The following is a 46,203-nucleotide window of genomic DNA, read 5'->3' as shown; positions in this document are numbered from 1 at the left end:
CATTCCAGCGAAACGCCCGGGAAGATCCGATGGATCCTCCCGGGCGTTTCCGCATGTCCACACCCCTTTTTCCCCTCCTCTTGGGCCAACCGGGCCACCGGGCCCCGTTGACCACACATCCCCCGGGGGCCTGGATCAGACCTCATGCGCCTGCCGACGCACCGGGCTCGACCGCGGAACCAAACCCGGTCCCCGGGTGAAGCGGGTCCCGGCCCGGCCCGGTGAGCACACCGGGCCGGACGGAGCCCCACCACCAACCTCACCCACCACGACGGCCCGACTCACCCCTGCACACCCACCCCGCCCTAGCGCGCGGAGTGAGCGGACCGTTCGCCCAACAGGTTCGGACGACCGGTCCGCTCACCCGAAACCATCACCCCCTGAACCGAGCTCCCACCCAGCCCGAGGGTTCGGAGTGAGCGGACCGTTCGCCCAACAGCTCTGGACGAACGGTCCGCTCACCTGTTCCGAACAACGGCGGTCGGCGGGTGCGGAGATGAGTGAACGGACCGTTCGTCCAGTCTCGTTGGACGAACGGTCCGTTCACTCGGTAGCCGTACCCGTGGGGCGCTGGGGGCTCCGGGGTCAGGCGGTGGGGAGGGTGAGGATCGGGGCGCTGGTGGGGGCGGGCGAGCCGCCGGGGGGTTCGACGGTGACTCCGAGCTGGGCGGTGCCGGCCGGCATCGTGGCGATCAGCGGAGCACTGCGTTCGCCCGCGTCCTCCGTTCGCAGCAGGCCCGCCGAGGTGGCGCCACCGCCGGGTTCGATGAACCAGAGCTGGTAGACGCGGTCCGGCGGCGGCGGGGTCATGCCCGTGGCCATGAACATCGCCTTGCCCTGCTGCCGGGACAGCACCGTCGTCGCCCGCATCCCGCCCGGACCGGGCGTGCTGATGACTCGGGCGTCGGGAGCTTGGAGCACCGCGGACATCTCGGCGCCGCGCTGCCCGGCGGCGGCGAAGCGCTCCTGGGTGGCCTCGAGCTCCTGCTGCGCGCGCACCGCCACGACGCCGAAGGTCGCGGCCAGCGCCACGCCCGCGGCGGCCGCCGCGACGGACAGGCGCGTGCCCCACGAGCGCGTCGCCCACGAGCGACGGCGGGGCCCGGCGACGTGCTCCGCGAGCGGGGCGGGTGGTGGCGGGTCCTGCCTGGTGCGGGAGACCTGGGCGAGCACCCGCTGCTTGAGCTCGGCAGAGGGCGCGGCGCTCTCGGCTCCGCCCAACCGGGCCGCGACCGCGCGGAGTTCCCGCACCTCCTGGGCGCAGTCCTCGCAGGACTCCAGGTGCGCCTCGAACGCGATCCGTTCGTCCTCGGAGAGCGCGTCAACGGCGTACGCGCCGGTCAACGTCGCGAGGTCGGTGCTCATCGGCCCACCCCCAGGCAGTCGCGGAGTCGGATCAGCCCGTCGCGCAGTCGCGTCTTCACCGTGGACGCGGGTGAGTCGAGCAGGCCGGCGGCTTCCCGGTAGGTGTAGCCGCGGTAGTAGGTGAGCAGCACGGATTCGCGCTGCAACTCGGTGAGGGTGCTCAGGCAACGGCGCACTTGGCGCTGCTCGAACCGGTCCGAGACGGATTCGCTGACCTCGTCGAACGGCCGGGTGTGCTGCTGGGCGCCGACGCGGGCCTCCCGGTCCCGCCCGGCCTGGGAGGACCGGACGCGGTCCACGGCCCGCCGGTGCGCGAGGGTGAAGACCCAGGTGTTGACGCTGCCGAGCTCGGGGCGGTAGTGCGTGGCGCGCCGCCACACCTCCACGAGCACTTCCTGGGTGACCTCCTCGGATTGCGCCGCGTCTCGCACGATCCGCTGGATCATGGCGAACACGCGCCCGGCGAGCAGGTCGTAGAGCTGTTCGAAGGCGCGTTCGTCACCGCGGGCGACGTCGGCGACGAGGGCACCGGCATCCGGTCCCTCCCCGTCGGCGCCCTCATCGGGCGGCGACCAGCGTCGCGGCCCGGTGTGTGGTCGTTGCTGCATGTCGTGGTCCCTTTCGCGGGGCGCGCCCCAAGTCTGACCTGCACGGTGCGGAACAGCTGACCGGGTCAGCTCGGCTTGCGGAAACCGAGCTGCCAGACGTCCAGGTAGCCGGCCCGGAACCCGGCTTCGCTGTAGGCGAGGTAGAACTCCCACATCCGCCGGAACCGCTCGCTGAACCCGTGCGCGGCGATGTCGTTCCAGCGCAGCAGGAAGGTTTCCCGCCAGATCCGCAGCGTCCGGGCGTAGTCGGGCCCGAACGAGCACCGCCCGGTGCCGAGGAGCCCGGTGTGCTCCCGGGCGGTGTCCTCGACGGCGCGCAGCGAGGGGATCTCCCCGCCGGGGAAGACGTACTTGTGGATCCAGGTGTGGGAGCGACGGCTCGCCAGCATCCGGTCGTGCGGCATCGTGATGACCTGGAGCCCGAGTCGCCCGCCGGGGGCGAGCAGCCGGTCCAGCGCGGCGAAGTAGCCGGGCCAGTACTCGGATCCGACGGCTTCGATCATCTCGACGCTGACGACGGCGTCGTAGCTGCCCTCGGCGTGCCGGTAGTCGCGCAGCTGCACGTCCACCCGGTCACCGAGGCCCGCTTCGCAGATGCGCTTCTCGGCGAGTTCCTTCTGCTCGGCGGACAAGGTGAGCGTGGTGACCTGGGCGCCGCGTTCGGCGGCGCGGATCGCGAGCGAGCCCCAGCCGGTGCCGACCTCCAGCAGCCGGGTGCCTTCGGTGGCGCCGACCTGGTCCAGGATCCGGTCGAGCTTGTGCCGCTGCCCCTCGGCGAGCTCCGCGTCGGTCCGCGGGAACAGCGCCGAGGAGTACGTCATGGTCTCGTCGAGGAACGCGGCGAACACGTCGTTGGACAGGTCGTAGTGCCGGGCGATGTTGCGCCGTGACCCGCTGGTCGTGTTGCGCTCGGCCCCCGGCCGGGGGGCGTCGACCCAGCGCCGCAGCCCTTGCAGCGACCTCGGGACCAGGCTGGGCAGCCGCTCGGCGAACGGGGTGAGCAGGTCCGCCGGGTGCGGGCTGTCCCACTCCCCGGCCATGTAGGACTCGCCGAAGCCGATCTTCGAGTCGGCGCCGAGGCGGTGGAAGAACGCCTCGGGGTCCAGGATCCGCATCAGCGGCGCGTCCGGCCCGCCCGCGCCGAGCCGTTCGCCGCCGGCGAGCGCGATCCGCACCGGCAGGCCGCGCACGGCGTGCCGGAACACGCGCTCGGCGGCACGGGCTCGCAGCGGGGAGCGCGGGGGCGGGCCGAGCCGGTCCCACGGCGCGACTGGGCCGGGAGCGAGGTCGGGGGACGTGGTGCTCATCGGATGCCTTCCTGGTGGACGTGGGGTCGACGGGGGACGATTCGGGCGCCGCGCAGCCAGAGCGAGATGCCGTGCCGGCGGATCAGGGCGGACACCCGCTGCGGGACGAGCGGTCTGCGCAGCGCGGCGCGGGCCACGGCGCGGGGAGTGGCCGGCTCGCGGCGGCCGGTGAGCACCGCGGTCAGCAGCGGTCGCTCCTCGTCGCGCAGCCGGATCCGCAGGTCCAGCCGGTCACCGGGCGGTGCGCACCGCATCTCGTAGCGACCCTGCTCCGGCAGGAACGGCGAGACGTAGAACGCCTTGTCCACCTCGGCGAGGCCGGCGTCGTCTGGTTCGAGCAGGTAGGCGTGCCGCTCGCCGTACGTGTTGTGCACCTCGGCCACGACGCAGCGCAGCGCGCCGTCGGGGCCGTGGCACCAGTAGGCGGTGACGGGGTTGAACACGTGCCCGAGCACGCGCGGGTGCGCCAGCATCAGGACCCGCCCGCCGTCGAGCCGCACGCCCCGCAGCGCGAGCCACCGCTCCAGGTTCTCCCGGATGCCGCGCCGCGGATCGCCGAGGTGATCGCGGGACTCGAAGCGGGCGAACGGTCGCAGCCAGCGCGGCAGCCGCGGCAGCGCGTCGAGATCGACCAGCCAGATGTGCATCGGGTGCCGGAAGCGCAGCGGCGGCTCGCCGTGCCGGGTGTGGGCGACGGTGCCGTGGTAGAGAGCGGGGAGGTCGTCCGGGCCGGTCACGCCCTCACCACCCCGACCCGAACGCCGCGGCCGCCCGCACCCCGCTGGCGCAACCGTCCTCGTGGAAGCCCCACCCGTGGTAGGCGCCGGCGAACCGGGTGCGCTCGTCGCCGAGATCGGGCAGGAGTTGCTGAGCCGCGACGGATTCCGGGGTGTAGATCGGGTGGCGGTAGTGCATCCGGGCCAGCACCCGGTCCGCGCGCACGCGCCCGGCCGGGTTGAGGGTGACCAGGTAGTCCTCGGGTTCGGCGAGCCGCATCAGCCGGTTCATGTCGTAGCTGACCAGGACGCGGCCCGGGTCGGCGGCGCAGTCCGGTTTGTGGTGGTTCCACGAGGCGCGGGCGCCCGGTGCGCCCGGCAGCACGCCGGTGTCGGTGTGCAACCAGGTCTCGTTCTCGGAGTAGCCGAACGCGCCCAGCGCCTCCTTCTCCGCGGGGGTGGGGTCGGCCAGCAGCGTCAGCGCCTGGTCGGCGTGGCAGGCGAGCACGACCTTGTCCGCGCGGTGAACGCGGTCGGCCTCGTCCCGGATCTCCACTCCGCCGCCGGTGCGGGAGACCGACCGGACCGGGGTGCCGAGGTGCACCGCGGACAGCCGCGCGGCGGCGCGGTGCACGTACTCCCGGGAACCACCGACGACGGTCCGCCAGGTCGGTGAGCCGGACACCGAGAGCATCCCGTGGTGGCGCAGGAACTCGAACAGGTAGCGCGCCGGGTAGCGCCTGCTGACCTCGAAGTCCGCCGACCACACCGCTGAGACCAGCGGCAGCGCGAAGTGGTCCACGAAGTAGCGGGTGAACCCGCGCCCGTCCAGGAACTCCCCGAGCGTGACCGCGTCCGCGCGCTCGCCCGGTTCGTCCAGCAGCCGGTTCGCGGCCCGGTGGAACCGCACCACCTGAGCCAGCAGCGCCAGGTAGTGCGGGCGCAGCGCGTTGCGAGGCTGGGCGAACAACCCGCCGAGCCGCTTGGCACCCGCGTACTCGAGTCCGCAGCCGTCGCAGGACACGCTCATCGACATCTCGGTCTCGCGGGTGCGCACCCCGAGCTCGGCGAACAACCGCAGCAGGTTCGGGTAGGTGCGCTGGTTGTGCACGATGAACCCGCTGTCCACCGGGAGTCCGCGGCCGTCGCCGGTGGTGAGCTGGTGGGTGTGCGCATGTCCGCCGAGCCGGTCGTCGGCCTCGAACAGCAGCACCTCGTGGTGGCGCTGCAGCAGGTGGGCGGCGGTGAGCCCGGAGACCCCGGCCCCGATCACGGCCACGGTGGAGGTCATCGCTGCTCCTCGTCTTCGGCTAGGGCGCGGACGAAGCGCCTGGTCAACGCATCCCATTCGCTGCGGCGGCGGAGCATCGCGTGCCCGGCGCCGGGCACCCGCACGTAGGTCAGGGAGGGCGGGTTCGGCAGCTGCAGGGCGCGTCGCGCGTAGTCGGCGGACAGCGAGCACGAGGTCACGCGGTCCGCGTCGCCGTGAGCGATGAGCACGTCGCGGCCGGCGAGCTGCTCGATCGGCTCACCCGGCTCGACCCACGGCGCCAGCGCACACACCCCCCGCACCGCGGGGTCCGCGGCCAGCCGCAGCGCGACCCGGCCGCCCAGCGAGTGCCCGAGCAGCACGATCCGCGCCGCCGGGTGCTCAGCCTTGATCCGGTCCACCGCCCAGCGGCCGTCGGCGAGCGCGTCCAGGTCCGGTTCGTTCCAGCCCCGGACCCGGTTGCGCAGCAGCCGCACCTGCGTCGGGCTGTCGGAAGTGGACCGGCGCAGCGAGCGCGCCATCGCGTGCATCCGCTGGTAGGCGAGGTGGTGGCCGCGCACCGGCTCGTGGCTGGTGGCGCGGCCGCCGTGCAGGACGAGCACCACGGTGCGCGGCTCGTCGGCGCGGGAGCGCAGCACGCGCACGGTGGGCAGCGGTGCCCCTCGCGGGGCCGCTTCGCCGGGAGGTCGCTGGGTCTGCATGCCCGTCCTTCGGAGCGCGAAGACCACCGGATTGGTGGTAGTGAGGCCCGTCACATCGACCGATCGATCGGCCGTCCGTCTCCGAAGCCGGGATGTCGGCGACCGTGGAAGGGGTTCGTGTGTCGGAATCGCGACAGCGCCGGGGAGCGGCTGATCGGATCGAACGAGCGGTGCGGGATCTCATCGGGCTCGCGCTGCCGGTGGGGATCACCGCCTGGGACGGCAGCTCAGCCGGACCCGAGGGCTCACCGAGAGTGGTGCTGCGGCACCGCAGAGCGCTGCGGCACCTGCTGTACAGCCCCGGGGAGCTCGGGTTGGCGCGGGCCTACGTCAGCGGGGACCTCGACGTGGAGGGCGACCTGGCGGACGGACTGCGCCGCTGCTGGGCCGCGCTGCGGGAGCAACGCCCCGGGAAGGTGCGCTTCGGCCCGCGGCAGTGGCGGCGGATGCTGGGCGAAGCGCTCGCGCTCGGTGCCATCGGCCCGCGGCCCGCACCGCCCGCCGGGGAGGCGAAGCCCCGCGGCAGGCTGCACAGCAGGCCGCGCGACCGGGAGGTGATCGCCCACCACTACGACACCGGCAACGACTTCTACCAACTGCTGCTGGACCCGAGCATGGCCTACTCCTGCGCGTACTGGACGCGGGACGAGGACGGTCACGGGCTCGCGGAAGCGCAGCGGGAGAAGCTGGAGCTGATCTGCCGCAAGCTCGAACTCGCCGAGGGCGACCGGCTGCTCGACGTGGGCTGCGGCTGGGGATCGCTGATCCTGCACGCCGCCCAGCACCACGGGGTGCGGGCCACCGGGGTGACGCTCTCCGCGCAGCAGGCCGCGCACGTGCGCCAGCGCGTCGCGGAGCTGGGCCTGCAGGACCGGGTCGAGGTGCGGTTGCAGGACTACCGGGAGATCGACGACCAGCCGTTCGACGCCGTGGCCTCCGTGGAGATGGGTGAGCACGTCGGCGAGGGCAACTACCCGGTGTACGCGGCGGCGCTGCACCGCTTGCTGCGTCCCGGCGGCAGCCTGCTGATCCAGCAGATGTCCCGGGCGGGCACCGCTCCGGGCGGAGGTGCGTTCATCGAGGCCTACATCGCACCGGACATGAGCATGGTCCCCGTCGGGCACACCCTCGGGCACCTGGAGCGGGCCGGGCTGGAGATCCGGGACGTGCAGGCGATGCGCGAGCACTACGCGCGGACCGTCGAGGAATGGGCTCGCACCCTGGAGCACGACTGGGACCGGGCGGTGCGGCTCGTCGGCGTCGAGCAGGCCCGGATCTGGCGGTTGTACCTGGCTGGTGGCGGGCTCGCGTTCGAGGAGAACCGGATGGGCGTCAACCAGGTCCTCGCCGTGCGGCCCACCGCCCGGCAGGCCGTCGCCGCGGCCAGGAGCGCGCGATGAGCGGGGCGGTGTTCGTCGCCGCCCCGATCGCGGCGCTCGCCATCGTGGTCGTCTCGTTCGGCATCGCCCGGTGGCGCGGGCGCTACGACACCATCGACTCGGTGTGGGGCGCCGGATTCGCCGTGATCGCCGTGGTGTCGGCGCTGGTCGGACCGAGTTCCGCGCTCGGCTGGACCACCACCGCGCTCACCGTCGTGTGGGGCGTGCGGCTGTCGGTGCACCTGCACCGGCGGAACTCCGGCAAACCCGAGGACCGCCGGTACGTGGAGATGGCGCGCCGCTACGGCGATCGGGTCGGGTTGCTGATGTTCCTGCGCGTGTACCTCGTGCAGGGCTTGGTGATGTGGTTCGTCTCGCTGCCGGTGCAGGCGGCGATCGGTGCGCCCTGGAGTCCGCTGGCGTGGGCCGGGATCGCGGTGTGGATCGTGGGCTTCGTGTTCGAGACCGTCGGTGACGCGCAGCTGAGCCGGTTCCGCGCCGACCCGGCCAACGAGGGCGAGGTCCTCGACACCGGGTTGTGGCGCTACACCCGGCATCCGAACTACTTCGGGGACGCTTGCGTGTGGTGGGGCCTCTACCTGCTGGCGTGCGCGAGCTGGGTGGGGGTGGCGACGGTGCTCTCCCCGGTGCTGATGACCTGGCTGCTGGCCAGGGGGAGCGGGAAACCGATGCTGGAGCGCAGCCTCCGCGAACGGCGCCCCGCCTACGCCGACTACGTCGACCGCACCAGCGGCTTCGTCCCCCTCCCCCCGCGCAAGCGTTGACCACCCCCCCGCCACCCCGGGTTCCGCCCCCGGTGCCGGCTCGGGTTCCGGTTGATGAGTGAACGGACCGTTCGTCCAACGTGATTGGGCGAACGGTCCGTTCACTCCATCGCCGCCCGCCGAACACGACGGTTCGGCAGCAAGTGAACGGGCCGTTCGTCCCGACCTCCTGGACGAACGGTCCGTTCGCCGATCACGCCATTCCGGCTGCGGAGGGGTGCTGGGGGGAGTGAGCGGACCGTTCGTCCAACCGGTCGGGACGAACGGTCCGCTCACTCGTTTTTCCGCTCCTCGGGTGGGCACGGGACGGATCTCGACGGCGGTTCCGGTGATCGGGCTGGGAACTCGTGGCGGGCGAATCGGACATCAGGGCAAGATCGGACTCGGGGGCAGGGGCTCGTATGATGATCTTGAAACGACTGGGAGGTCGCGTTGGTGTTCAAGAAGATGCTGCGTGCGTTCGGGATCGGCGGCCCCACCGTCGACACCGTGCTCACCGAACCGCACGTGTTTCCGGGAGCCACCCTCGCAGGCGAAGTCCGGATCACCGGGGGTGACGGTGAGGTCGACATCGAGCGCGTGACGCTCCGCTTCGAGGCGAAGGCCGAGCTGGAGCGCGGGGACGAACAGCACGACGCCACCGTCGAGTTCCTGCACGTCGTCGTCGCGGAGAGCTTCCGCTTCGAGGCCGAGGAGCACAAGGTGATCCCCTTCGCCGTCCCGATCCCCTGGGAGACGCCGATCAACGTCGTCGACGGACAGCAGCTCCCCGGCGTCCTGCTCGGGGTGCGCACCGAACTCGCCGTCGCCCGCGGCGTGGACAAGGGCGACCTGGACGGCCTGTTCGTGGCGCCGCTTCCCTCGCAGTCCCGGGTCCTCGACGCGTTCGGAGCGCTCGGGTTCCAGTTCAAGTCGACCGACCTCGAGATCGCGCAGCTCTACGGCGTGGACCAGCAGCTGCCCATGTTCCAGGAGATCGAGTTCTTCCCGCCGCCGCAGTACCAGGAGCGCATCAACGAGGTCGAGCTCACCTTCGTCGCTGACCCCGAGGGGGTGCACGTCGTGCTCGAAGCCGACAAGCGCGGTGGGCTCTTCCGCTCCGGCCAGGACGAGTTCGGCCGCTTCCGTCGCACCCACGCCGAGGCGGAGCAGGCGGACTGGACCTCCGACCTGACCCGCTGGCTCGACGAGGTCGCGCAGCGCGGTGGCCTCTTCGGCGGCGGACATCCCGAGCATGGGCACCACGAGGAGCACCACGGCGGCGGGCCGGGCTGGGGCGGTGTCGCCGCCGGTGCGGCGCTCGGCGTCGGGGCGGGACTCGTCGGCGGCGTGGTCGCGGGCGAAGTGATCGACGAGGTGGGTGACTTCTTCGAGGGCGAGGAGGACTGACGCCCGGGGCAGCGGTGCGTGAGTGAACGGACCGTTCGTCCAAGGGAGTTGGGCGAACGGTCCGTTCACCACAACTCGCGCCCAGCCCCGGACGGCTTGCGGGAAGTGGGTGAACGGACCGTTCGCCCAGCAGGATGGGACGAACGGTCCGTTCACTCCGACGGCGTCACCGCTGGCGTTGGGTGAGCAGGTGGGTGAGGGCGGTGAGCTCCGCCGCCGGTTCCGCCGCCAGCACCGCCGCGTCGAGGTGGTGCAGGGCCTCGGCTTGCAGGGTGTCGATGTGCGCGCGGCTCCAATCCCGCGCCCCGGAGTCCGACACCAGTCGAGCACCCCGCGCGGCGTCCTCGTCGGTGAGTTCCCGAGGCAGCGCGTACAGCTCCGCGAGCTCGCGCCCCGCGGCGGTGCCGGAGTTCAGCGCCGCCACCACGGGAAGCGACTTCTTCCGGTTCCGCAGGTCCGAGTGCACGGGCTTCCCGGTCACCGCCGGGTCGCCCCAGATCCCCAGCACATCGTCGACGAGCTGGAACGCGAGGCCGAGCCGGTGCCCGAACCGCCGCATCCGCTCGACCCGCTCCGCGTCGGCGCCCCCGAAGAACGCGCCGAGCGCACCGCTGCACCCCAGCAACGCCCCCGTCTTCGATCCGACCATGGTCAGGCACTCGGGCAGCGCCACGTCGGTGCGCCGCTCGAACGACATGTCCGAGCTCTGCCCGTCGACGAGATCGAGCACGGTGGCGTTGAGCTCCTTCAGCCCGGCCATCGCGGCCGGGTGCCCGCTGCTGGTGAGCACGTCCGCCGCGAGCGTGAGCAGGGCGTCCCCGGCGAGGATCGCGGGTCCCGAACCGAACACCCGCCACGCCGTCGGCCGGTGCCGGCGGGTGAGGTCACCGTCCATGACGTCGTCGTGCAGCAGCGAGAAGTTGTGCACGAGCTCCACCGCGACGGCCGCGGGCAGCACCTGCTCGGGTTCCGCTCCGACACCGCGCCCGGCGAGCAGCACCAGCGTCGGCCGGATCGCCTTGCCCTGGTCCTCGTCCACCGGGGCGCCGTGCTCGTCGCGCCAGCCGAAGTGGTGGCCCGCGATGAGCTGCATCGACTCGGGCAGGGACCCGACGGCGGCGCGCAGGGCGGGATCGAGCAGCGCCCGCCCCGCGCGCAGCGCGTCGCTCACGGTCCGCTCGGCTTCGTCCACGTGTGCGGTCATCGGCCGGTCTCCTTCACCGAGTGGTTTCGACGTGTTCGAGCACCCCGAGCGCGTCGGGCACCAGCACCGCGGCCGAGTAGTAGGTGCTGATCAGGTAGGACACCACCGCGTGCTCGTCCATGCCCATGAACCGCACGTTCAGCCCCGGCTCGTGCTCGTCGGGGATGCCGGTCTGGCGCAGCCCGACGACGCCGTTGTCCTCGGCGCCGGTGCGCATCGCGAGGATGGAGCTGGTCCCGGTCTCGGTCACCGGGATCTTGTCGCTGGGCAGGATCGGCACACCGCGCCAGCCGGTGACCCTGGTGCCGTCGACCTCCACGGTCTCGGGCAGCACCCCGCGCTTGCTGCACTCCCGCCCGAACGCGGCGATCGCGCGTGGGTGGGCGAGGAAGAACCGGGTCTTGCGCCGCCGGGAGAGCAGCTCGTCGAGGTCGTCCGGGGCCGGTGGCCCGGTGCGGGTGTGGATGCGCTGGGAGAGGTCGGCGTTGTGCAGCAGGCCGAAGTCGGCGTTGTTGATCAGGTCGTGCTCCTGGCGTTCGCGGAGCGCTTCGATGGTGAGCCGCAGCTGCTGCTCGGTCTGGTCCATCGGCGTGCTGTAGAGGTCGGACACGCGGCTGTGCACGCGCAGCACGGTCTGCGCGACGGCGAGTTCGTATTCGCGGGGCGCGGTCTCGTAGTCGACGAAGGTGGCAGCCAGCCGGGCCTCGCCGTCGTGCCCGGAGGAGATGTCGATCTCGGCCTCGCCGTGCTTGTTCTGCGATCGCCGCGGCTGGGACCGCACCGCCTCGAGGTGCGCCCGCAGGCCCTCGGATCGGGCCGAGGTCTGCTCGATCACCTCCTCGCGCAGTTCCAGCACGGTGCACGGGGTGAGCGTCTTGACCGTGCACGGCCACTGCTGCCCGGGGCCCAGCAGCAGTCCCGCGCCCACGTGCTCGCCGTCGGCGACCACTCCGAGCACCGCGTCCCCGCCGTACTCGCCGGAGGTGAGCCGCTGCGCCTTCCCGTGCGCCAGCAGCAGGATCCGGTCCACCGGAGCACCGGCCTCGGCCAGCACCGCTCCGCTGTCGTACTCGCGCTGCACGAACCGGTCCGCCAGCGCGGCGAGCACGTCGGCGTCGTCGAAGTCCCGCAGCGCCGGGAGCTCCCGCAGCTCCTGCGGGACCACCCGCACGTGCTTCCCGGTGCTGACGAAGGTGAGACGGCCGTCGCCGAGGGTGTAGGTCAGCCGCCGGTTCACCCGGTAGGTGCCGGAACTCGCTTCCACCCAGGGGAGGGATCGCTGCAGCCAGCGGGACGTGATGCCCTGCATCTGGGGCGGGGTCTTCGTCGTGGTCGACAGGTTCCGCGCCGCCGCGGTGCCCAGGCTCAGCGCGGGGCGGGCGTCCGAACCGGTCGCGTCCTCGGTGGTGGTCTCGCGGGTCATGCAGTCACCATTCCCGTTGTCGTTGCTGGAATATCCGGGCCGGGTGGCGGCCCGGAGGTCTAGCTGGGCGCCCGGCGCAGCGAGCGCTCGTGCGAGCGACCGAGCGAGCGCCGGATCCGGCGCGGCCGGTCTTCGGCTGCGGCGTAGCGACCGGTGGTGGCGAGCCATCGCAACTCGCCGGCCGCCCACTCCTGCAGCGCGCGCACGTAGCGCTCCAGGCAGGCCCGGTCGCCGGGACCCAGACCGAAGTCCGCGGCCGCCCCCGGGCGGGCCAGGGACTCGAAGCGGCGCAGGCGCGCGGTGCACAGGTCGGCGGTCAGCGACACCGCCTGCTGCGGGTCGCAGCCGAGGAAGTCCGCCACCGCGCTCACCACCTCCGGCACGGCTTCCCCGGCGCGGAACCGGAACAGGTCGTGGTGCAGCGCGCTGATCTCGGCGAACGTCTCCGCCAGAGCGCGCAACGGCGCGGTGCGGAACAGCTCAGCCGGGAGCCCCCCGGCGTGTCGATGACGCAGTCGCGCTGCGGTGAACTCGGCACCGCAACTGCGCCGCCGCGACGCCAGCAGCTCCAGCGGATCGTGCGGAGGTGAGCCGCGCAGTTCCGCGACCCGCCGCTCCACCAGCTCCGCCAGCCGGACTCGCAGTTCCCGCTGCTGGCGCGCGGTGAGCTCGGCCGTGCTGCGCCGCCAGAGGTCGGCCAGCGCGCGCTCGCCGGACGTCCCGGCGGACGCCGGTTCCGCGCGCAGCAGCCCGTGCAGCGCGCGGGGGAGGCCGGGTTCGCGCCGCCGCGCGACCGCCGCGACCAGGTCGTCGTCGGCGCGCCACAGCCACGCCTGCCACTCGGCGGTGAGTGCCAGTTCGTCCTCGTCGACCTCAGGCCCGGTGAGCGCGGCCAGCAGGGGGAAGTCGGCCGCCTCGAAGGAGTGCCCGGAGCGGGAGCCGAGCAGCCCCTGCTCCCGCGCCCAGGAGCGGACGCGGGACCGGGCCGTCTCCAGCCGCGGGTGGCGCCGGGTGTCGAAGGGCATGAACAGTTCCGGCAGCCGGACCCGCTTCGCGGTGCGCCCCGGTCCAGGCGAGGTGGCGGGGACCACCGCGGCCTCCGGCCGGACGGCCAGGAGCCCGGCGACCCAGTCCTGCAGGCCGTGCGAGTAGCGCAGCAGCTGGTCGCGCTGCGCGGGATCCCGGCACTCCGCGAGCACCGCGGGCAGCTCCGGTCCGGTGAGCTCGGCGAACCGGTGCGCTCGACGGGCGAGCAGCTCGTCGAGCGCGCTCCGCGCCCCTTCCCGCGAGTGCCCGGAGTGCCGCTGCAGCACCACGACGTCGTCCGGAAGCTCGGGCCGAGCCTCCTCGCGCCCGAGCAGCAGCACCACGTCGCAGAAGGCGTTCCGCAGCGCCCGGAATCCCGGGCTCTCGGCCACCTCCGCGGACAGACCGACCCGCAGCCCGAACGCCACCAGTTCCGCGGCCCAGGGGCCCGGACCGGTGTCGCGACCCGTGGCCAGGTGGTCGATGGGGTTGGGCACCCGGGGCACCGCCGGACCGGATCGCGACCGGAGCCGATCCATCAGCGCGGTGTCGAGCCGTCGCCGCCAGACCGGCGCGACCCGGGTGCGCAGGTCGTGCAGCCCGCACCGGACCGGATCCTCCGGGGCCCGGGGCTCGCGTCCGCCCAGCGGGCGCGCCAGCTCCGCCCGCAGGTCCGCCAGGTACTTCTCGCCCTCCGCCGAGCCGAGCCGCCCGACGTGGCGGCGCGCCGCCTCCACCCACGTCTGGAAGCAGGTGATCAGCGCCAGTTCTGAGGCGGGCACGTCCGGATGGGTCCAGGCCGCGAGCAGGACTTGCTCGCGGACGGCGGACTCCGCCGGACCCGTCGCTGATCCCGGGAGCGCCGACCCGGGGCGGAGGGGGCTGCCCGGCCCGATCGACGCTGCGGGCCCGATCGGGCCGGGCGGTTCCGCCCGATGCGGATCGAGGGGATCCGCATCGGGCAGGACGAGGCCCTGGGCGCGGACCCACCGGGCCGCGCGGGCGTGCGCGCGGTCCACGTGGGGGTTGAGCCGGGCGCCGGACGCCCCACCCGAACCGGGCATCTCCCAAGGCCGCATGCGGGTCAGCCCTCGCGGCCGATCTCGACGTGCTCCAGCACGCCGAGCGCGTCGGGCACCAGCACCGCGGCCGAGTAGTAGGTGCTGACCAGGTACGAGATGACCGCGCTCTCGTTGATGCCCATGAACCGCACCGACAGTCCCGGCTGGTACTCGTCGGGGATCCCCGTCTGGTGCAGGCCGACGACTCCGCGGTTCTGCTCCCCGGCGCGCAGCAGCATGATCGAGGTCGTGCGGGTCTCCGACACGCCGATCTTGTTGCACGGCAGCAGCGGGATTCCGCGCCACGCCGGGATCTGGTGGCCGTGGTGGTCCACGCTTTGCGGGTAGAGGCCGCGCTTGCTGCACTCCCGGCCGAACGCGGCGATCGCGCGCGGGTGGGCGAGGAAGAAGCTCGGTTCCTTCCACACCGTCGACAGCAGCTCGTCGAGGTCGTCGGGCGTGGGCGGTCCGGTGCGGGTGTGGATGCGCTGGGAGAGGTCGGCGTTGTGCAGCAGGCCGAAGTCGCGGTTGTTGATGAGCTCGTGCTCCTGGCGTTCGCGGAGCGCTTCGATGGTGAGCCGCAACTGCTGCTCGGTCTGGTTCATCGGCTGGTTGTAGAGGTCCGCGACGCGGCTGTGCACCCGCAGCACGGTCTGGGCCACGCTCAGCTCGTACTCGCGGGGGGCGAGCTGGTAGTCCACGTAGGTGCCGGCGAGTTCCGGCTCTCCGCTGTGCCCGGAGGAGATGCCGATCTCGGCCTCGCCGTGCTCGTTCTGCGCCTTGCTCGGGGAGGACTCGACCTGAGCGAGGTGCGCGCGCAGCGGCTCGGCCGCGTTCATCTCCTGGAGGCTCTGGTGCCGCAGCGACAGCAGCGTGCCGGAGGTGACGGCCTTGACGGTGTGGTCCCAGGTGCCGTCGGTGTGCAGCAGCGCGCTCTCACCGAAGTAGGAACCGTCGGCGAGCACCCCGAGCACCGCGTCGTCGCCGTACTCGCCGCGGCCCAGCTTGTTCACCTTGCCGTGCGCCAGGAGGAAGACCTGGTCCACGGGGCTGCCCGCCTCGACGATGACGTCACCGGGCTCGAAGTTCTGCTGCACGAAGCGGTCCGCGAGCGCGCCGAGCACCGATTCGTCGTCGAATCCGCGCAGCAGCGGGAGTTCGCGCAGCTCCTGCGGGATGACGCGGACGTCCGCTCCGGTGTTGGTGAAGGTCACGCGACCGTCGCCCAGCGTGTAGGTGAGTCGGCGGTTCACCCGGTAGGTCCCGCCCGTCGCCTGAACCCACGGCAGCATTCGCAGCAGCCACCGCGAGGTGATGCCCTGCATCTGCGGTGGGGTCTTGGTCGTGGTCGCGAGGTTGCGCGCGGCCGCGGTACCCAAGCTCAGCTGCGGCCGCTCGTTCTCATCGACACCCGAATCCGCCACGGTCACGACGTACACCGCCCAATCTTTCGCACGAGGTCAGGGGAAACGGCGCGGATGCGCCGGTGGAGCAGGACGCGCCAGGCCGTCGTCGCGGCCTGGTGAGCACGTCCATCTCCCGCCCGGCAACCGGAGTGGATCGCGGTGCCCGGCGGGTCGGCGAGGCTCCGGATCGAGTGGATCCGGCCTCGGTCGAACTGGTTTTGAGTGAATGGGGAGTCGCCGACGCGGAAAGCGGGGCATCGGCGAATTGCGTGCTCATTTCCTGGCGGAGCAGACGCTAGCACCGCCGGATGGACCCGTACAGTCACCCGAAGGTGCTACAAGGGAGTGCTCTTGGTGGCGGTGTGCGACTGAATGCGGCTACGGCGATCGGGAGGCGCTCGGTAGTTGTGGGGGAAATCAATTTCCGGTTTCGTGGGGCGCGTGCCGCGGATTCCGGGGGCCGGGTGCGGAATGAATTGTCACCGTGCTCGGAGTTCGCTCCTGTTGGACGGTGGTCGAAGCGATCGGAGGGCTTCGTAACGAGACGCTCGTGGGCGGTGTCCGATCCGGCGAGTCGAATTCCGATTTCTCGAATCGGCTTCGGGGAGGCCGCCCCTTCCGGAGCCGTCGGCGGGTCGGTGGCGTGGCGAGCGAGGAGGGGGGTCGGGGCGGCGGTCTCGCGTCCGCTGCCCGCGGCGCCGACCGGTGCGCGGGGGTGACCGGATGCCGTGGAGCCTGCGGCCGTTCGGGAGGAGGAGAAGGTGGCTGACCTGCGATCCGGATTCGTGGCACGGGACCTGGTCAGCTGGTGGGGTCGACGTGCGCCGTGGTCCGGACCGCCCGGTGGCGGCGAGTTCGACGCGCTCTGCGCGGCCCCGGGGCGCGGGGTGGATGAGCTGCTGATTTCGCGGCCGGAGCGGGTCCACCGGGGTTTCGGGGACCTTCGGGAATCGGGACCGACCGGGCTTGGATCGGGGCGTGCGCGCGGGATACCTTTTCCCGTTCGGAACGGGAAGGGGATCGCGGTCCCGCCGTTCGTGATGATGATCACTTCGGGTGTGGTCGGTTTCCGCTGGATTCGCCGATTCGGGGCCGTCGGGTCGAGTTGTGCGTTGATCGGTTCTCCGGGCGAGTTCGCCCCGGTGGGAAAATCATCGAATTGCGGGCGTGTTTTTTCGGGCCCCGGGAGGGGTGTTCGTTGGTGGATTCGATTGTCGGATTATCGGGCGGCGGAACTCGGTCATTCCCGGTGCTCGTCGTCCGATGGGAGCGAAATGGGTGGCTGGGGTTCACCGGGCCCGCGAGGAGGCCGGTTCGGCCGTCCGGGGCGTCGCGGGGGCCCGCCGGAGCGTGGTCCACAGAGGACACCAGCGGGTTTTCGGCCCGTCGGCGCTGCTCGTGGGCACGCAGCGTCAGTTCGTGATCCGCCCCCCACTCGTTCGGGTTGATCGACTGGAGCATTCGGGCCTCCTTGAGCTCGGAGCGTTCCGCGGCCCAGCGCCCACCGGCTATCAGTGTGCGCATGCCGCGATCATCGAAGCCGAGGTTCGGAGGGGCGCGCGCGACGCGCGCACTGCTCTCGCTGTGCCTGGCGCTCTCCGCGCTGCTGTTCCCCGCCGCGCCCGTGCAAGCCGCACCGCTCGCGCCGTGCACCGGAGTGCACGCCGGCGACGAGCGCTGGGGACCCGAGATCCTGCCCCGACCCTGGGAGGAGCCCATCGGCCCCCTGCTGTTCGGCTACTCCCGCAGCGGTGCTCTCGCGCCGGACGACTTCCTGGAGGTCTACTGGGATCCCGGCGCCAACAGCTGGCGCTACCCGCCGCAGGACGGTTTCGTCCTGCGCCCCGACGGCGCCCCCGAGAAGCGGCCCGAGGAGCTGGAGGTCGGTGACCGGCTGGACCGCTTCGGATCCGAGTACGGCTCGTTCCTCGCCCCGGCCGGGGCGCACTACGCCGCCCGCTCGCTGCCGCCGCAGAGCCTCACGACCCGCGAGGCCGGGTTCCCCTGCGGCTACCACCAGTACGAGGTGATCCGGCCGTTCACCGTCTGGCAGGGGCCCATCGCACCGTGGTTCGCGCAGCCCGGCGGCGGGACCCAGGTCCTGCTCGACCCCGCGTTCCTCCAGCCGGGCGAGGGGCAGCGGCTGAACGTTCGCTGGCTCGTGTCCAACGGCTACCTCGCGCAGGCGGACGATCTACCGTAGGCGGAATGGATCGCCGCGAACTGTTCACCCTCCTGCTGGGGTCCGGTGTGGCCGAGAGCGAGTTGTGGATCGAGGGCGTGCACGAACCCCGGACGCCACCGACCGAGTTCCTGTTCCTGCGCCGTGGCGACAGCGGCTGGGACACCGGGGTCGCCGAGCGCGGGGAGTGGCACGTGATCGCGACCTCCCCCGACGAGGACACGGCTTGCGCCCGCCTCCTCCGCCTGGCCCAGCCCTGACCCCCCGCGATCTCCGCAGGGCCGAGGAACGAGCCAAACCCCCGCCGCACCTCCACTTCGGTGTATCGAGTGAACGCCCCGTTCGCCCAATCCCCCCGTACAACCGCCCCGCTCACCCCTCCCACCCGAGGTGGGCCTGGTGGGTGAACGGCCCGTTCGCCCCGACGATGTGGACGAACGGGCCGCTCACTCCGCCCCGGCCCTGTCGAGGATCGGAGTGGTGAACGTCCTGTTCGTCCAGCGGGGTGGGACGAACGGGCCGTTCACTCTGAAGCGGGCACGGCTGAGCCCCCGAAATCCGGGTGATCAACGGTGGGGGACGGGATTCCCCCGGAACCCAGGGGCGGTGGCACGCAGGTGGGTACTTCCGGGCGCGCTGGAACCGGGCCGCGCGATCGAGCGGCCCGAGGGGGTAGGAGGAGTGGGCTCAGCGGCGTTGCGGAGTGCGGGGGACCGCGGTCACGGGTGGTCGTGGCCGTTCCTTCGCGACCTGGTACGAGCGCCGCAGCTCGTCGAGCACCGCTGCCCGGTCGGAACGAAGCCGTTTCGGCAGGGTGTGGACGACGATCACCCCAGCCGCCGTCATGAGCGTGTGCCGGTACACGGTGTTCTCGTACTCGGTGGGCCGCAGGTGGTACTCGCGGGAGTCGATCTGCCAGGCGAGACCCACCTCGTCGATCCATCCGTCGGGAACTCCCAGCAGCTTCCCGTCCGGATCGAGCAACCGCACGTTCCACTGCATCTCGGGCAACCCCGAGTCCTCCGTCAAGCGGTAGGCCCAGCTCTCGGCGGGTGAGTGCACGTTGGCGCCCATCTCCTCCAGCACCACGCGACATCGCGCCACGCCTCGCCGGGAGCCGGCCTTCGCTTCGGCGACCAGCGCTTCGGCGGTCACGAGGTTGCGCTGCACCGCCTCCGCCAGCAGCGCGCGCACCTGGTCCAGGGTCGGCAGCCTGCGGGCGGCATCGAGCAGCGCCCGCACCAGCGGCGCCACCCGGAAACCCCGGAGCACGGCAGGAGAGGGCAGTCGCGTCGTGCGTTCGACCTCGACGAATCCTTTGCTCGCGCGCTTGCGCGCTTCCGGGATCAGTACGTGCACTTCGTCGGTGCCGGGCAGCCGCGTCATGCCGTGCAGGCGGCAGGCGGCCAGGCCGGTGATCATCGCGCCGGTGCCCGCGTAGCGGAGTGCGGCATCGTCGCGCTGCTCGACGGTCGGGGTTCCCGAGGACAGCATGATGACGCCGGGCAGGAGACGTTTCCACGGGCCGCCGAGGGAGGCGCGGTAGTAGACGGTCTGCCTGGGCACGCCGAGTTCGTCCAGGGCGCGCGCGGTCAGCACGCCGTGGATCGCCGCGGTGGCCACCCCGTCCCAGTCCACGATTCGCCTCCTCGACATGACTCCACTGTGACCAGTGGGACTCAACCGCCGCCAGACCGAGTTCCATGATCTGTGGATGGATCGCGACCCTGTGGACAACTCCACTTCTCCTCGCGGAGTGAACGGACCGCTCGTCCCATCTGCTTGGACGAGCGGTCCGTTCACTCCGCCAGAGCCTCGGCACCGACGCGTGCCCCGGAGCCGATCGTGCTGCCGCGGGATAAGGCGTGGGCGGCCCGTTCGCCCACCCCCGTGAGACGGACGGTCCGTTCACCGGGAGGGGAAGGGAAGGGGGTACCGGGTGTGGGGGTGGTGCTCGCGCGGGTGATCCACGGGATCACTCTGCGTCGAGAAAACCCCTGGCATAGCGCACAAATCGGTTCTTCCCGCGACCGGCTGACCATACGCGGGGCAGCGGGTTGATACTGCGGAGGTGACGAGTTCGGTACGCGTGGGGGTGGACATCCGTCCGTTCCGCGCCTGGGTTCTCGCGCCCGAACGCCTCCGCGGACTCGCGGATCGGCACGCGACGCCGTGGGATCGGGTCGACGTCGGCAACTCCGTGCGGTTGTTGGACGAGTGGAAGCGGCTGGCCGTGCTCGCTCGGGAGGAACGGCCCGCGATGTACGTCTACGAGCAGACCGGACCGCTCGGCGTGCAGCGCGGCGTGATCTCCGCCGTGCACCTGGACAGCCGCCTGCTGCCCCACGAGGACGTCCTGTCCGCGCACACCGACGGCATGGTGGAGCTGATGCGTGCCGGGCAGATGAGCATGCCGCCCATCCTGCTGGGCTACTCGGGCACCGAGCGCACGGCGGCTCATCTGGACGCGGCCACCGGGCAGCGGCCGCTGACCGAGCTGCGCACGCCGGACGGTCAGGAGCATCGCGTGTGGCGCCTGGCGGAGCGGGCCCTCTGCGCGGAGATCATCGACTCCTTGCACCAGCGGTCCGCGTTGATCGCGGACGGGCATCACCGGCACATCGCCGCGCGCCGGGTCCGGCGCGAGGTGCACGCCGCCGGGTACGGGCGGGGGCCGTGGGACTACCTGCCCGCGCTGCTGGTGGACACCAAGCGCAGCCCGTTGCGGCTGCGGCCTGTGCACCGGGTGGTGCCGGACGCGGATCCCTGGAAGGTGCTCGCCGCGGCCCAGCGGTGGTTCCAGATCACCGCGCTGAGCGGGCCGCTGGAGGAGTGGCTCGACGTGCTCCGGGCGCGGGCGTACCACGGGCCCGCGTTCATCATCGCGACTCCGGATCGGGCGTTCCTGCTGGACCGACCCGATGCGCAGTTCCTGAGCGGGCCGGCTCGGCGGTACCCGGACTCGTTGCGGTCGATGCACATCGCCGTGGTGCAAGCGTTCCTGGACTCGGTGGGGGCGGCGAGCGTGCTGTATGAGCCGAGCGCGCCGCGGGCGCTGCACGCGCTGGGTGAACTCGGGGGTATCGCGGCGATTGCCTTCCCACCGAGCAAGCTCGATCTGGCCGCGGCGGCCGCCACCGGGGTGCGGCTGCCGGTGAAGGCGACGGCGTTCGGGCCGGACCCGCATCCGGGATTGGTGCTGCGGGCACTTCCGTGGCCGCAGCACCCGTGATCTGGGCGGGCGGTTCCGGGAGTGAACGGACCGTTCGTCCGAACCGCGGGGACGAACGGTCCGTTCACTCCCACTGGCCTTGGCGGGAACCCTCAGCTGATGTCGGCGCGGCTGTGCGGGCAGCAGCCGGGTGAACGGCCTGTTCGTCCGAACCAGTGGGGCGAACAGGCCGTTCACCCGGAACCGGCTCCGGTTCGGTGCCGGGGATGGGTGGGGTGAACGGACCGTTGGTCCCGAGCTGTGGGACGAACAGGCCGTTCACTCCGATGACGACATCACGTGGGGGTGGGGTGGAAGCGGCGGAGGCGGAGGCTGTTGGCGACGACGAAGGCGCTGGAAAGACCCATCGCCGCGCCGGCGATCATCGGGTTGAGCAGTCCGGCGGCCGCCAGGGGCAGCGCCGCCACGTTGTAGGCGAACGCCCAGAACAAGTTGCCCTTGATGGTGCGGAAGGTGCGTCGGGACAACCGGATCGCGTCGACCGCCGCCCGCAGATCGCCCCGCACCAGGGTGAGGTCGGAGGCCTCGATCGCCACGTCGGTGCCGGTGCCCATGGCGAGACCGAGATCGGCTTGGGCGAGCGCGGCCGCGTCGTTGACGCCGTCGCCGACCATCGCCACCGCGCGCCCTTCCTCCTGCAGCCGCCGCACGGCGGCGGCCTTGTCCTGCGGCAGCACCTCGGCGATGACCTCGTCGATGCCGACCTCGGCGGCGACGCTGCGCGCGACGGTGGCGTTGTCCCCGGTCAGCAGCACGGGGTGCAGTCCGAGTGAGCGCAGTCCGCGCACGGCCTCGGCGGAGCTCGGCTTCACGGCGTCGGCGACCTCGAACACGGCGCGGACGTCACCGTCGCAGGCGAGCACGACTGCGGTGCGGCCCGCCCGCTCGGCGGCCTCCTTCGCGTCGCGCAGGGCGGCGGGCAGCTCACCGGTCAGCGCGGAGCGCCCCACGGCCACGTCGTACCCGTCGACGGTGGCGCGCACGCCGAGGCCTTCGACGTTGCCGAACTCGCGGATCTCGGGGAGTTCACCGGCCCGATCGGCCGCGCCGAGCGCGATGGCGCGGGCGATGGGGTGCTCGGAGGCCTGCTCGGCGGCCCCGGCGAGCCGCAGCGCTCGCCGCTCGTCGAAACCCTCCGCGACGTGCACGTCGATCAGGGACATCTGTCCGGTAGTGACGGTGCCCGTCTTGTCGAGCACGATGGTGTCGATGCGGCGGGTGGATTCGAGCACCTCGGGCCCCTTGATCAGCACGCCGAGCTGCGCGCCGCGCCCGGTGCCGACGAGCAGTGCGGTCGGTGTGGCGAGTCCGAGGGCGCAGGGGCAGGCGATGATGAGCACCGCGACGGCCGCGGTGAACGCGGCAGCGGCCCCGCCGCCGGTGAGCAGCCAGCCTCCGAGGGTGGCCAGGGCGAGCACGATGACGATCGGCACGAACACGGCGGAGATCCGGTCGGCGAGCCGCTGCACGGCGGCCTTGCCCGCCTGCGCCTCCTCGACGAGCCGCGCCATCTGCGCGAGCTGCGTGTCGGAGCCGATGCGGGTGGCGCGCACGACGATCCGCCCCCCTGCGTTGACGGTCGCACCGACGACGGCGTCCCCGGGCCCGACCTCAACGGGCACGGATTCCCCGGTGAGCACGCTGGTGTCGACGGCGGAGCCGCCCTCTTCCACGGTCCCGTCGGTGGCGATCTTCTCGCCCGGCCGCACGACGAAGTGGTCGCCGACGGCGAGCTGGTCGACCGGGATGCGCTGCTCCTGCCCGTCGCGCAGCACCGCGACGTCCTTCGCACCGAGCTCCAGCAGGGCGCGCAGCGCGGCGCCGGCCCGCCGCTTGGCGCGGGCCTCGAAGTAGCGTCCGGCGAGGATGAAGGTGGTGACGCCGGCCGCGACCTCCAGGTAGATCGACCCCGAGGCCTTCCCGGGCGCGACGCCGAACTCGAATGCGTGGGTCATGCCGGGCACCCCGGCGGTGCCGAACACCAGCGCGTAGACCGACCAGAAGAAGGCGGCGAGCGTGCCGAGGGAGACCAGGGTGTCCATGGTGACGGTGCCGTGGCGCAGGTTCGTCCACGCGGCCCGGTGGAACGGGGCACCGCCCAGCAGGACGACGGGAGTGGCGAGCAGCAGCGAGACCCACTGCCAGTAGTAGAACTGGAACGCGGGCACCATCGCGAGCACGATCACCGGTGCGGACAGCGCTGCGGTGCCGAGCAGCCGGTTGCGCAGGCCGGTGGAGTCGTCCTCGGCCGGTTCCTCGTCGGAGGGCAGCGCGGCCGTGTACCCGGCCGCTTCGACCTGGTCGAGGAGCCGCTTCGGATCGAGGTCGGCGGGGTAGGAGACGGCTGCCCGCTCCGTGGCGTAGTTGACCGCCGCGGTGACCCCGTCGAGCTTGCGCAGCTTGCGCTCGACGCGGTTCGCGCAGGAGGCGCAGGTCATACCTCCGATGATCAGTTCGACCTGCCTGCCCGGAGTCGGGGACGTTTCGGTGCTCATCGTGCGATCTCCTGTTCGCGGAGCGCCTCGAGCGGGTGTCCGCAGTGGACCTGGGGCGGGAGCGGGAACGCCGCTCCCGCCGGGCTGTCAGGCCGGGACCAGCTGGTAGCCGGCCTCTTCGACCGCGCCGCGGACCGCGTCGTCGGACAGCGGCGCACTGCTGGTCACGGTGACCGAACCGGTTTCGAGGTTCACGGCGACGTCGGAGACGCCGGCGAGCTCGCTGATCTCCTCGGTCACCGAGCTCACGCAGTGGCCGCAGGTCATCCCGGTCACGGTGTAGGTCGACTGGCTCATGCACTTCCCCTTCTGCTGGTCGTGGTGCGGTGGAACCGGTCAGGAGCGCACGAGGCGCGCGATCGCGGCGGCAGCCTCGGCCACCTTCTCGTCGGCGGCCTCTCCGCCCTCGGCCAGCGCCTCGGCCACGCAGTGCTTGAGGTGGTCGTCGAGCAACCCCAGCGCGACCGATTGCAGCGCTTTGGTGGTGGCGCTGATCTGGGTGAGCACGTCGATGCAGTACTTGTCGTCCTCGATCATCTTCGCCAGGCCCCGGACCTGTCCTTCGACGCGGCGCAGCCGCTTGGCGTACTGCTCCTTGTCCTGCGCGTAGCCGTGCATGGATTCCTCCTCGGTCCGGGCCACCGGTCCCACCACCGCCAGATATACCCTCGGGGGGTATGCCTGTCAACTGTGGCTCGGACCCGGGATGCCGGTGTGGCGCAAGGTGAATCGGTGACGCGCGAGGTGCTCGCCCCCTCCCGTTCGGGGGCGTGCCCGGGGGAGGTTCCCGTCGCCACCGCCGCAGGATCACCCGGATGGATGCCAGTGCACCGCACCTTGAGGATCACCGCGCCCCCGCTGTTCACCGCTTGGGTGGCGGCCTGGTCGTCGTCAACGTGGCGCTCGCGGCCATCGGCGAGACCTTCGACCACGGCCACGACGAGCGCGCTCTCGTGGTCTCCGCGTTCTGCCTGACCTACGCGCTGATGCGGAATCCCGGAGGCTCGCCGACCGCTTCGGCGGTGTCCGTGGTGGAACTGGCCGATCGCGGGTGGCGGGCTCGACGTCTCGGGCTCGGGCACGGCGATCCTTCCGCTGGAGGAGTTCGCGGAGGGCATCCGCGGGTCCGCACCACGACAACACCCCTCCTCGTCCTGATCCGTCCGTCAAGTTCCGGAGTGAACGGCCTGTTCGTCCAATCCCGTGGGACGAACGGGCCGTTCACTCGAGCTCGCCATCTCCGGTGCGGCTCCCGGTTCTGAAGTGAACGGCCCGTTTGCCCAAGCCTGTGGGACGAACGGGCCGTTCGCTCGAACAGCTCCCCGGTTGCGAGTTGTGGGCGCGGTGTGCGCCGTGTCGGGTGAACGGACCGTTCGTCCGGAACCGTTGGGCGAACGGTCCGTTCACCGGGAAGGCGGGTCAGGGGGTGGGGGTGAGGCCGATGAGTTGTTGGAGGGCGTGGCGGAGGGCCGGCTGGTCCGGGCCGGCGGGGGTCGCCGGGAACGGGCTCGGCTCCGAGGTCACCGGGCCCTCGACCGGGAACACCTGCTGCTCGCCCGGCAGCGGCACTCCGGGGCACGTCGCGTCGCCGGGCCGGGAACCGCGCAGCAGGAAGACGTTCACCATGCCGTCCACGCACGGGTTGCCCGCCAACGCGTACTGCCCGTGCGCGGGGGAGTCGTCCACCGAGACCAGGCTCACCCCGGGAGCCGCGTCCACCGCCGCTCGTCCCTGCTCGTAGGCGGTCTGCGGATCGAACTCGCCCTGGACGACGAGCACCTTGTCCGCGACTTCCGGTGGCAGCAGCGGCAGTTCCTGGCGCGGAGCGTCCGACCAGTACCCGCAGGGCTCACCGAGCCCGTACGCCCAGCCGAACAGCGGCAGCTCCGGGCCCTGGCGGTCGCTGAGCTTCCGGTACCACTGCGCGGAGCGGGTCTCCTGGTCACCGCAGGCCACGGCGAACCGGGTCCCGGCGAGCGGCTGGTAGTCCTCGGCCAGACCGGCCGCGACGCGCTGCGCGGTGAGGTCCGCGAGGGGGACGCCGAAGCGGGCCGTCGCCTGCTCGTCGAGCAGGTCGTCCAGCTCGGCGGAGCCCGTCGGTTCCGGGGTCTCGCCGTGCATCTCGTTGATGCCCGCCACGAACACCGCGGTCGCGAGCATCCACCTGAGCTCGCCGCCCGCGCCGACGAACAGCGCGTCGAAGTTGTCCGGTGCGACGCCCGCCGAGGCGTAGAGCGCGCGCACCTCTTCCCAGGTGCGCCGGGCCGAGTCGGTGTCGGGGCCGACTAGTTCGGGGAACTGCCGGGTGGTCCACGGCAGGTAGACCTCGTCGAACCAGCGCTGGCCGATGCGCGGGAAGTCCTCGAAGGCGGCCAGCAGGCGGCCCTGCCAGTTCAGGTTGGAATCGAGGATCATTCGCCCCGTCCGCTCCGGGAACAGCGAGGCGTACTTGGCGCCCAGCCAGGTTCCGTAGGAATAGCCGAGGTAGTTGAGCTGCTCCTCGCCGAGCAGCGCGCGGACCAGGTCCATGTCGTGCGCGGTCTGCCAAGTGGTGATGTACGGGGTGAGGGCGTTGCTCTGGCAGGCCTCGGCGTAGGCGCGCGGGACCTTCTGGTGCTCGGCGATGCTGGCGGCGGAGCGGTCCCGGGCGTCGAGCGGACCCTGCGGTAATCGGTCCAGCGGCACCTGGCAGAGCAGGCCCTGCTGCTCCGGCGCGGTCGAACCTTCCTGGCCGGTACCGCGCGGGTCCATGCCGATGAGGTCGTAGCCGCCGTGCAGTTCCGGTTCCAGCCCGGCGATCAGCCCGGCCATCGAGCTGCCCTGCCCGCCCGGCCCGCCCGGGTTGAGCAGCAGCGATCCCTGCCGCTCACCGTCGGCGCGAACCCTGCTGATCGAGACCTCGAGCTCGGGACCGGCCTCCGGGGTCGACCAGTCGCGGGGCACGGTCACCACGGCGCACTCGGCGGGCAACGAGCCCTCGCCCGGTTCGAACGGGCAGGGGCCCCAGGTCAGCTGCTGCTGGGCGTACTTCGGCGGGACGGCGGGCTCAGCCGCCGCGATGCCCGGCAAACCGGCCACCGCGAGTCCCGCGCAGGCGGCGGCGAGCACCGCCCGCGTCGTCGTGGAATTGCGCATCGAACCTCCTCGGAAAACGTGATCGGCTCGATTGTTCGCGCGGTTGTTTCGCGTTTTAATTGGTCTCGCGCATGAAAGAAAAACGTCTGTCTAGTCCGTGAGTACGAACCTTCTGGCCGAAAGTACGAAATGCTCCGGTAAAGCTTGATCCGGTTTTTCCGCGCCGCTATCTTTTCCGGACATGACCACTCCGAACGTGCAGACCCCGTCCGTCCCGTCCACGATCAACGGCGCCGCGCTCGCCTACCTGGCCTCGGCGATCGTCCCGCTGGTGTGGGGGCTGATCGTCCTCTCGTCCGGGGGCATGCCCCCGACTCCCGGCGTGAGTCCGCAGGTGGCTCAGACGTTCCTCGTCGCATCGGTCGCCATGTCGGTGATCTCGTTGCTGGTGTACCTGTGGCTGTCCTGGAAGCTGCGGGCCGGGCGGAACTGGGCGCGGATCGTGCTCGCGGTGTTCGCCGTGCTGCACCTGTCCGTCCTGTTCGGACCCGCGGACGCGGAGAGCTACATCGGTCTCGGGCTGGCCCTGCTGGGCCTGGTCCTGAGCTTCCTGCCGGCCTCGAGCCGCTACATCGCGGACGTGACCCGCTGATCGGAACCTGGTCGCTGCGTTAAGGTCGCTTGCCCTCAACGGTCTCGCCGCAGCGGCGGGACCACCCGAACGCCCACCGCGGCCGCCATTCGAACACGACTCCCAGAGGTACTGATCATGAGCAGTCCGTGGTTCTTCGGGCCGCCTGCCCGGCGCGGGCTGTTCGCGGTGGAGGTCGTCGCCCTGGTGCTGGCCTTCCTCGTCGATTCGGTGTCGGTGGTGCGGCTGGGCACGGGCAATCCCACCGGGGCGATGCTGGTGCCGCCCAGCGGCAGCGTCGCCGCCCTGCTGGCCGTGCTGCGGCGGCGCTTCCCGGCCCACGTGGGCCAGCTCGCCGCCGCGGCCATCGCCCTGAGCCTGCTCGCCACCGGGATCGGCGAAGCGCTCACCGCGGTCGGGCTCGACCCGGGGTTGCTGCCCGCGGGGGCCGAGGTCCTCGGTCTCTCGCTGCTGGCCGGCGCGTGCTGTCGCCGGCTCCGCCCGCGTTCGGCCGTGCTGGTGGCGGTGTGCACCGCGATCGCGCTGGTGCCCGCCTCGCTGGTGCGGTACGAGGGCGCCCCGCGCACGGTGATCGCGGTGGTGGCGGCCCTGTGCTGGGGCATCGCGCTGGCGATCGGCCTGGTGCTGCGCGACGCCGACAACCGCAGGCGCCACGACCTCGCCGAGGTCCGCACCGGCGAGCGGTTGCGGCTGGCCCGCGAGCTGCACGACCTGGTCGCCTTCCACGTGAGCGGGATCGTGGTCCGCACCAACGCGGCCCGCGCCATCGCGAGCAACCCGCGTGCCGAGAAGGAGGACCCGCTCGACGTCTACGCCGAGATCGAAGACGCCGGGTCCGAAGCGCTCGCGGCGATGCGCAGGCTCGTCGGTATGCTCCGCACCGACGAGGACGATTCCCTCCCGCACGGCACCGGATTCGGCGAAGCGGTGCGCCGGGCGGCGAGTGGTCACGCGGAGGTGGAGCTCGACGTGGACGTCGACGAGACCCCGGTGCACCCGGAGCTGGCCACCACGGCGCACCGGATCGTGCTGGAGGCGTTGACCAACGCGCGCAAGCACTCCCCGGAGGCGACCGAGACCCGCGTGTCCGGGCGCCGCGAGGGCGAGGAGATCGTGCTCGTCGTGGACAACGACAACGTGCCGCCGGTCTCACCGGACCGCACGGGCTCCGGCTACGGCCTGGTCGGCATGGCCGAACGGGTGCGGGCGGTCGGCGGGGCCGTGCGGGCCGGTCCCGAGCCGGGGCGGAGGTGGCGGGTCACCGCCCGGTTCCCCGCCGCCCGCTCGCAGCAGCCCGGCGGCCCCGGTCAGGGAGACATCCGGTGACGATTCGCGTTCTCATCGCCGACGACCAGACGCTGGTGCGCACCGGATTCCGGTTGATCCTCAGCGCCGAACCGGATCTGGAGGTCGTGGGCGAGGCCGCGGACGGCGAGGCCGCGGTGAGCATGGCCCGGCGGCTGCGCCCGGACGTCACGCTGATGGACATCCAGATGCCGAAGGTCGACGGTCTGCAGGCGACGCGGCTGCTCGCGGGCCCGGACGTGGCGGATCCGCTCAAGGTCGTGGTGGTCACCACCTACGACGTCGACGAGAACGTCTACGCCGCGCTGCTGGCCGGGGCGCGCGGTTTCCTGCTCAAGGACGCGGGGTCTTCGCTGCTCATCAACGCCGTGCACGCGGCGGCCGATGGCGAGTCGATGATCTCGCCCTCGGTGACCACGCGGTTGCTGTCGCACTTCACCAAGCCGCAGCGGAAGCGGTTGACCCGCGCCGACACCCCGCTGACCGAGCGCGAGCTGGACACCGTGCTGTCGGTGGCGCGCGGGGCGACGAACGCCGAGATCGCTGCCTCGCTGCACGTCTCGCTGTCCACGGTGAAGTCCCACCTGGCGAGCGCCCAGCAGAAGCTCCAGGTCCGCAACCGCACCGAGATCGCGATCTGGGCCTGGCAGCACGGCCTCGTCGGCTGAGGATCAGGGGGCGGTCAACGCCACCCGGGTGCGGGCCACGACGTCGCCGACGCGCTGGTGCCGCGGGGTCGCGATGATCATCACGATGCCGACGAGTCCGAAGAACAGCCAGTCGACCACCACCAGCAGCCACCGCGCGTGGTACTGCCCTAGCCGGGGCGGTTCGCCGTCCAGGCCGACGACGCGCAGCCCCAGCCACCGCATCGCCACGGTGCTGCCGCCCCGACGGGAGGGCAGCCACACGTGCCACCACCAGTTCAGCGCCATCGTCAGGGCCAGGCCGCAGCTGGTCGCGGTGAGCAGCGCGGGGAACAGCGCGGCTCCGAGCCGCGCGAGCAGCAGGCCGACGGCCAGGGCCGATCCCACCAGCACCACGCCGAGCAGGGCGACCAGCACGGCGTCCAGGGCGATCTGCCCGAACCGGCGGGCGAGGTAGGAGGTCGTCGCGGGAGCGCGCTCGACCGAGCCCCGGTCGGGGTGGTTCGCGAGTGGCACCATGCGCTCTCCCGAAGGCTTCGGCGGACGGGCCGATGCTACGCGGCGGCGAATTCCGTTGCGGCTGGGCGGTTTTCCGGGCCTCCGGCTGCGCCGGACGGCGTAACCCGAGGCCCGGACCCTGCCTCGGCCCGGGCGGACCGGTCGCCGCGCCGCGCGGCCCGGTCAGCCGACGTCGGTCCGGGCCACCCTGGTGCGGGCCACGACATCGCCGAGGCGCTGGTGCTGCGGGGTCGCGACGATCAGAACGATGCCGACCAAGCCGAAGAACAGGCTGTCGGCAGCGGAGAGGATCCAGCGCGCGTGGTGCTGGCCGAGGCTCGCGGGTTGGCCGTCGAGGCTGACGATGCGCAGCTTGAGCCAGCCCATCGAGAACGTGCTGCCGCCCCGTCGGTAGGGCACCCACACGTGCCACCACCAGGTGATCGGCATGATGAGCGTCAGGAAGATCCCGAACCCGATGCTCATCGCGAGCGTGCCGTCCACGCCCGACATGATCAGGAAGACCCCGAGCAGCAGGCTGATCGGCAGCAGCACGAACGTGGTCAGCGCGATCAGCGCCGCGTCCAGCAGGATCTGGCCGAAGCGCTTGCGGAAGTACGTCGTCCCGTCGTTCGCGCCCGTGGCGGGCTCCTCCTGCTGCTCCACGCCGGTCGGCACCATGCTCTCTCCCCGCAGCGTCGGACGGTGCGCCAGATGGTACTCCGGCCCGCGCCCGGCAGCGCAAGGGCCGATCTGTTGTCCACAAAGGACTAATCGGTTCGTACTTTCGGCCCATGCCGGGGCGCGGATCTCCACCGCTGGCCCGATGTTCGCGGCACCGCGGCGGAGCAGCATGGGTGAGGTCAACGAGATCGCGCCGCACCGGCGCCCGAGTGGAACGGAATCCCCCATGATCCGCAGGACCCTGCTGTGCGCCTTCCTCCTCCTCGTCGTCTCGATCTCCGTGCTCCCCAACCTCGTCGACGGCAGTCCGTGGGCGGTGGCGGACTACGTCACCGCCGCCGCGATGGTCGCCGCCTTCGTCCTCTTCGGCGTCGAGGTGGTGCGCTCCTTCTCCCGCCGCGAGAGCTGAGCCGTCCGGACGCTCCAGGCGCGGGGCGGCAGGGCTTAAGGTGGTGGGCTCGGCCTCCGGCGGGGCTCGCCTCGGTTCGCCTCCCGGACGGCGTGATCGACGCGGTTCCGCCACCGGAGGAGGCTCAGCATGGGCAGGGAGTCCGGACGCCCGTTGCGGTCCGACGCCCGGCGGAACCGCGACAAGATCCTCTGCGCGGCGCTGCGGATGTTCGGCGAACGGGGTCTGAACGTCCACCTCGACCACATCGCGAAGGAGGCGGGAGTCGGCGCCGGCACGCTCTACCGGAACTTCCCGACCCGGGAGGAGCTCATCGAGGCCGCCTACCGGCACGAGCTGACCACGCTGTGCGAGTCGGTCCCGCGGCTGCGGGCCAGGTTGCCGCCGCAGCAAGCCCTGCGGGAGTGGATGATCGGGTTCCTCGACTACGCCACGGCGAAGATGGGCCTGGCCGACGCGCTGCGCTCCGTCGTCGACTGGGACCGGGTGCCTTCCTGCGAGAGCAGGGAGATGCTGCTCGACTCGATCACCCCGCTGCTGACCAACGGGGCCGAGGCCGGAGTGATCCGCGCGGACGTCCCACCCGAGGACCTGCTGGTGGCCCTGATGGGCATCGCCCTCGCCACCGGCCGCGCGGAGCAGCGCGACCAAGCCGAACGCCTGCTGGACCTGCTCTTCGGCGGTCTCCTGGTCCGCCGATGAGCTCCGTCGGATCCCGGCCCCGGGCCAGTCGCACGGCGCGGTCGCCCCGTCGGGGCGGCGAGCGCGCCGTGCGGACCGGACCCGGGTCTCCGTCCGCGCGGAGGCTCAGCCAGCGGCGCTGAGCACTCGGTCGAGGCTGATCGGGAGGTCGCGGTGGCGCACGCCGGTCGCGTGCCACACCGCGTTCGCGATCGCCGCCGCCGTGCCGACGATGCCGATCTCGCCGATGCCCTTCACCCCCGAGGGGTTGTCCTCGTCCGGATCGTCCACCCAACTCACCTCGATCTCGGGGACGTCGGCGTGCGAGGCGATGTGGTACCCGGCGAGGTTCGCGTTCGCCTGCCTGCCCGATTCCTCCCGCACGCCCTCCTCGTGCAGCGCCATCGACAGGCCCATGGTCATCCCGCCGACGAACTGGCTGCGCGCGGTCAGCGGGTTGACGATCCGCCCGACCGCGAACGTGCCCAGCAGCCGCCGCACCCGCACCTCACCGGTGGCCACGTCGACCGCGACCTCCGCGAACTGCGCGCTGAACGAGTGCCGTTCCAGCTTCGCGCGGGCGCGCACCAGCTCGGTGGTGTCCGCCCGCGCGGTCACCGGCAGCGGCTTCCCGGCCGCCAGCTCCTCGCGCAACGAGCGCGCCGCCTCGATGATCGCGAACGACCAGGACTCGGTGCCGCGCGAGCCCCCGGCGAGGAAGGCCGGACCGAAGTCGCTGTCGGCGATCTCGATCCGCACGGCCTCCAGCGGGGCGTCCAGGGCCTCGGCGGCGACCTGGGCGAGCGCGGTGCGCGCCCCGGTGCCGATGTCGGCGGCGGTGATGCGCACCGCGAAACCGCCGTCGGCTTCCGCCGTGATCGCGGCGGTCGAGGGCATCGGCCCGGCGCCGAAGGACCCGGCGGCCATCCCGGTCCCCAGCAGCCAGCGCCCGTCCCGACGACCGCCGGGGCTCGGATCCCGGTCCGCCCAGCCGAACCGGCTCGCGCCCTGCTCCAGGCAGTCCACCAGCCTGCGGCTGCTGAACGGGAGCCCCGAGGCCGGGCCCGCCTCCGGCTCGTTGCGCAGCCGCAGCCGCACCGGGTCCATCCCGAGCTCCGCGGCCAGCTCGTCCACCGCCGACTCCAGGGCGAACGAGCCCGGAGCCGCCCCGGGTGCGCGCATCCAGCCCGGGGAGGGGAGGTTCAACGGCACCACCCGGGTGCGGGTGCGGATCGCGTTGGCGGCGTACATCACGCCGGTCAGCTCGGTGCCGAGCTCCACGAACTCCTTGATGGTCGAGGTGAACGAGCACGACTCGTGGTCGACCGCGCGCAGCGCGCCGTCGGCGTCGGCCGCCAGCCGCACCCGATGCTCGGTGGCCGGGCGCAACGAGGTGATCGCGAAGACCTGCGGGCGGGTCAGCGCCACCCGCACCGGACGCCGCAGCAGCGTCGCCGCCATCACCGCGAACACCAGCTGCGGTCCGGCGGCCTTGGAGCCGAAGCCGCCGCCGACGTGCTCGGCCCGCACCCGCACCGAGGCCAGGTCCAGACCGAACAGCGTCGCCACGATCCGCGCGACCTGGTAGGAACCCTGGTTCGAGTCGACGATCTCCAGTCGACCGTTCTCCCAGCGGGCCATCGACGCGTGCGGTTCCATCGCCGAGTGGTGCTCCTCCGGCGTGGTGTAGGTCGCCCGCACCACCGCCGCGGCCGCCGCGGCCTCGGCGTCCACGTCGCCCTTGTCGATCGTGCCCGCGCTCTCCGGCGCGTACCCGGCGGGGTGGTCGCCCCGGAACCCGGAGTCGTGCGACTCCTGCTCGTAGGTGACCTGGAGGGCGTCCGCCGCGGCGCGGGCCTGCTCCGGCGTCTTCGCCACCACCATCGCCACCGGGTGCCCGACGTAGCGCACCCGGTCGTCCTGCAGCAGCTGCAGCCCGGGGTCCGGGCCGAAGACCCCCGCTCCGGGCTCCAGCCGGGGCGCGTTGCCGTGGTGCAGCACGGCGAGCACGCCCGGCATCTCCAGCACCTCGGCCTCGCCGATCGAGGCGATCCGCCCGTGCGCGATGGTCGAGAGCACCAGCGAACCGTGCGCGAGCTCGTCGATCGGGAAGTCGGCGGCGTAGCGGGCCTCCCCGGTGACCTTGGCGCGCCCCTCGATGCGCGGGCGGGCCGTGCCGACCGCTCCAGTGTCGGACGGAGTCGCGGTGTCGGCCGCGCTGAGCCGGGAGTTGCTCGCGGGCCGGGGGTTGGTCGTGGTCATCGGGCGGCCTCCTCGGCGAGTTCGGTCAGCGCGGACACCACCAGGTTCCGGATCAGCGGGACCTTGTAGCCGTTGCGCGGCAGCGGCGTCGCGGCCGCGAGCTCGGCGTCGGCGGCCGCCGCGAACGCCTCGGCGGTGGCAGGTCCGCCGAGCAGCGCCCGCTCGGCGGTGCGCGCGCGCCACGGGCGGTTCGCGACCGCGCCGAACGCGAGGCGAACCTCGGTGATCGTGCCCTCGCGCAGCTCCAGCGCGGCGGCCAGCGAGCCGTTCGCGAAGGCGTAGGAGGCGCGCTCCCGCACCTTCCGGTACCGGGAGTGCGCGGCCACCGGCGCGGCGGGCAGTGAGACGCCGGTGATCAGCGCCCCGGGGGGCAACGCCACGTCCGCGTGCGGGCGGTCCCCGACCGAGCGGTGGAACTCGGCGAAGGGAAGTTCGCCCGAAGTCTCGGCGGTCTCGTAGGACACCACCGCGTCGAAGGCCGCCAGCGCCACCGCCATGTCCGAGGGGCTGGTGGCGGCGCAGTGCTGGGACCAGTCGAAGATCGCGTGGTTGTGGTGGTCCCCGGTGATCGCCGGGCACCCGCTGCCGGGCTCCCGCTTGTTGCAGGGCTGGGTGAGGTCGGCGAAGTATCCGCAGCGGGTGCGCTGCAGCAGGTTCCCGCCGACGGTCGCGACGTTGCGCAGCTGCCCCGAGGCGCCCGCGAGCACGGCCTGCGCGAGCGCGGGGTAGCGGCGGCGGACCTCGGGGTGGGCGGCGAGTTCGCTGTTGGTGACGGTGGCGCCGATCCGCAGCCCGCCGTCCTCGGCGACCTCGATGCGGTCCAGCGGCAGCCCGCGCACGTCGACCAGCCGGGTCGGGGCCTCCACGCCGACCTTCATCAGGTCCACCAGGTTCGTCCCGCCGCCGAGGAAGCGCGCCTCCGGTTCGGCGGCCAGCAGCGCGGTGGCGGAGCGGACGTCGGCGGCCCGCTCGTACTCGAACTCCTTCACGCCGAGGCCTCCGTTCCGCTGCTGGTGACGGTCTGCTCGGCCTCGCGCATGGTGGCGGCCTGCGCGACCGCCCGCACGATCGAGTTGTAGGCGCCGCAGCGGCACAGGTTGCCGCTCATCCGCTCGCGGATCTCCGCCGCGTCCAGGCCGGGCGCCCCGGCCTCCGGCCGGACGTCCTCGGTGGCCGCGCTCGGCCAGCCCGCGGCGTGCTCCTCGATGACGGCCACGGCCGAGCAGATCTGACCCGGCGTGCAGTACCCGCACTGGTAGCCGTCGAAGTCCAGGAACGCCTGCTGCACCGGGTGCAGCCGGTCCTCGTCGGCGAGTCCTTCGACGGTGGTGACCTCGGCGCCGTCGTTGGCGACCGCGAGCTGCAGGCAGGACACGGCGCGCTTGCCGTCGAGCAGCACCGTGCAGGCGCCGCACTGGCCCTGGTCGCAGCCCTTCTTGGTGCCCACCAGGTCGAGCCCCTCGCGGAGCGCGTCGAGCAGGGTGGTGCGGTTGTCGACCGCGAGGGAACGGTTCTCGCCGTTCACCCGCAGCGAGATGGTGCTGTGGTGGGGCATCGGTTGTCTCCGGTTCCGGGAGGAACGGGCGTGGGAACGCGCTCCGCGCGGTGGCTCCGGCGCGGAAGCGGCCGCCCGCGACGGCGCGGTCCGGGTGGCAGCGGAGGACGTCCCCCGCTCGGCCGGACCGACTCCGACAAGAGCGGCAGACGGGATCAACGCCGCGCGGCTCCGATTCGTTCCCGGGGCTCGCCGATGCGTTCGATCGGGTGGTGCTCGGGGAGTGCGCACCGGCTCGGCGGGTATCCGTGGCGCGGGAAGGTTTCCCGGCCGCTGGGCGTTCCGGACGCACGACCGCCGGTGATCATCGCGGCCCCACCCGGGGCGGTGGCGCGGAGCAGGCGGCGGCGAACCCAGTTGCGAGTACCAGGAGGTGACCGTGAAGGCTGCGGTGTACTACGAGAACGGCGGTCCGGAGGTCCTGCGCTACGAGGACGTCCCCGATCCCGAGCCCGGTGCCGGGGAGGCGCTGCTGCGCGTCGCGGCCGTCGGGGTGCAGGGCGGTGACGCGCTGCACCGGCTGCTCGCCCCGCCGCCGGCCCGTCCGCACGTGGTCGGCTACCAGGCGGCGGGCACCATCGCCGCGGTCGGGCCCGGTGGTGCGCTGCGCGAGGGGCAGCGGGTGGTGGCGTTCATGCCCGCCGGCTCGCACGCGGAGCTCGCCGTGGTGCGCGAGCGCGACGTCTACCCGGTGCCCGACGAGCTGGACCTGCGGCTCGCCGCCGGGATCCCCGTCGAGTTCGGCACCGCCGACGACTGCCTGTTCGAGTTCGGCCGGTTGCAGGCGGGGCAATCGGTCCTCGTGCAGGCCGCGGCGGGCGGCGTGGGCCTGGCCGCCGTGCAGCTGGCCAAGGCCGCCGGAGCCACCGTGCTCGGCACCGCCTCGAACCCGGAGAAGCTCGCCCGCCTCGGTGATTTCGGCGTCGACCACCTGATCGACTACCGGCGGGAGGACGTCGTCGAGCGGGTCCGCGAGCACACGGGCGGGCGCGGCGTCGACCTCGTGGTCGACCCGGTCGGGGGCAGCACGCTGGAGACGAGCGTGGCCGCGCTGGCCTACCGGGGCCGGATCAGCTGGGTCGGCCAGGCCGGGCGGGAGTCGACCCCGCCCAGGCTGGACGCGCTGATGTTCAAGAACGCCTCGCTCAACGGGGTGTACTTCGGCGGCGAGATGGAGCACGACCCGGCCCGCACCCGCGCCCTCGTGGAGGGCCTCATCGCCCGCGTCGCGGCGGGGGAGCTCACCGTCGTGCTGGACCGCGAGTTCCCGCTGTCCGAGGCCGCCGAGGCGCATCGCCGCGTCGAGAGCCGCGACGCTTTCGGCCGCGTCCTGCTCATCCCCTGAGCGAGCGCTGCGGTGCCCCGAGCGCGAGGACCGGGGCACCGCAGCCGCACGATCCGAACCAGTACCCGGTCCGATGGTTTTTCGGCGGGAACTGGAAGACTCCAACGGGCAAACCGACGAAGTTGGCAATTAATTGGCAACCGGGCCTGGCAAAGAAAAACCCCAGGCCGATGGCCTGGGGTTTTGGTGCGCCAACAGGGACTCGAACCCCGAACCCGCTGATTAAGAGTCAGCTGCTCTGCCAGTTGAGCTATTGGCGCTCGGTGTCTTCCAGGTTTTCGGTCCGTGCCGTCTCCCTGGCGACGAAAAGAACTTTAGCACGCGGTTCGAGCCCTCGAATCGGGGGGTGCCGTTCGGGTCCGGCGGGCCGGTTCTTGCCGGTCGGGCGGGTCGGGGCAACCAGCGGGTGGGGTGGCGCGTCCTGCGGGGTGGAGGTCCGCGGTTGACCCTTCGTGCACGGCCAGTCCTAAGACACACGGTCAGGGGTCTGATGCACACTGGTCTCAGGCGGATGTGGGGATCGGATCGAACGGACAGTCACGGATGAAGCTGTGTCTTAACTCTGTCGGGAGAGTTGCTGGGCGGACCTCGCGTGCGTGGTCGGTCGTGGCCGTCGCGCTGGTCGGGCTGCTGGCCGTCGGATGTGGTGGGCCGGAGGTCGCGGAGCAGGCGGCACCGCCGCCTGCTCCCTCGGTCCGCTTCGACCCGGCCGCGGGCGCACCGCCGGTCTCGCCGACCGCGCCGGTGACCGCGACGGCGGTCGACGGCACCATCACCAACGCGGTGCTGACCAACCAGGACGGCAAGCAGGTCGCCAACGAGATCGGCCCGGACGGGCGGAGCTGGTCGGTCGCCGAGCCGCTGGGCTACGGCAAGACCTACACCGCCGTGCTCACCGTGCAGGGCGCGTCGGGCGACCCGGTGACCCAGGAGTCCACCTTCACCACGGTCGACCCCGAGCACCAGACCTACGTGTCGATGAACCCGCTCGACGGGCAGACCGTCGGGGTCGGGCAGCCGCTGGCCTTCTACTTCTCCGAGGACGCCCCGGCGCCCGACAAGGCGAAGGCCGAGGAGGCGATCCGGATCCGGACCGAGCCCGCGGTGGAGGGCGCGTTCTACTGGTTCGACGATCGCGAGGTGCACTGGCGCCCGCAGGAGTACTGGCAGCCCGGCACCACGATCAACGTGACCGCGGACGTCTACGGCAAGGACCTCGGCAACGGGTCCTGGGGCGAGGAGAACCGCTCGGCCGAGATCACCATCGGTGACGCCGTGGTGCTGCACGCCGACGGCGCCAGTCACCAGATGTCGGTCAAGGTCAACGGGGTCACCCAGCGCACGATGCCGGTCTCGCTGGGCAAGCCGGAGTGGCCGTCGAACAACGGGGTGCACGTGGTCACCGAGCACCACCGCAAGAAGATCATGGACTCCTCCAGCTACGGGCTCGACATCGACGACGGCGGCTATCGCACCGAGGTCGAGTGGGCGGTGCGCATCTCCAACGGCGGCGAGTTCCTGCACGCGGCGCCCTGGTCGGTGGCCCAGCAGGGCAGCAGCAACGTCAGCCACGGCTGCATCAACATGAGCGACGCCAACGCGCGGTACGTCTACAACCTGCTGAAGAAGGGCGACGTCGTGGAGATCACCAACTCCGGTGGCCCGAAGCTGCGGTCCTGGGACGGTTTCGGCGACTGGCAGGTCCCGTGGGACGAATGGGTCGCGGGCAACCGCTGATCCGCGCGGCGGCGCCCCGAACGGGGTGCCGCCGCTGAATTCCCCACCGAACGGAAAAGGCCCGCTCCGAACATCGGAGCGGGCCTTTTCCGCGGGGTGAGTGACGGGATTCGAACCCGCGACTCCTGGGACCACAACCCAGTGCTCTACCTACTGAGCTACACCCACCGCAGCTCCGATCCGCCGGTAATCCCGCCGTCCGGAGCAACACGAACACTCTAGCGTGCGCCGCCGGAGCGCTCGCCACCGGGCCGTGCTGCGGGGGTCAGCCCTGGTCGTAGGCGCGGTCGGTGCCGCCCTGGCCGTCAGCGCCGAGCAGCTCGGCCGCCACGGCCTGCGCCTGCTCGCTGCTCGGTCCCGGGTGCGGGACGAACGCCGTGCGGCGGTAGTACGCCAGTTCCCGGATCGACTCCCGCACGTCGGCCAGCGCGCGGTGCGCGAGGCCCTTCTCCGGCTGCGCGTAGTAGATCCGCGGGAACCAGCGCCGGCACAGCTCCTTGACGGAGGACACGTCCACCATCCGGTAGTGCAGGTGGGCGTCCAGGGTCGGCATGTCGCGGGCGATGAAGCCGCGGTCGGTGGCGATGGAGTTGCCCGCCAGCGGCGCCGAGACGCTGTCCGGGACGTGCTCCCGGATGTAGTCCAGCACGCGCTCCTCGGCCTCGGCGGTGGTCACGGCGGAGCGGCGCACCTCCTCGGTCAGCCCGGAGCGCGCGTGCATGTCGCGCACCACCTCGGGCATCCCGGCCAGCACCTCGTCCGAGGCGTGGATCACGATGTCCACGCCGTCCCCGATGATGTTCAGGTCGGCATCCGTGACCAGGGCCGCGATCTCGATCAAGGCGTCCGAGCCGAGGTCGAGCCCGGTCATTTCGCAGTCGATCCACACTAGACGGTCGTTCACCTCACCGAGCCTAACGCGGTGCGGCGCGACGCCGGGACCGCACCGGTGTCGCGGCCGCGTCACCGTTCGGTCTCGGCGTCCTCCGGTTCCCCGCGCAACCGGGCGGGCACGACCTTGCCGGTGGCGTTGCGCGGGAGCTCGTCGAGGAAGGTGACGTCGCGGGGCAGCGCGAACCGCGGCAGCGCGGGCCGCACCCGCTCCCGCACGGCCTCGGAGTCGAGCTCGGCGCCCTCGTCGAGCACCACGTACGCGGACAGCCGCTGTCCGAACTCCGCGTCGTCGACGCCGATCACGGCGACCTCGGCGACTTCGGGCAGCGCGGCGATGGCGTCCTCGGTCTCCTTCGGGTACACGTTCTCGCCCCCCGAGACGATCATGTCGTCCTCGCGGCCGACCACCTGCAACCGGCCGGCCTCGTCGATCCTGCCCAGGTCGCCGGTGCCGAGCATCCCGCCGAGCACCTCCTTGGCGTCGCCTCCGGTGTAGCCCTCGAAGAGCATGTCGTTGCGGACGAAGATCCGCCCGGTGCTCCCCTCGGGAACCGGTTCGCCTGCCTCGTCGAGGATCCGCACCTCCGTGCCGCGCGGCGGTCGGCCGGCGGTGCCGGGGGAGTCGGCGAGTTCCCGCGGGGTGGCGATGCTGACCCAGGACGCCTCGGTGGAGCCGTAGAAGTTGTAGAGCACTTCGCCGAAGGACCGCTGGAACCGGGTCGCCAGGTCCGCGGGCAGCGCGGATCCGCTGGCCGCGACGATGCGCAGCGAGGAGGTGTCGTAGGGCCGCCGCGCTTCCGGTGGCAGGTCGAGGATGCGCTGCAACATCACCGGGACCACGAACATCGCGGTCGCCCGGTGCCGCTGCACCGCCGCCAGCGCCTGCTGCGGTTCGAACTTGCGGCGCAGCACCAGGGTCGCGCCGATCGCGGAGCCGAGCTGGAACGCGGCCAGGCCCCAGGTGTGGAAGATCGGTGCGGCCAGCAGGATCCGCTCCCCGGCGCGCAGCGGCATCCGCGACATGATCGTCGCTGCCGGGCCGACGCCGGGCGGGGCGGGCCTGCGGGCGCCCTTCGGCGTGCCGGTGGTGCCGGAGGTGAGCACGATGAGCCGCGCGTGCCGGGGCCTGCGGGGCAGCGGGCCCGCGGTCGAGCTGCCGATGAGGTGCTCCAGCGTGGGGCGGCGGGTGGTGCCCTCGGTCCAGGCGAGCACCACGTCGACGTCCGGGTCCGGGAGCTCGTCGAGGAATTCGACATCGGCGACCAGCAGGTCCGCCTGCTGCTCGGCGAGCACGGTCCGCACCTGCTGCGGGCGCAGGCCGGTGTTGAGCAGCACCACGTCCACGCCGAGCTTGCCGCACGCCACGATGGTCTCGACGAGCCCGTGGTGGTTGCGGCAGAGCACCGCGACCCGGCTGCTGCCGCGGACGCCGCGCTGGCGCAGGCCGCGGGCGAGCCGGGTGGTGCGCTGGTCGAGTTCGAGGAAGCTCAGCGCCCCGCGCTCGTCGATCACGGCGGGCCGGTCCGGGTGCCGGATGGCGGCCACGGCGTACCCGAGCGCGGGCGTCACGCCCCAGTGCCGCCAGGCGCGCGCGATGCGCAGCAGCTTGTCCGGCCGCATCGGGCGGACGACGCCCTGGCGGGCGAGCAGCCACAGCGTCCCCGCGCTGGAGCGGAGGGATCCCGTCCCGGGCCGCTCGGTCGCGCCCGCCACCGCGCGCCGCGTCCGTTCCGCCGACCGCCGCCACATCCCCACGCGTCCTCCTCCGGTTTAACTACTCATCAGTAGATAATGCCTCGGGGAACGGCGGAGGGGAAGGGTTCAGCGTTCCGGAACGACCCGCCCCGGTGTGGCGGCGGAGACCACGGCGTCCCGGAGCGCCGCCCGCAGCCGGCCCGCCTCCAATGGTGCCAGCACCGCGGTCTCCCCGGGCGGGGCGACGAGCACCACGTTGCCCTGGTTCACGTAGACCCCGACCTGGCGCCGCCTGCCCGCGACGTCCCGGCAACTGATCTCCCACTGCTCGCCGTCGATCATGCGAACTCCTCCCTAGGCGCGGAGCGCGTCCGTCCCCGCGCCCCTCGGTGTGAGATGCCTCAGGGTCACCGATGTGACGGATGTTCGCATGATTAATCGTGGAATTTTTTGGCGCGACGGAGATCAGGTATCGAGGACTCTGTCAAGCGGCCGAACGTGGGTCGGGCGGCCGGCGTGCGCCTGGGACACTGCGATCATGGCTGGTTACGACGCGCTGCTGTGGCGCGCGCTGCACCGGGTGCTGCTGGTGCTCGCGATCGGGGTCCTCGGGCTGCTGCTCGGGCTCGGGCACGCCCCGACCCGGACGGATTCCCTGCTGGGAGCGCTCGTGGTGGCGCTGGTCGTGCTGCCGGTCGCGGTCGCGGTGCGGCGGATGACGCCGGTGGCCAGGAGCAACCTCCGGCAGGTGCCGCGGCACCGGCCGCTGATGGCGGTGACGGCCGGGTTGCTGGGGCTCGTCCTGCTGCTGGTGACCTGGTGGACCGTGCGCAACGCCGTGCTGCCGGGTTCGCTTTCGCCGTTGGCCCTGGCGTTGGTCGGCGTCGTGCTCGCGGCCGCCGCGGCGCTGCTGCACCGGGCGCCCCGGCGCCGGAGGTGATCCGGGGCCGAGAACGACGAAGCCGCTGCCCTCGGGGGAGGAGCAGCGGCTCGGTGCGCGAGGAGGCCTCAGACGGAGCGGAGGACGAGCCCGGTCGGCTCGGCGGTGAAGGTCAGCGCGCCCTCGAACGCGGCGATCGGCAGCTCGTCGCGGACCAGCCGGTGCGGCGCGTCGACCGTCTCGACCCGGACCTCGCCCGCGGCGAAGGTCTGCTCGGCGAAGTCGGGTCCGGCCAGCCGGACCTCCAGGCGCTGTTCCCGCAGGGTGACCGCGACGGAACCACCGGGGACCGAGAGCGGCTCACCGTCGGCGGTGACGACCAGGCTGCCCTCGCCGTCCGCTTCGGGCCGGACCGCCACGTGCGAGAGCGCGACGTCGCGCGCGCCCTCGGCGCCGGTGACGCCGATGACGTCCCGGGAGGAGTCGCCCGACTCGCCGGCGCTGGGGACCAGCAGCGGGGCGCGCAGCTTGGCGGCCAACCGGTGCGGCTGCCAGGAACCGGAGCCGATCAGGTTCACCACCGAGCTGATCTCGGTGCCGGCGAGCAACCGCTCGCTGCCCACCGCCGGGGTGATCTCGATGGCCGCGGCGCCGCGCTCCTCCAGCAGCTCGCGCAGCGCCTTGGCGCGCAGCCTGCTGTTGCGGTCGAACCCGCGGGTGATCGCAACGGCTCCGGACGCGCCGCCTCGCGCCGCCGCGTCGGCGAGACCGGCCAGGGGGGCCCAGACCTGCGCCGGATCCGGCCGGGACGAGCGGCGGGAACGGGTGGGTCGGGGGGCGTCGGCAGTGGTGTCCATTGCATCAACTCTAATCCGCCACCGAGGGTCGCCTCACCAGGTGATCACCCGTCAGCGGTGTGACATCGCTCGCCCTCAGGCGTCCCAGGTGGTGACCACGAGATCCCGATCGAGGGCCAGCTGTTCCTCGACCTGGTGCTCGCACTCGGCGCAACGCTGCGTGATGCGACGGCTCGACGGCTCCTTGCTCGCGGGCCAGGTCTCGTGCGGGAGCTTGATCGTTTTCGAGCAGAGCGCGGAGACGGGGTCGCCGGCGGGTCTGGCACCGGGGCGCACCGTGATCGCGTGCCGGACGCGCTGGCCCGCGCCGACGATCCACCACACGTGCTCTTGATCGGGGAACACTGCCGTCCCACCCCCATGCCTTTCAGGACGCCCGCCGCGCGGGGCCGCCCGGCTTCGGTCCGTTGGCCGGATCTCGAACTCTAGACGGACGAGCCCCCGCCCACGTTGCATTCGCGGGGGCGGCCGATTCCCCGGCCGCGCGGCTCCGAGCGGGTTGCCGGGACTGTTCAGCCGTACGGTCTCGCCCCGGCGCTGCTGGCGAGCTGCGCCGCTCGCAGCAGGTCCGGGAGCGGAAGGTTCACTTGTGGTGAGAAGGATCACCGCCCATGCTGGGCCCTTCGCCGCGCCGGACGCTGGAGGGGAACGCCGTGACGGACCTGCACTTCCCCCGCCCGCGCGCGGACCCGCACGAGCCGGGGGAGCTGCTCCGCTGGCTGGCGGCCGACGGGGAGCGGGTGCGCGGCGGGGAAGCGGTCGCGGAGGTCCGGGCTGACGGCCGGACCCGGGCGGTGCTGGCTCCCGCCTCGGGCACCCTCTGGTGGCAGGGCCGGGCGGGCGAGCGGTTCACCCCGGGCTCGATCATCGGCCTGGTCGAGTGAGTCGGGGCCGCTGGCCGCGGCGGAGCTGGTTGCTAGGTTGGGAGCAGTGACGCGGGGTGCCCGGCGAGCGGCCGGGCTGAGAGCAGACCCGTCGAACCTGACCTAGTTCGTGCTAGCGGAGGGACGTCACCGACGTGACCGTTCGTGCTGCCCGCCCCGAGCAATCCGGGCGGATCCCCAACGTCCTGAGCATCGCCGGCACCGACCCCAGCGGTGGTGCCGGGATCCAGGCCGACCTCAAGTCCTTCTCCGCCAACGGCGCCTACGGCACGGCCGTGGCGACCGCCCTGGTGGCGCAGACCACCACCGGCGTCGCCGAGGTGCGGGAGGTGCCGCCGGAGTTCGTGACCGCCCAGCTGAACACCTTGCTCGACGACGTGCGGGTGGACGCGGTCAAGATCGGGATGCTGGCGAACGCCGGGGTCATCCGCGCGGTGGTCGCGGCGCTGGACCGCTACGCCCCGCCGCACGTGGTGCTGGACCCGGTGATGGTGGCCAAGAGCGGGCACCGGCTGCTGGCCGACGAGGCGGTCGCGGTGCTGCGCGACGAGTTGCTGCCCCGCGTCGACCTGATCACCCCGAACCTGCCGGAGGCGGCGGACCTGCTCGGTGAGCCCGAGGTCGCGGACTCCGCCGGGATGGCGGCGCAGGCCGAACGACTGGCGGGGCTGGGGGCGCGGCGGGTGCTGCTCAAGGGCGGGCACCTGCGGGAGCCGAGCAGCGTCGACCTGTTCCGCGGTGACGGCGGCGTCGAGTTGCTGCGCCGGGAGCGGGTCGAGACGACCAGCGATCACGGCACCGGGTGCACGCTCTCGGCGGCGGTGGCCGCGCTGCGCCCGCGCTCGCCGGACTGGATCTCGGCGGTGCGGGAGGCCAAGACCTACCTGACCGAGGCCCTGCGGGCGGCGGAGCGGCTCGACGTGGGACGGGGGCACGGGCCCGTGCACCACTTCCACCGCTGGTGGTGAGGCGCCGGATCGGGTTGTGCCGCAGCGGGTTCCGGGGTTCTCAAGATCAACTATTGGGCTCCGGTCCCGCCGCGATGACCACCTGCTGAGACGACTCGAAGATCGTGATCAGGAGCACTTTCGGGTGGTGTTAACGAACACCCTCCGCCGCGACGATGAGGTCCACGACACGTTCGTTCGGCGTGCTCGGTCGTGGGGCGGCGGCGTCCCACCGCGCGGGGTTCGGTGGCCTTGACTACGGGAATTTCCATTCTGATCATGCTGGCGGGGATGCTGGTGCCGGTGCTGGCGGCCGCCCCCTTCTACATCGCGGACCGCAGGCGCGAAGCGGCCGCCGCGCAGGCCGATGCCGAGGCCGAACAACCGGTGGCCGAGATCCACGTGCTGCACCCGGAGGCTCCGAGCCGGCAGCTTCCGGAGGAGGGCCGGGCGGCGGCCTGAGCCGCCGCCCGTTCCGGGCTCAGTCGCCGTAGATCGACCAGGCCAGCTTCGACTTGGCCTCCTGCAGCGCGGTGAGCGTGGACTGCTCGTAGCCGCCCTCCGTCGGGGACGGCGGCACCTGCAGCCCCTCGCTGAGCCCCCAGCCGGAACCGCGCTGGATCAACGACCGGTGCTTGTTCGTGTAGTACCCGGAGTTGATCGACACGGCCACCCCGTGCGCCCCCGCCGCGGCGGCCATCAGGTGCATGTGGAACCGGGTCGACAGCCAGCGCTGCCCCGCCTTGGCGGGCAGGCCTTGGTCCATGATCTCGGAGAAGGCGTAGAAGCGGGAACCGGGCAGGTCGTGCTCCACGAGCGCGAAGACCTCCCGGTCCACCCGCGGGATCCCCTCGACGATCCCGACCTGTTCGGGACGCACGTCCCACGAGCGCAGGGTGTCCAGCAGGAATCCGGCCAGCGCGGGCACCGTCACGTCCAGCAGGTCCGACTGCAGGCAGATCATCACCTCCGGCGCGTCGTCGTCGGAGGAGTACAGGTCCGGCTCGATGCCGAAGAACATGTCGTCCCCGGTGGCGGTGAGCTGGCCGGCGGAGCTGAGCAGCTCGGCCGAGGGCTCGTCCCGCACGTCGATCAGCTCGAACTGCGAGGCCAGGTTCCGCACGAGCGGCCGCGCCTCCTCCGGCGTCGGCCACAGGCCCATCCCCGTCAGCACGGCGCGCCCGCCGGAGCGGCGCGCGGCGGCGACCGCGCCCGCCAGCAGGCCGTAGTGCCGCGGCCAGATCCCGTTGACGAACCCACCGCCGATGATGTGCACCAGGTCGGCGCGGGCGGCCAGCTCGATCCCCGCGAGCCAGTGCGGCGCCAGCCCCGGGTTGATCATGGCGTGCTGCACGAACGACGCCACGTCCCAGGGCTCGTCGGAGGGCGCGGACCAGCACAGCCGCCAGAGCGTGTCGGTGAACCGCACGTGCGGGTGCAGGTGCCCGAGCAGCACCTCGCTGGGACCGGGGTTCGGGCAGTCCAGCCACACCTCGCTGTCCGGGGCGACCTGGGCGAGGTACTTCAGCCACGTCGCGGCGATCAGCTCGTCACCGTAGTTCGGGTTCCCGGTCGTGCCGACCAGGTACAGGGTGGGTGATGTTGCGGAACTGGTCACTGGAGCTCTCCACCGGTCGGGGTCGCGGC

General features: G+C 72.3%; 44 protein-coding genes, 2 tRNA genes and 1 riboswitch. Of the genes, 18 read left to right on the top strand and 28 right to left on the bottom strand.

Features of this window, described 5'->3' with window-relative positions; translation table 11 throughout:
* Nucleotides 1–585: 585 nt before the first annotated feature.
* The 6 genes from ACL03H_RS13980 to ACL03H_RS13955 all read right to left on the bottom strand — a co-directional run bounded on the left by ACL03H_RS13980 (nucleotide 586) and on the right by ACL03H_RS13955 (nucleotide 5,967).
* Nucleotides 586–1,365, bottom strand: coding sequence for an anti-sigma factor (locus ACL03H_RS13980; RefSeq protein WP_412811637.1), 780 nt, complete (start codon nucleotides 1,363–1,365; stop codon nucleotides 586–588).
* Nucleotides 1,362–1,973, bottom strand: a complete 612-nt coding sequence (sigK, locus tag ACL03H_RS13975; RefSeq protein WP_412811636.1) for an ECF RNA polymerase sigma factor SigK — start codon at nucleotides 1,971–1,973, stop codon at nucleotides 1,362–1,364. Before sigK ends, ACL03H_RS13980 begins: the two co-directional genes overlap by 4 nt.
* A 65-nt stretch (nucleotides 1,974–2,038) precedes the next feature.
* Complete coding sequence (locus ACL03H_RS13970) at nucleotides 2,039–3,280, bottom strand: class I SAM-dependent methyltransferase (protein WP_412811635.1); 1,242 nt, start codon at nucleotides 3,278–3,280, stop codon at nucleotides 2,039–2,041.
* Nucleotides 3,277–4,017, bottom strand: a complete 741-nt coding sequence (locus ACL03H_RS13965) for a DUF1365 domain-containing protein (protein ID WP_412811634.1) — start codon at nucleotides 4,015–4,017, stop codon at nucleotides 3,277–3,279. The genes ACL03H_RS13970 and ACL03H_RS13965 overlap by 4 nt, the downstream gene beginning before the upstream one ends.
* Nucleotides 4,018–4,021: 4 nt before the next feature.
* Nucleotides 4,022–5,287 (bottom strand): NAD(P)/FAD-dependent oxidoreductase, encoded by a 1,266-nt coding sequence (locus ACL03H_RS13960; RefSeq protein WP_412811633.1) that lies wholly within the window; start codon nucleotides 5,285–5,287, stop codon nucleotides 4,022–4,024.
* A complete protein-coding gene (locus ACL03H_RS13955; protein WP_412811632.1) occupies nucleotides 5,284–5,967 on the bottom strand; it encodes an alpha/beta hydrolase in 684 nt (227 codons plus the stop codon). Before ACL03H_RS13955 ends, ACL03H_RS13960 begins: the two co-directional genes overlap by 4 nt.
* A 92-nt stretch (nucleotides 5,968–6,059) precedes the next feature.
* Between ACL03H_RS13955 and ACL03H_RS13950 the strand changes: the two genes are divergently transcribed.
* From ACL03H_RS13950 to ACL03H_RS13940, 3 genes are all read left to right on the top strand, one after another.
* Nucleotides 6,060–7,367, top strand: coding sequence for a class I SAM-dependent methyltransferase (locus tag ACL03H_RS13950; RefSeq protein ID WP_412811631.1), 1,308 nt, complete (start codon nucleotides 6,060–6,062; stop codon nucleotides 7,365–7,367).
* Nucleotides 7,364–8,131, top strand: coding sequence for a DUF1295 domain-containing protein (locus ACL03H_RS13945; protein ID WP_412811630.1), 768 nt, complete (start codon nucleotides 7,364–7,366; stop codon nucleotides 8,129–8,131). Before ACL03H_RS13950 ends, ACL03H_RS13945 begins: the two co-directional genes overlap by 4 nt.
* 435 nt (nucleotides 8,132–8,566) lie before the next feature.
* Nucleotides 8,567–9,520 (top strand): sporulation protein, encoded by a 954-nt coding sequence (locus ACL03H_RS13940; protein ID WP_412811629.1) that lies wholly within the window; start codon nucleotides 8,567–8,569, stop codon nucleotides 9,518–9,520.
* Between the two features lie 166 nt (nucleotides 9,521–9,686).
* Here the strand turns inward: ACL03H_RS13940 and ACL03H_RS13935 are convergent, their stop codons facing one another.
* The 4 genes from ACL03H_RS13935 to ACL03H_RS13920 all read right to left on the bottom strand — a co-directional run bounded on the left by ACL03H_RS13935 (nucleotide 9,687) and on the right by ACL03H_RS13920 (nucleotide 15,664).
* Nucleotides 9,687–10,724: a family 2 encapsulin nanocompartment cargo protein polyprenyl transferase gene (locus ACL03H_RS13935; RefSeq protein ID WP_412811628.1), complete on the bottom strand. Its 1,038-nt coding sequence runs from the start codon at nucleotides 10,722–10,724 to the stop codon at nucleotides 9,687–9,689.
* Nucleotides 10,725–10,737: 13 nt separating this feature from the next.
* Nucleotides 10,738–12,147 carry a family 2B encapsulin nanocompartment shell protein gene (locus ACL03H_RS13930; protein ID WP_412811627.1) on the bottom strand — a complete coding sequence of 470 codons (1,410 nt, stop codon included), beginning with the start codon at nucleotides 12,145–12,147 and terminating at the stop codon, nucleotides 10,738–10,740.
* Nucleotides 12,148–12,206: 59 nt separating this feature from the next.
* Entirely contained in the window at nucleotides 12,207–13,955 is a 1,749-nt protein-coding gene (locus ACL03H_RS13925) for a terpene synthase family protein (RefSeq protein ID WP_412811626.1), read from the bottom strand.
* A gap of 302 nt (nucleotides 13,956–14,257) precedes the next feature.
* Entirely contained in the window at nucleotides 14,258–15,664 is a 1,407-nt protein-coding gene (locus ACL03H_RS13920; RefSeq protein WP_412811643.1) for a family 2B encapsulin nanocompartment shell protein, read from the bottom strand.
* A 1,498-nt stretch (nucleotides 15,665–17,162) separates the two neighbouring features.
* On the opposite strand from ACL03H_RS13920, the gene ACL03H_RS13915 reads away from it, so the two are divergent.
* A complete protein-coding gene (locus ACL03H_RS13915) occupies nucleotides 17,163–17,843 on the top strand; it encodes a TNT domain-containing protein (RefSeq protein WP_412811625.1) in 681 nt (226 codons plus the stop codon).
* Nucleotides 17,844–17,848: 5 nt separating this feature from the next.
* Entirely contained in the window at nucleotides 17,849–18,082 is a 234-nt protein-coding gene (locus tag ACL03H_RS13910; protein WP_412811624.1) for a hypothetical protein, read from the top strand.
* 427 nt (nucleotides 18,083–18,509) lie between these two features.
* Here ACL03H_RS13910 and ACL03H_RS13905 read toward each other — a convergent pair whose 3' ends face one another.
* Nucleotides 18,510–19,478, bottom strand: a complete 969-nt coding sequence (locus tag ACL03H_RS13905; protein ID WP_412811623.1) for a hypothetical protein — start codon at nucleotides 19,476–19,478, stop codon at nucleotides 18,510–18,512.
* Between the two features lie 415 nt (nucleotides 19,479–19,893).
* Here ACL03H_RS13905 and ACL03H_RS13900 point away from each other — a divergent pair, with 415 nt between their 5' ends.
* The gene (locus tag ACL03H_RS13900; RefSeq protein ID WP_412811622.1) at nucleotides 19,894–21,054 is read left to right on the top strand and encodes a DUF1015 family protein; all 1,161 of its coding nucleotides are present in this window, start codon (nucleotides 19,894–19,896) and stop codon (nucleotides 21,052–21,054) included.
* A gap of 275 nt (nucleotides 21,055–21,329) precedes the next feature.
* On the opposite strand, the gene ACL03H_RS13895 is transcribed toward ACL03H_RS13900, so the two are convergent.
* From ACL03H_RS13895 to ACL03H_RS13885, 3 genes are all read right to left on the bottom strand, one after another.
* Nucleotides 21,330–23,549 (bottom strand): heavy metal translocating P-type ATPase, encoded by a 2,220-nt coding sequence (locus ACL03H_RS13895; protein ID WP_412811621.1) that lies wholly within the window; start codon nucleotides 23,547–23,549, stop codon nucleotides 21,330–21,332.
* An 87-nt stretch (nucleotides 23,550–23,636) separates the two neighbouring features.
* The gene (locus ACL03H_RS13890) at nucleotides 23,637–23,846 is read right to left on the bottom strand and encodes a heavy-metal-associated domain-containing protein (RefSeq protein ID WP_412811620.1); all 210 of its coding nucleotides are present in this window, start codon (nucleotides 23,844–23,846) and stop codon (nucleotides 23,637–23,639) included.
* A gap of 39 nt (nucleotides 23,847–23,885) precedes the next feature.
* Nucleotides 23,886–24,167 carry a metal-sensitive transcriptional regulator gene (locus ACL03H_RS13885; protein ID WP_412811642.1) on the bottom strand — a complete coding sequence of 94 codons (282 nt, stop codon included), beginning with the start codon at nucleotides 24,165–24,167 and terminating at the stop codon, nucleotides 23,886–23,888.
* A gap of 197 nt (nucleotides 24,168–24,364) precedes the next feature.
* Here ACL03H_RS13885 and ACL03H_RS13880 point away from each other — a divergent pair, with 197 nt between their 5' ends.
* The gene (locus tag ACL03H_RS13880) at nucleotides 24,365–24,811 is read left to right on the top strand and encodes a hypothetical protein (protein WP_412811619.1); all 447 of its coding nucleotides are present in this window, start codon (nucleotides 24,365–24,367) and stop codon (nucleotides 24,809–24,811) included.
* A 157-nt stretch (nucleotides 24,812–24,968) separates the two neighbouring features.
* Here ACL03H_RS13880 and ACL03H_RS13875 read toward each other — a convergent pair whose 3' ends face one another.
* Entirely contained in the window at nucleotides 24,969–26,684 is a 1,716-nt protein-coding gene (locus ACL03H_RS13875; RefSeq protein WP_412811618.1) for an alpha/beta hydrolase, read from the bottom strand.
* Nucleotides 26,685–26,865: 181 nt separating this feature from the next.
* Here ACL03H_RS13875 and ACL03H_RS13870 point away from each other — a divergent pair, with 181 nt between their 5' ends.
* The 3 genes from ACL03H_RS13870 to ACL03H_RS13860 all read left to right on the top strand — a co-directional run bounded on the left by ACL03H_RS13870 (nucleotide 26,866) and on the right by ACL03H_RS13860 (nucleotide 29,249).
* Nucleotides 26,866–27,276 carry a hypothetical protein gene (locus ACL03H_RS13870; protein ID WP_412811617.1) on the top strand — a complete coding sequence of 137 codons (411 nt, stop codon included), beginning with the start codon at nucleotides 26,866–26,868 and terminating at the stop codon, nucleotides 27,274–27,276.
* 117 nt (nucleotides 27,277–27,393) lie between these two features.
* Complete coding sequence (locus tag ACL03H_RS13865) at nucleotides 27,394–28,602, top strand: sensor histidine kinase (RefSeq protein WP_412811616.1); 1,209 nt, start codon at nucleotides 27,394–27,396, stop codon at nucleotides 28,600–28,602.
* The gene (locus ACL03H_RS13860; protein WP_412811615.1) at nucleotides 28,599–29,249 is read left to right on the top strand and encodes a response regulator; all 651 of its coding nucleotides are present in this window, start codon (nucleotides 28,599–28,601) and stop codon (nucleotides 29,247–29,249) included. The genes ACL03H_RS13865 and ACL03H_RS13860 overlap by 4 nt, the downstream gene beginning before the upstream one ends.
* Before the next feature lie 3 nt (nucleotides 29,250–29,252).
* Here the strand turns inward: ACL03H_RS13860 and ACL03H_RS13855 are convergent, their stop codons facing one another.
* The gene (locus tag ACL03H_RS13855) at nucleotides 29,253–29,747 is read right to left on the bottom strand and encodes an RDD family protein (protein ID WP_412811614.1); all 495 of its coding nucleotides are present in this window, start codon (nucleotides 29,745–29,747) and stop codon (nucleotides 29,253–29,255) included.
* 162 nt (nucleotides 29,748–29,909) lie between these two features.
* Nucleotides 29,910–30,407, bottom strand: coding sequence for an RDD family protein (locus ACL03H_RS13850; protein WP_412811613.1), 498 nt, complete (start codon nucleotides 30,405–30,407; stop codon nucleotides 29,910–29,912).
* A 229-nt stretch (nucleotides 30,408–30,636) separates the two neighbouring features.
* Between ACL03H_RS13850 and ACL03H_RS13845 the strand changes: the two genes are divergently transcribed.
* Both ACL03H_RS13845 and ACL03H_RS13840 read left to right on the top strand, forming a co-directional pair.
* Complete coding sequence (locus tag ACL03H_RS13845) at nucleotides 30,637–30,819, top strand: hypothetical protein (protein WP_412811612.1); 183 nt, start codon at nucleotides 30,637–30,639, stop codon at nucleotides 30,817–30,819.
* Between the two features lie 129 nt (nucleotides 30,820–30,948).
* Complete coding sequence (locus ACL03H_RS13840) at nucleotides 30,949–31,521, top strand: TetR/AcrR family transcriptional regulator (protein WP_412811611.1); 573 nt, start codon at nucleotides 30,949–30,951, stop codon at nucleotides 31,519–31,521.
* 105 nt (nucleotides 31,522–31,626) lie between these two features.
* On the opposite strand, the gene ACL03H_RS13835 is transcribed toward ACL03H_RS13840, so the two are convergent.
* Genes ACL03H_RS13835 through ACL03H_RS13825 form a run of 3 tightly spaced genes read right to left on the bottom strand, consistent with a single transcriptional unit; the run spans nucleotide 31,627 to nucleotide 35,317 of the window.
* On the bottom strand, nucleotides 31,627–33,762 hold the full coding sequence (locus ACL03H_RS13835; protein WP_412811610.1) for a xanthine dehydrogenase family protein molybdopterin-binding subunit: 2,136 nt from the start codon (nucleotides 33,760–33,762) through the stop codon (nucleotides 31,627–31,629).
* Entirely contained in the window at nucleotides 33,759–34,751 is a 993-nt protein-coding gene (locus tag ACL03H_RS13830) for an FAD binding domain-containing protein (protein ID WP_412811609.1), read from the bottom strand. Before ACL03H_RS13830 ends, ACL03H_RS13835 begins: the two co-directional genes overlap by 4 nt.
* The gene (locus tag ACL03H_RS13825) at nucleotides 34,748–35,317 is read right to left on the bottom strand and encodes a 2Fe-2S iron-sulfur cluster-binding protein (protein ID WP_412811608.1); all 570 of its coding nucleotides are present in this window, start codon (nucleotides 35,315–35,317) and stop codon (nucleotides 34,748–34,750) included. Before ACL03H_RS13825 ends, ACL03H_RS13830 begins: the two co-directional genes overlap by 4 nt.
* A 379-nt stretch (nucleotides 35,318–35,696) precedes the next feature.
* Between ACL03H_RS13825 and ACL03H_RS13820 the strand changes: the two genes are divergently transcribed.
* Nucleotides 35,697–36,662, top strand: a complete 966-nt coding sequence (locus ACL03H_RS13820; protein ID WP_412811607.1) for a quinone oxidoreductase family protein — start codon at nucleotides 35,697–35,699, stop codon at nucleotides 36,660–36,662.
* A gap of 184 nt (nucleotides 36,663–36,846) precedes the next feature.
* Here ACL03H_RS13820 and ACL03H_RS13815 read toward each other — a convergent pair.
* Nucleotides 36,847–36,922, bottom strand: a tRNA-Lys gene (locus ACL03H_RS13815).
* A gap of 346 nt (nucleotides 36,923–37,268) precedes the next feature.
* Between ACL03H_RS13815 and ACL03H_RS13810 the strand changes: the two genes are divergently transcribed.
* A complete protein-coding gene (locus tag ACL03H_RS13810; RefSeq protein ID WP_412811606.1) occupies nucleotides 37,269–38,399 on the top strand; it encodes a L,D-transpeptidase in 1,131 nt (376 codons plus the stop codon).
* 95 nt (nucleotides 38,400–38,494) lie between these two features.
* Here the strand turns inward: ACL03H_RS13810 and ACL03H_RS13805 are convergent.
* The 4 genes from ACL03H_RS13805 to ACL03H_RS13790 form a co-directional block, all read right to left on the bottom strand.
* Nucleotides 38,495–38,567: transfer RNA gene (locus ACL03H_RS13805), tRNA-His, on the bottom strand.
* Nucleotides 38,568–38,664: 97 nt separating this feature from the next.
* Complete coding sequence (orn, locus tag ACL03H_RS13800; protein WP_412811605.1) at nucleotides 38,665–39,303, bottom strand: oligoribonuclease; 639 nt, start codon at nucleotides 39,301–39,303, stop codon at nucleotides 38,665–38,667.
* Between the two features lie 59 nt (nucleotides 39,304–39,362).
* Nucleotides 39,363–41,042 (bottom strand): AMP-binding protein, encoded by a 1,680-nt coding sequence (locus ACL03H_RS13795; RefSeq protein ID WP_412811641.1) that lies wholly within the window; start codon nucleotides 41,040–41,042, stop codon nucleotides 39,363–39,365.
* A 72-nt stretch (nucleotides 41,043–41,114) separates the two neighbouring features.
* The gene (locus tag ACL03H_RS13790) at nucleotides 41,115–41,330 is read right to left on the bottom strand and encodes a hypothetical protein (protein WP_412811604.1); all 216 of its coding nucleotides are present in this window, start codon (nucleotides 41,328–41,330) and stop codon (nucleotides 41,115–41,117) included.
* A 196-nt stretch (nucleotides 41,331–41,526) separates the two neighbouring features.
* Here ACL03H_RS13790 and ACL03H_RS13785 point away from each other — a divergent pair, with 196 nt between their 5' ends.
* Complete coding sequence (locus ACL03H_RS13785) at nucleotides 41,527–41,928, top strand: hypothetical protein (RefSeq protein ID WP_412811603.1); 402 nt, start codon at nucleotides 41,527–41,529, stop codon at nucleotides 41,926–41,928.
* Between the two features lie 68 nt (nucleotides 41,929–41,996).
* Here the strand turns inward: ACL03H_RS13785 and ACL03H_RS13780 are convergent, their stop codons facing one another.
* Nucleotides 41,997–42,725, bottom strand: coding sequence for a hypothetical protein (locus ACL03H_RS13780; RefSeq protein ID WP_412811602.1), 729 nt, complete (start codon nucleotides 42,723–42,725; stop codon nucleotides 41,997–41,999).
* A 75-nt stretch (nucleotides 42,726–42,800) separates the two neighbouring features.
* A complete protein-coding gene (locus ACL03H_RS13775) occupies nucleotides 42,801–43,070 on the bottom strand; it encodes a hypothetical protein (RefSeq protein ID WP_412811601.1) in 270 nt (89 codons plus the stop codon).
* A 266-nt stretch (nucleotides 43,071–43,336) separates the two neighbouring features.
* Between ACL03H_RS13775 and ACL03H_RS13770 the strand changes: the two genes are divergently transcribed.
* The 3 genes from ACL03H_RS13770 (at nucleotide 43,337) to ACL03H_RS13760 (ending at nucleotide 45,018) form a co-directional block, all read left to right on the top strand.
* Nucleotides 43,337–43,609, top strand: coding sequence for a biotin attachment protein (locus ACL03H_RS13770; RefSeq protein ID WP_412811600.1), 273 nt, complete (start codon nucleotides 43,337–43,339; stop codon nucleotides 43,607–43,609).
* 42 nt (nucleotides 43,610–43,651) lie between these two features.
* A riboswitch (TPP riboswitch) is annotated at nucleotides 43,652–43,750 on the top strand.
* The gene (thiD, locus tag ACL03H_RS13765; RefSeq protein ID WP_412811599.1) at nucleotides 43,744–44,577 is read left to right on the top strand and encodes a bifunctional hydroxymethylpyrimidine kinase/phosphomethylpyrimidine kinase; all 834 of its coding nucleotides are present in this window, start codon (nucleotides 43,744–43,746) and stop codon (nucleotides 44,575–44,577) included. (Overlaps the previous riboswitch by 7 nt.)
* Before the next feature lie 231 nt (nucleotides 44,578–44,808).
* The gene (locus ACL03H_RS13760; RefSeq protein WP_412811598.1) at nucleotides 44,809–45,018 is read left to right on the top strand and encodes a hypothetical protein; all 210 of its coding nucleotides are present in this window, start codon (nucleotides 44,809–44,811) and stop codon (nucleotides 45,016–45,018) included.
* 19 nt (nucleotides 45,019–45,037) lie between these two features.
* Here the strand turns inward: ACL03H_RS13760 and ACL03H_RS13755 are convergent, their stop codons facing one another.
* Complete coding sequence (locus ACL03H_RS13755; protein ID WP_412811597.1) at nucleotides 45,038–46,174, bottom strand: polysaccharide pyruvyl transferase family protein; 1,137 nt, start codon at nucleotides 46,172–46,174, stop codon at nucleotides 45,038–45,040.
* Nucleotides 46,175–46,203 lie beyond the last annotated feature (29 nt).

Source organism: Saccharopolyspora antibiotica (assembly GCF_047200635.1).
GTDB lineage: Bacteria > Actinomycetota > Actinomycetes > Mycobacteriales > Pseudonocardiaceae > Saccharopolyspora_C.
The sequence above is the reverse complement of the archived record's forward strand: the minus strand, read 5'-3'. Positions and strand labels throughout refer to the sequence as shown.

What these genes read in the sequence shown, in the direction of transcription:
- ACL03H_RS13980 (WP_412811637.1), bottom strand. Translation starts at nt 1,365, where the DNA reads ATGAGCACCGACCTCGCGACGTTGACCGGCGCGTACGCCGTTGACGCG.
- sigK (WP_412811636.1), bottom strand. Translation starts at nt 1,973, where the DNA reads ATGCAGCAACGACCACACACCGGGCCGCGACGCTGGTCGCCGCCCGAT.
- ACL03H_RS13970 (WP_412811635.1), bottom strand. Translation starts at nt 3,280, where the DNA reads ATGAGCACCACGTCCCCCGACCTCGCTCCCGGCCCAGTCGCGCCGTGG.
- ACL03H_RS13960 (WP_412811633.1), bottom strand. Translation starts at nt 5,287, where the DNA reads ATGACCTCCACCGTGGCCGTGATCGGGGCCGGGGTCTCCGGGCTCACC.
- ACL03H_RS13955 (WP_412811632.1), bottom strand. Translation starts at nt 5,967, where the DNA reads ATGCAGACCCAGCGACCTCCCGGCGAAGCGGCCCCGCGAGGGGCACCG.
- ACL03H_RS13950 (WP_412811631.1), top strand. Translation starts at nt 6,060, where the DNA reads ATGTCGGCGACCGTGGAAGGGGTTCGTGTGTCGGAATCGCGACAGCGC.
- ACL03H_RS13945 (WP_412811630.1), top strand. Translation starts at nt 7,364, where the DNA reads ATGAGCGGGGCGGTGTTCGTCGCCGCCCCGATCGCGGCGCTCGCCATC.
- ACL03H_RS13935 (WP_412811628.1), bottom strand. Translation starts at nt 10,724, where the DNA reads ATGACCGCACACGTGGACGAAGCCGAGCGGACCGTGAGCGACGCGCTG.
- ACL03H_RS13930 (WP_412811627.1), bottom strand. Translation starts at nt 12,147, where the DNA reads ATGACCCGCGAGACCACCACCGAGGACGCGACCGGTTCGGACGCCCGC.
- ACL03H_RS13915 (WP_412811625.1), top strand. Translation starts at nt 17,163, where the DNA reads ATGCCGCGATCATCGAAGCCGAGGTTCGGAGGGGCGCGCGCGACGCGC.
- ACL03H_RS13910 (WP_412811624.1), top strand. Translation starts at nt 17,849, where the DNA reads ATGGATCGCCGCGAACTGTTCACCCTCCTGCTGGGGTCCGGTGTGGCC.
- ACL03H_RS13905 (WP_412811623.1), bottom strand. Translation starts at nt 19,478, where the DNA reads ATGTCGAGGAGGCGAATCGTGGACTGGGACGGGGTGGCCACCGCGGCG.
- ACL03H_RS13895 (WP_412811621.1), bottom strand. Translation starts at nt 23,549, where the DNA reads ATGAGCACCGAAACGTCCCCGACTCCGGGCAGGCAGGTCGAACTGATC.
- ACL03H_RS13890 (WP_412811620.1), bottom strand. Translation starts at nt 23,846, where the DNA reads ATGAGCCAGTCGACCTACACCGTGACCGGGATGACCTGCGGCCACTGC.
- ACL03H_RS13885 (WP_412811642.1), bottom strand. Translation starts at nt 24,167, where the DNA reads ATGCACGGCTACGCGCAGGACAAGGAGCAGTACGCCAAGCGGCTGCGC.
- ACL03H_RS13880 (WP_412811619.1), top strand. Translation starts at nt 24,365, where the DNA reads ATGGATGCCAGTGCACCGCACCTTGAGGATCACCGCGCCCCCGCTGTT.
- ACL03H_RS13875 (WP_412811618.1), bottom strand. Translation starts at nt 26,684, where the DNA reads ATGCGCAATTCCACGACGACGCGGGCGGTGCTCGCCGCCGCCTGCGCG.
- ACL03H_RS13870 (WP_412811617.1), top strand. Translation starts at nt 26,866, where the DNA reads ATGACCACTCCGAACGTGCAGACCCCGTCCGTCCCGTCCACGATCAAC.
- ACL03H_RS13865 (WP_412811616.1), top strand. Translation starts at nt 27,394, where the DNA reads ATGAGCAGTCCGTGGTTCTTCGGGCCGCCTGCCCGGCGCGGGCTGTTC.
- ACL03H_RS13855 (WP_412811614.1), bottom strand. Translation starts at nt 29,747, where the DNA reads ATGGTGCCACTCGCGAACCACCCCGACCGGGGCTCGGTCGAGCGCGCT.
- ACL03H_RS13850 (WP_412811613.1), bottom strand. Translation starts at nt 30,407, where the DNA reads ATGGTGCCGACCGGCGTGGAGCAGCAGGAGGAGCCCGCCACGGGCGCG.
- ACL03H_RS13845 (WP_412811612.1), top strand. Translation starts at nt 30,637, where the DNA reads ATGATCCGCAGGACCCTGCTGTGCGCCTTCCTCCTCCTCGTCGTCTCG.
- ACL03H_RS13840 (WP_412811611.1), top strand. Translation starts at nt 30,949, where the DNA reads ATGGGCAGGGAGTCCGGACGCCCGTTGCGGTCCGACGCCCGGCGGAAC.
- ACL03H_RS13835 (WP_412811610.1), bottom strand. Translation starts at nt 33,762, where the DNA reads ATGACCACGACCAACCCCCGGCCCGCGAGCAACTCCCGGCTCAGCGCG.
- ACL03H_RS13825 (WP_412811608.1), bottom strand. Translation starts at nt 35,317, where the DNA reads ATGCCCCACCACAGCACCATCTCGCTGCGGGTGAACGGCGAGAACCGT.
- ACL03H_RS13795 (WP_412811641.1), bottom strand. Translation starts at nt 41,042, where the DNA reads ATGTGGCGGCGGTCGGCGGAACGGACGCGGCGCGCGGTGGCGGGCGCG.
- ACL03H_RS13790 (WP_412811604.1), bottom strand. Translation starts at nt 41,330, where the DNA reads ATGATCGACGGCGAGCAGTGGGAGATCAGTTGCCGGGACGTCGCGGGC.
- ACL03H_RS13785 (WP_412811603.1), top strand. Translation starts at nt 41,527, where the DNA reads ATGGCTGGTTACGACGCGCTGCTGTGGCGCGCGCTGCACCGGGTGCTG.
- ACL03H_RS13780 (WP_412811602.1), bottom strand. Translation starts at nt 42,725, where the DNA reads ATGGACACCACTGCCGACGCCCCCCGACCCACCCGTTCCCGCCGCTCG.
- ACL03H_RS13770 (WP_412811600.1), top strand. Translation starts at nt 43,337, where the DNA reads ATGCTGGGCCCTTCGCCGCGCCGGACGCTGGAGGGGAACGCCGTGACG.